Annotated in this window: 47 protein-coding genes and 2 pseudogenes (2 of these 49 cut by a window edge); 12 read left to right on the top strand and 37 right to left on the bottom strand. The window is 48.6% G+C overall.

Going from position 1 to position 57671, the window contains the following annotated elements:
- From T499_RS0106605 to T499_RS0106580, 6 genes are all read right to left on the bottom strand, one after another.
- On the bottom strand, positions 1 to 27 hold the start of the coding sequence (locus T499_RS0106605) for a histidine-type phosphatase (RefSeq protein ID WP_033150314.1). It extends 1284 nt beyond the left edge of the window; 27 of the gene's 1311 nt are visible here — the first part of the coding sequence; its start codon is at positions 25 to 27; the stop codon falls past the left edge of the window.
- Positions 28 to 73: 46 nt separating this feature from the next.
- Positions 74 to 1996, bottom strand: a complete 1923-nt coding sequence (locus T499_RS0106600) for a SpoIIE family protein phosphatase (protein ID WP_084162942.1) — start codon at positions 1994 to 1996, stop codon at positions 74 to 76.
- Between the two features lie 6 nt (positions 1997 to 2002).
- Positions 2003 to 2962, bottom strand: coding sequence for an ABC transporter substrate-binding protein (locus T499_RS0106595; protein WP_033150312.1), 960 nt, complete (start codon positions 2960 to 2962; stop codon positions 2003 to 2005).
- A 126-nt stretch (positions 2963 to 3088) separates the two neighbouring features.
- Positions 3089 to 4711 (bottom strand): RagB/SusD family nutrient uptake outer membrane protein, encoded by a 1623-nt coding sequence (locus T499_RS0106590; RefSeq protein ID WP_033150311.1) that lies wholly within the window; start codon positions 4709 to 4711, stop codon positions 3089 to 3091.
- A gap of 31 nt (positions 4712 to 4742) precedes the next feature.
- Positions 4743 to 7736 (bottom strand): SusC/RagA family TonB-linked outer membrane protein, encoded by a 2994-nt coding sequence (locus T499_RS0106585; RefSeq protein WP_033150526.1) that lies wholly within the window; start codon positions 7734 to 7736, stop codon positions 4743 to 4745.
- 42 nt (positions 7737 to 7778) lie between these two features.
- The gene (locus T499_RS0106580; protein ID WP_369793378.1) at positions 7779 to 9062 is read right to left on the bottom strand and encodes a glycoside hydrolase family 28 protein; all 1284 of its coding nucleotides are present in this window, start codon (positions 9060 to 9062) and stop codon (positions 7779 to 7781) included.
- A 168-nt stretch (positions 9063 to 9230) separates the two neighbouring features.
- Between T499_RS0106580 and T499_RS0106575 the strand changes: the two genes are divergently transcribed.
- The 3 genes from T499_RS0106575 to T499_RS0106565 are packed head-to-tail and all read left to right on the top strand — an operon-like array spanning position 9231 to position 14566.
- On the top strand, positions 9231 to 10112 hold the full coding sequence (locus T499_RS0106575; RefSeq protein ID WP_033150309.1) for a PfkB family carbohydrate kinase: 882 nt from the start codon (positions 9231 to 9233) through the stop codon (positions 10110 to 10112).
- A gap of 60 nt (positions 10113 to 10172) precedes the next feature.
- Positions 10173 to 12539, top strand: a complete 2367-nt coding sequence (locus T499_RS0106570; RefSeq protein WP_033150308.1) for a glycoside hydrolase family 127 protein — start codon at positions 10173 to 10175, stop codon at positions 12537 to 12539.
- A gap of 11 nt (positions 12540 to 12550) precedes the next feature.
- A complete protein-coding gene (locus T499_RS0106565) occupies positions 12551 to 14566 on the top strand; it encodes an alpha-L-arabinofuranosidase C-terminal domain-containing protein (RefSeq protein ID WP_084162940.1) in 2016 nt (671 codons plus the stop codon).
- A gap of 66 nt (positions 14567 to 14632) precedes the next feature.
- Here the strand turns inward: T499_RS0106565 and T499_RS0106560 are convergent, their stop codons facing one another.
- From T499_RS0106560 to T499_RS0106530, 7 genes are all read right to left on the bottom strand, one after another.
- The gene (locus T499_RS0106560; protein ID WP_157054544.1) at positions 14633 to 15076 is read right to left on the bottom strand and encodes a DUF6078 family protein; all 444 of its coding nucleotides are present in this window, start codon (positions 15074 to 15076) and stop codon (positions 14633 to 14635) included.
- Between the two features lie 153 nt (positions 15077 to 15229).
- Positions 15230 to 16432 (bottom strand): VapE domain-containing protein, encoded by a 1203-nt coding sequence (locus tag T499_RS0106555; protein ID WP_033150306.1) that lies wholly within the window; start codon positions 16430 to 16432, stop codon positions 15230 to 15232.
- A gap of 502 nt (positions 16433 to 16934) precedes the next feature.
- Positions 16935 to 18620 (bottom strand): nucleoside kinase, encoded by a 1686-nt coding sequence (locus tag T499_RS0106550; RefSeq protein WP_013065035.1) that lies wholly within the window; start codon positions 18618 to 18620, stop codon positions 16935 to 16937.
- Between the two features lie 3 nt (positions 18621 to 18623).
- Positions 18624 to 19169, bottom strand: a complete 546-nt coding sequence (locus T499_RS0106545) for a hypothetical protein (RefSeq protein WP_157054543.1) — start codon at positions 19167 to 19169, stop codon at positions 18624 to 18626.
- 25 nt (positions 19170 to 19194) lie between these two features.
- Positions 19195 to 21258: a PP2C family protein-serine/threonine phosphatase gene (locus tag T499_RS14145; protein WP_052173498.1), complete on the bottom strand. Its 2064-nt coding sequence runs from the start codon at positions 21256 to 21258 to the stop codon at positions 19195 to 19197.
- Positions 21259 to 21352: 94 nt separating this feature from the next.
- Positions 21353 to 22744: an MFS transporter gene (locus T499_RS0106535; RefSeq protein WP_033150304.1), complete on the bottom strand. Its 1392-nt coding sequence runs from the start codon at positions 22742 to 22744 to the stop codon at positions 21353 to 21355.
- An 8-nt stretch (positions 22745 to 22752) separates the two neighbouring features.
- Positions 22753 to 24705, bottom strand: a complete 1953-nt coding sequence (locus T499_RS0106530; RefSeq protein WP_033150303.1) for a sialate O-acetylesterase — start codon at positions 24703 to 24705, stop codon at positions 22753 to 22755.
- A 164-nt stretch (positions 24706 to 24869) separates the two neighbouring features.
- On the opposite strand from T499_RS0106530, the gene T499_RS0106525 reads away from it, so the two are divergent.
- From T499_RS0106525 to T499_RS0106515, 3 genes are read left to right on the top strand one after another with little or no spacing between them, the layout of a single operon-like run.
- The gene (locus tag T499_RS0106525) at positions 24870 to 26318 is read left to right on the top strand and encodes an MFS transporter (protein WP_033150302.1); all 1449 of its coding nucleotides are present in this window, start codon (positions 24870 to 24872) and stop codon (positions 26316 to 26318) included.
- Between the two features lie 17 nt (positions 26319 to 26335).
- Positions 26336 to 27337, top strand: a complete 1002-nt coding sequence (locus T499_RS0106520; RefSeq protein WP_013063388.1) for a glycoside hydrolase family 43 protein — start codon at positions 26336 to 26338, stop codon at positions 27335 to 27337.
- Positions 27330 to 27824 (top strand): RNA polymerase sigma factor, encoded by a 495-nt coding sequence (locus T499_RS0106515; RefSeq protein ID WP_013064192.1) that lies wholly within the window; start codon positions 27330 to 27332, stop codon positions 27822 to 27824. The genes T499_RS0106520 and T499_RS0106515 overlap by 8 nt, the downstream gene beginning before the upstream one ends.
- Here T499_RS0106515 and T499_RS0106510 read toward each other — a convergent pair.
- On the bottom strand, positions 27817 to 29046 hold the full coding sequence (locus T499_RS0106510) for a M16 family metallopeptidase (protein ID WP_013064976.1): 1230 nt from the start codon (positions 29044 to 29046) through the stop codon (positions 27817 to 27819). The genes T499_RS0106515 and T499_RS0106510 overlap by 8 nt on opposite strands.
- A 1-nt stretch (position 29047) precedes the next feature.
- Entirely contained in the window at positions 29048 to 29701 is a 654-nt protein-coding gene (gene queC / locus T499_RS0106505; RefSeq protein ID WP_013063020.1) for a 7-cyano-7-deazaguanine synthase QueC, read from the bottom strand.
- 83 nt (positions 29702 to 29784) lie between these two features.
- Here queC and T499_RS0106500 point away from each other — a divergent pair, with 83 nt between their 5' ends.
- From T499_RS0106500 to T499_RS0106490, 3 genes are read left to right on the top strand one after another with little or no spacing between them, the layout of a single operon-like run.
- Complete coding sequence (locus T499_RS0106500; protein WP_033150301.1) at positions 29785 to 32397, top strand: GH92 family glycosyl hydrolase; 2613 nt, start codon at positions 29785 to 29787, stop codon at positions 32395 to 32397.
- Positions 32394 to 34235 carry a sensor histidine kinase gene (locus T499_RS0106495; RefSeq protein ID WP_013064990.1) on the top strand — a complete coding sequence of 614 codons (1842 nt, stop codon included), beginning with the start codon at positions 32394 to 32396 and terminating at the stop codon, positions 34233 to 34235. Before T499_RS0106500 ends, T499_RS0106495 begins: the two co-directional genes overlap by 4 nt.
- Before the next feature lie 12 nt (positions 34236 to 34247).
- Positions 34248 to 37472, top strand: coding sequence for a GH92 family glycosyl hydrolase (locus T499_RS0106490; protein ID WP_013064126.1), 3225 nt, complete (start codon positions 34248 to 34250; stop codon positions 37470 to 37472).
- Here the strand turns inward: T499_RS0106490 and T499_RS0106485 are convergent.
- Both T499_RS0106485 and T499_RS0106480 read right to left on the bottom strand, forming a co-directional pair.
- The gene (locus T499_RS0106485; protein ID WP_033150300.1) at positions 37462 to 39933 is read right to left on the bottom strand and encodes a glycoside hydrolase family 3 N-terminal domain-containing protein; all 2472 of its coding nucleotides are present in this window, start codon (positions 39931 to 39933) and stop codon (positions 37462 to 37464) included. The two genes, T499_RS0106490 and T499_RS0106485, sit on opposite strands and share 11 nt — an antisense overlap.
- Before the next feature lie 118 nt (positions 39934 to 40051).
- Positions 40052 to 42421, bottom strand: a complete 2370-nt coding sequence (locus T499_RS0106480; RefSeq protein ID WP_084162938.1) for an outer membrane beta-barrel protein — start codon at positions 42419 to 42421, stop codon at positions 40052 to 40054.
- A gap of 206 nt (positions 42422 to 42627) precedes the next feature.
- On the opposite strand from T499_RS0106480, the gene T499_RS0106475 reads away from it, so the two are divergent.
- A complete protein-coding gene (locus T499_RS0106475; RefSeq protein ID WP_033150298.1) occupies positions 42628 to 43527 on the top strand; it encodes a LytR/AlgR family response regulator transcription factor in 900 nt (299 codons plus the stop codon).
- 107 nt (positions 43528 to 43634) lie between these two features.
- Here the strand turns inward: T499_RS0106475 and T499_RS0106470 are convergent, their stop codons facing one another.
- From T499_RS0106470 to T499_RS0106455, 4 genes are all read right to left on the bottom strand, one after another.
- Entirely contained in the window at positions 43635 to 44807 is a 1173-nt protein-coding gene (locus T499_RS0106470; RefSeq protein WP_052173494.1) for a DUF418 domain-containing protein, read from the bottom strand.
- 11 nt (positions 44808 to 44818) lie between these two features.
- Entirely contained in the window at positions 44819 to 45343 is a 525-nt protein-coding gene (locus T499_RS0106465; RefSeq protein ID WP_198021255.1) for a GNAT family N-acetyltransferase, read from the bottom strand.
- Positions 45344 to 45441: 98 nt separating this feature from the next.
- Positions 45442 to 45963, bottom strand: a complete 522-nt coding sequence (locus T499_RS0106460; protein ID WP_033150297.1) for a hypothetical protein — start codon at positions 45961 to 45963, stop codon at positions 45442 to 45444.
- Positions 45960 to 46649, bottom strand: coding sequence for a hypothetical protein (locus T499_RS0106455; protein ID WP_033150296.1), 690 nt, complete (start codon positions 46647 to 46649; stop codon positions 45960 to 45962). The genes T499_RS0106460 and T499_RS0106455 overlap by 4 nt, the downstream gene beginning before the upstream one ends.
- A 187-nt stretch (positions 46650 to 46836) precedes the next feature.
- Here T499_RS0106455 and T499_RS14140 point away from each other — a divergent pair, with 187 nt between their 5' ends.
- Complete coding sequence (locus T499_RS14140) at positions 46837 to 47691, top strand: LytR/AlgR family response regulator transcription factor (protein ID WP_052173492.1); 855 nt, start codon at positions 46837 to 46839, stop codon at positions 47689 to 47691.
- Between the two features lie 40 nt (positions 47692 to 47731).
- Positions 47732 to 48256, top strand: a complete 525-nt coding sequence (locus T499_RS0106445) for a GNAT family N-acetyltransferase (RefSeq protein WP_033150295.1) — start codon at positions 47732 to 47734, stop codon at positions 48254 to 48256.
- Here T499_RS0106445 and T499_RS14450 read toward each other — a convergent pair.
- The 16 genes and pseudogenes from T499_RS14450 to T499_RS14840 all read right to left on the bottom strand — a co-directional run.
- Positions 48251 to 48640 carry a GNAT family N-acetyltransferase gene (locus T499_RS14450; RefSeq protein WP_198021254.1) on the bottom strand — a complete coding sequence of 130 codons (390 nt, stop codon included), beginning with the start codon at positions 48638 to 48640 and terminating at the stop codon, positions 48251 to 48253. The genes T499_RS0106445 and T499_RS14450 overlap by 6 nt on opposite strands.
- Before the next feature lie 27 nt (positions 48641 to 48667).
- Positions 48668 to 49387 (bottom strand): alpha/beta hydrolase, encoded by a 720-nt coding sequence (locus T499_RS0106435; RefSeq protein WP_084162935.1) that lies wholly within the window; start codon positions 49385 to 49387, stop codon positions 48668 to 48670.
- A gap of 120 nt (positions 49388 to 49507) precedes the next feature.
- Positions 49508 to 49921, bottom strand: coding sequence for a YjdF family protein (locus tag T499_RS0106430; RefSeq protein WP_033150294.1), 414 nt, complete (start codon positions 49919 to 49921; stop codon positions 49508 to 49510).
- A gap of 115 nt (positions 49922 to 50036) precedes the next feature.
- Positions 50037 to 50585, bottom strand: coding sequence for a GyrI-like domain-containing protein (locus T499_RS14135; RefSeq protein WP_052173488.1), 549 nt, complete (start codon positions 50583 to 50585; stop codon positions 50037 to 50039).
- Between the two features lie 45 nt (positions 50586 to 50630).
- Positions 50631 to 51452 (bottom strand): serine hydrolase, encoded by an 822-nt coding sequence (locus T499_RS0106420; protein ID WP_198021253.1) that lies wholly within the window; start codon positions 51450 to 51452, stop codon positions 50631 to 50633.
- Between the two features lie 33 nt (positions 51453 to 51485).
- Positions 51486 to 51896: a hypothetical protein gene (locus T499_RS0106415; RefSeq protein WP_157054542.1), complete on the bottom strand. Its 411-nt coding sequence runs from the start codon at positions 51894 to 51896 to the stop codon at positions 51486 to 51488.
- A 10-nt stretch (positions 51897 to 51906) separates the two neighbouring features.
- A complete protein-coding gene (locus T499_RS0106410) occupies positions 51907 to 52395 on the bottom strand; it encodes a CDP-alcohol phosphatidyltransferase family protein (protein WP_052173486.1) in 489 nt (162 codons plus the stop codon).
- A 1-nt stretch (position 52396) separates the two neighbouring features.
- Positions 52397 to 53101: a flavodoxin family protein gene (locus tag T499_RS0106405; RefSeq protein WP_052173484.1), complete on the bottom strand. Its 705-nt coding sequence runs from the start codon at positions 53099 to 53101 to the stop codon at positions 52397 to 52399.
- Positions 53102 to 53197: 96 nt separating this feature from the next.
- A complete protein-coding gene (locus tag T499_RS0106400) occupies positions 53198 to 54001 on the bottom strand; it encodes a DUF5131 family protein (protein WP_052173482.1) in 804 nt (267 codons plus the stop codon).
- Between the two features lie 35 nt (positions 54002 to 54036).
- On the bottom strand, positions 54037 to 54606 hold the full coding sequence (locus T499_RS0106395; protein ID WP_033150291.1) for a flavodoxin family protein: 570 nt from the start codon (positions 54604 to 54606) through the stop codon (positions 54037 to 54039).
- A gap of 93 nt (positions 54607 to 54699) precedes the next feature.
- Positions 54700 to 54852 carry a hypothetical protein gene (locus T499_RS14645; RefSeq protein WP_157054541.1) on the bottom strand — a complete coding sequence of 51 codons (153 nt, stop codon included), beginning with the start codon at positions 54850 to 54852 and terminating at the stop codon, positions 54700 to 54702.
- A gap of 521 nt (positions 54853 to 55373) precedes the next feature.
- The gene (locus tag T499_RS14985) at positions 55374 to 55784 is read right to left on the bottom strand and encodes a VOC family protein (RefSeq protein WP_232221079.1); all 411 of its coding nucleotides are present in this window, start codon (positions 55782 to 55784) and stop codon (positions 55374 to 55376) included.
- Positions 55767 to 56378 (bottom strand): annotated as a pseudogene (locus T499_RS14980) (DJ-1/PfpI family protein); the annotation flags it as partial. The gene T499_RS14985 and the pseudogene T499_RS14980, both read right to left, overlap by 18 nt.
- On the bottom strand, positions 56375 to 56980 hold the full coding sequence (locus T499_RS0106380; RefSeq protein ID WP_033150289.1) for an alpha/beta hydrolase: 606 nt from the start codon (positions 56978 to 56980) through the stop codon (positions 56375 to 56377). The pseudogene T499_RS14980 and the gene T499_RS0106380, both read right to left, overlap by 4 nt.
- Complete coding sequence (locus tag T499_RS14845) at positions 56981 to 57400, bottom strand: pyridoxamine 5'-phosphate oxidase family protein (RefSeq protein WP_255327362.1); 420 nt, start codon at positions 57398 to 57400, stop codon at positions 56981 to 56983.
- 60 nt (positions 57401 to 57460) lie between these two features.
- Positions 57461 to 57671, bottom strand: a pseudogene (locus tag T499_RS14840) (zinc ribbon domain-containing protein) (its annotated part continues 41 nt past the right edge of the window); the annotation flags it as partial.

Here is a 57671-nt window from a genome sequence, read left to right as displayed (position 1 = left end):
CATCAGGCAAATAAAAAACTTTTTCATACAGTTGATAATAAAATGGTTGATAAAATGGATTATATCATATTTGTTATTTACGGATCGAGAGGCACAGCAGCGTCAGGTCGTCGTTTGGTTCTGCACCTGCACGATGGTTGTTAACCACTACCTGCAGACGGTGTATAACCTCCTCGGATGAAAGCTGCTCAGTACCCTGCATGGCCTCTAGCAGGCGTTCGTCGCCCAAACGGTCCTGACGGTCGTTCTCGGCCTCGTTCAGTCCGTCGGTATAAACCAGCAGCTGTCGGTTGCGAATATCCTCTATCACCTCGCCCTCAAAGGCCTTGCACTCCCACAAACCCAATGGCTGGTTTGTGCTACCCATCTCCAGGAACTTACCATCCAGTATAGGCACATTATGACCGCAGTTACAGTACTCCAATCGACCCTTAGGCAGGTCAACCATACCAATAAACATGGTTACAAACATGCTCTGGTCGTTGTCCTTTACCAGGAAGTTGTTCATCATCGTAGCAATCTCCCATGGCAAACGGTTCTGCTGGGCAATAATGCGGAACAGGTCGCGTGTAATCGCCATAAACATCGCAGCAGGAATACCCTTACCCGATACGTCGCCCACACAGAAGTAAAGGCGCTCGTTCTGCAGAAAGTAGTCGTACAGATCGCCACCAACCACCTTGGCTGGGGTCATCAGTGCATACAGGTCGATATCCTGGCGCTCAGGGAATGGTGGGAATACACGTGGAATCATACCCATCTGTATGTCGCTGGCCACCTTCAGCTCGCTCTCGATAGAGGCTTTCACGGCTGTGGTGCGCTTCAGCTCGCTGATGTAGTTAACCAACGAGTGCTGCATGTCGCTGAACGAATGCGTGAGTTTACCAATCTCGTCGATACGATTATCGCGTGGCAGTGTTTTGTCGAACTGTCCCGATGCAATCGTCTCGGCCTGCTGTGCCAGCGTGTTCAGTGGCTTCAACTCGCGCTTGATGATACGACTGAAGGCCAGACGCATCAGTATCAATCCGGCGATAACGATAAAGATAACTATCTTATACAGACGCATGTAACCGCCAAAAATGTCGCTTTCAGGACAAACCATAGCCACGCTCCAGCCCGTAATGCCAAGTGGCTTGTAGAACACGTAGCTCTCCTTGCCCTCGAACACCAGTTTGCGCACACCTGTTTCGCCACGCTGCATGGCATGCCCCAGGTTGGTAAGTGCTGTATCAGGATGCTCCAGTGTAGGCGTAAAAATGCTCTCGCGCAGCAGTTTGGTGGTATCGGGGTGCACAAAGAAAGTACCACTCTGACCAATCATAATGCAGTACGAGTTGGGATAGGGCTTTACTTCGGATATGGTTTTAGATATCCACTCCATCGAGATATCAGTAGAGAATGTACCCACATAGCGGCCCTTCGAATCCTTCATTGGTCGGCAGTACGATGCAATAATCTCCTCGGCATAGACATCCTCAGGGTTGAAATCTGCAAACGGCTCAATCCACACTGGCTCATCCAGCAGTTTGGGAGCCTGATACCAGTCCATATAATGATAGTCGTAGGCGGGGTTACCCTCCTGGGTGGTGTCGAATTTGCCATTGTCGTTAAGGGTATAGGCCGAGAAATAATAGCCCTTATCGGGGAAATAGTTAGGTTCGAAAGCTATCGAGCAACCGTTCAGATCGGGGTTGCAGGTCAGGATACGACGCGAATACACAAACATCGAGTCGGCCACATCAAGATGTCGCAATGGCAACCACATAAAGTTGTCGGATGCTATCTCTACACGCTGCATCAGCATGTTTACACGCTGCACCGTGTTATCCAACACCTGAGCCGCACCGTTCAGCGCCTCCTCGCGCACAGCCTTACGCGACTCTACAAACAAGAATCCAAGTGATCCTAGAAAAAATATCGAGGCCATCAGTACAATGATAATACTAAGGCGACGTGACAGGGAAGTTCGGATATAGTCTCTTGGATTCTTCATGTGGTATTAACGATCTAATAATTCTTTGTAAGTAATGTCTCGCTTCAGCATCCCATTCGAGCGCATCAGCATATTGGCCTTCTTCACCATATCGGGGCGCAAACGGAACTCACGTTTCTTCGAGTCGCGGTCCACCTGCAGGCGCAATATCTCTTTCAGCATCAGGCGCTGCAGCGTGCGATTGGTTGTCACGTGGTTCTGCTGTACATATTTCATCACAATATCCAGCGCTTCCTCAGGATGCTCGCTGGCCCATTCCCAACCCTTACGGCTGGCACGGGCAAACTTCTCAGCCTTGGCCTTATGGGTCTCGTAGTAGTCGCGGCGCATATACAGACCATCGTCCTGAATATTGTAACCGTGGTCGCTAAAGCGATAAACATTATCCTTGGTAAATGTAAAGCCCATCTGCATCAGCTGGTAGTACTCGTTGTAGCTCATGGCCAGCGTAGCATCGATGGCGCCTTTAATAAACAAGTCAAAGTTCGATGTAAACTGTATCCACTGGTAATTCAGATGTTCCTTGCGACTCATGCAGATGGCCACCTGTCCGAATCCGGCATGCCAGATACCCACACGAGCACCCTTCTGCGTGAGCGGATTCTTACCACGGCGCGATACGATAACCGTAGAGTTGTTCATCGATGTTTGCAAGATGTTCACCAAAGGCACACCTTTGTCCATAATCTCCATCGCCAAGCAGAGTGGCAGCGTGGTGGCATGACTCTCAGCCTCCTGAATGCGGTGCATAGCCGTTTCGGATACCGATGGGTGTACTATATCCACATCCAGACCTTCAGCCTTATAGAAGCCTTTTTCCTGGGCCACATAATAACCAGCAAACTGCGCGTGGGCAGTCCACTGTGGCGTAAAGACGAACTTTCCAGTGTATTTCTTCTGCGCCAGCAACGGCAAGCAAACAGCAAGCGTTATAGCAGTAATAAATAATTTTACCTTTGGTTTCACGCCGCAAAGATACGAAAAATTATCTAACTTCCAAAACTATTGGCCATTAAAATACCATAAAAATCTGGGCAGCCACCGTAGTGCCCGCCCAGACGTATAAAGATTGTATAAAATGTATACTTCGGATTAATAACCAGGGTTCTGCTCCCAACCTGGATTCAGGTCGAGCATCTCCTGCTCTACAGGGAAGATACGATGACGCTTGTCGAAGTTTGCGAAGTCGTACTTCTTGTAGTGTGGGAAGAATTCATCCTCGAAATGACCGAAACGGATCATATCGTTACGACGCCAGTTCTCATCGAAGAACTCACGACCACGCTCGTCGTAAATCTCAGCGAGTGTAGGCTCAGCAGTAATCTGAGGAGCACCAGCGTAGGCACGAATCTGGTTGAAGAGATCCTTAGCACCACTCTGTCCTGTACGTGCAAGCGCTTCAGCCTTCATCAGCAGGACATCAGCATAACGGAAGATGGGCACGTCGTTTGACTGGTTACGACCGTTGTTATAGTCGCTAGGAATCATGAACCACTTGATAGAGTGGCAACCCTTCTGGATAGCAGCATCGTCGTTACCTACGTCAATAGTATTATCTTCCTTAATCAGAGCGATATCCTCGGTAAAGTGTACCTGAGTGCCTTTATACATAAATGGCTCAGAGGTTGGCTTCAGAGTCTTTGGATCGCGAATATAGATATCACCACGCAGGATGCTAAGGTTACGGATGTCGCCATCCAGACTGAACAGCTTAGCAAACTCTGGCGTTACCACCATATTACCACCAGTTGACTGGGTGAACTTATCAGTAGAACCATAAACGTTTGGCAGCAGATTCTTCAACTGCTTGAACGAACGAGGACGTCCCCACTGCATACCCTGACGGTTGATAGCGTCATAAGGCATAGCATAGATAAAGTCCTCAATCTGTGAACCATTGTCATAAGAGAACTTATGCAGATAGTCAACAGAACCAAGGTTAAACTTACCACTATTGATAATTTCATCACAAACAGCGATACAATCGTCGAGCTTAGGATTAGCAGCTGTGGCAGCATCATACTGATCAACCGATTCTGCAGTATAAACAGGCCAGTTAATGTACAACTTTGCCAGCAGAGCCTCAGCCATCCACTTGGTTGGCTTACCATAAGTGTTATCTGTTACATCCTCTGTGAGTGAAGGAATAATCTCAGTGAGCTCACTCTCAATCCACTCGGCAACCTCCTTACGTGGAGAACGGGCTACAACCTCACCCTCGGCAGGCACCTTCTCAAGAATAGGTGCATCACCAAAACTATCCATCAACACCCATGTAAAGTAAGCACGCATGGCGCGAGCTGGAGCTGTCATCTGTGCCGAAGCACCACTACCCAATTCCTCAAGAATGGTGTTGGCCTTTGTGATACCAGAAGTTACATCAGAATACCAGTCGAGTGAAGCATCAGTAGCCTTGCTGTCGTGGAGAGCCTGATGAGCATAGGTACCGTCGTCGTAATAACCACCATCGAAAGCCAGACAGGTGAACTCGTCAGATGAAAGGCACTGAGCCTCCATGTAGCGACGGCCAAGTGTACCTGACATATGGAAATATACATCAGCCATTTTTGCCTCTACCATAATCATGGGGTCAACACCAGAATTCTTACTAGGGTCCTCGGTATATTGAGAATCTGGAGTTACATCCAAATTAGTACAGCTGGTAAGCGCTACGGCAAACATGCCAGCTGCAAGAAATACTTTATTTAGTTTCATAATGCTTGAATCTTATTAAATGATAATAACTTTATTTCTTCTTGCCATCACCAAAGTTAATCTTCACACCAACCATGAAGGTACGAGCGTGTGGATAGCGGCTCCAACGGTAGTCGATACCAGGATCGATACCACCAAGGTTAACCTCTGGGTCAAGACCCTTGTAATTGGTGATTGTAAGAAGGTTGTTAGCTGTACCATAGAGGGTAAGATCCTGAATCCAGTTGTTGAAACAGTTGCGGAATGTGTAGCTCAGAGAGAGCGACTGCAAACGCACATAAGTACCCTTCTCAATGAAACGGTCTGATGGCAGTGAGCCAGATGCATCGCCAGCAGGGTTAGACAGGAACTCCTTCAGTACATTCTTACCATCAGAGAACATCTGTGCACTGGTGTAGTGAGCACGTGGGCTATCGTAAACATCATTACCGAATACGCCAGTGATGAATGCGTTCAAATTCCAGTTCTTATAGCTCAGGCTGTTGTTCCAACCAGCAGTGAGCTTAGGCTGAGCGCAACCAGTGATAGCGCGATCTTTGATACTTGGATTGTTGGTTGTCTCACCCGTCTTATTACCATTCTCATCCAGCACATAGTACTCAGAACGTCCATTAATTGTACCTGCATAGAGATAGGTGTAGAATGTACCGATTGACTCACCTTCCATAATGCGCTGTGTCCAACCGTTAGCAGAAACGCCTGCTACGTCTGGGTCGCCCTGTGTCAGGTTGGTGGTATGGAACTGATCGTTCTGCATCTTGTCAACAGTGTTCTTGTTGTGTGACAGGTTGATAGTGGTCATCCAGTTGAAGTCCTTGGTACGAATAGCATCGATGTTGATAGTAAACTCAATACCCTTATTGGTCATTTCGCCTACGTTAGCATCCATCCAGCCATATACATACTGTGTGGTAGGAACAGGATAGCCCCAGATCAGATCCTTGGTCTTCTTGTTATAAACCTCAATAGTACCATTAATGCGGTTCTTCATGAAGCCGAAATCCAAACCAACGTTCAGCATACTTGTTGTCTCCCACTTCAGGTCGGGGTTAGCATTCTTGGTTGCACCATAAGTACGATAAGTCTTACCATCGTAAACGAATGTACCTGTAGCACCATAAGTTACATATGATGAATAAACATCAAATCCCATGGCATTACCAGATACTCCATAACCAGCACGGAGCTTCAAGTTAGAGAAGATATTCTGATTCTTCATGAATGCCTCCTCAGTGATGTTCCAAGCACCAGAAATTGATGGGAATGTACCCCAGCGGTTGTTCTTACCAAATACTGAAGAACCATCACGACGAATAGTAGCCTGCAGCATGTAGCGGCCATCGAACGAGTAGTTGGCACGACCATAGAACGAGATGTTCTTAACGTTCTCTACATAGCCACTTGCTACAGAGTTCTGAACACCAAGGATAGTCTGGGCGTATGACATATTGTACCATTTCAGGTTATCATTGTAATATCCCTCAACAGTCAAACCAAATCCATCGTTATTCTTCTTCTGCTCCCAAGAGTAACCAGCCATCAAATCAACTTTGTGTTTGCCAGCTGTAAAGCCATAGTTCAGATATGTCTCGAAAGTCTGCTCATGGCCAAAATATGTATTACGGCTAGCCTGACCATTTTTGTTACCGATACCCTCAATCTGAGAGTTACGAGTATTATAACCACTATATGTGCTCTGGTAGTTGCTCCAAGAGTAGTTAACATTCCAAAGGAGGCCCTTTAGAATCTCCAGAGTAGCCTTACCGATAAACTGGTTACGCTTCCAGATGGTTTCAGAGGTATCCTCGTACATCAAAGACAGAGGGTTGTAGTTCTTTGAACCAGCACCAGTCGACCAAGAACCATCAGCATTCTTGATGGGGTTGGTTGGTGAGAAGTAGTTCATTGCATCGAGTACAGAAGCACCCTTATCGCCTGTAGGCACACCAAAATGCTTACCATACATAGAATTCAATCCCATAGAGATATTGAGACGATCCTTCAGCAACTTAGTAGAAATCAGCGAACGAACATTAAAGCGGTCCATACCTGTTTCCTTGATAACACCCTGGCGCTTCATGAGGTTACCACTAACCATATAGCTGGTGCGGCCATTGCCACCACTGATGCTCAAGTTATGGTTGTGGCTGATACCTGTACGCAGAACCTCGTCCTGCCAGTTGGTGCTTGCACCGCCATCCTTCAGGGCTATGCCATTCTTAGAGGCATAATCGCGCAGTTCGGCAGCTGTAGCCACATCGTACTTCTTCAGGATATTATCGATAGCTACATAACCATTGTAAGTTACATTGGTCTTCTCCTCGGCACCTTTCTTAGTGGTGATAATGATAACACCATTGGCAGCCTTAGAACCATAAATAGCGGTAGCAGTGGCATCACGCAGCACGTCGATGCTCTCGATATCATCAGGAGCAACGGTAGATGGGTCGACACCAGGAATACCATCAATTACATAGTAAGGTGACATAGCACCCGAGCGCAGTGTAGAGGCACCACGAAGTGTGATAGTTGCACCACCATTTGGGTCGGCTGTTGAAGAAATAACCAGTCCGGGCACCTTACCCTGCAACATCTGTCCTGGGTCGGTGAACACACCACGGTTCAGATCTTCTGCTTTTACAGTTGTGATAGATGAGGTAACATCCTTGCGGCGCATGGTACCGTAACCTACTACTACAACTTCGTTCAGTACCTTGTTGTCCTCTTCAAGAGTTACCTTCATGCCGTTGGCGGCAGCCAGGGTCTTTGAGGTGTAGCCTACGTAAGAGAATGTGAGCTTGGCACCCTGCTTTACAGTCAGCGTAAAGTCACCATTGAAATCGGTCACTACACCATTGTTGGTGCCCGTTTCCAGAACGCTTACGCCAATCAGAGGCTCACCGGTTGCGTCCAGTACAGTTCCCGACACCTTGTTCTGTGCCAGCATCACTGTACTGCACAACAGAAAGAACACGAAGAACATGGCCTTCTGAGTTCCTTGCTTGAGATTTAGGATCTTTTGCATAATCATTAATTAAAAGTTAGTATAAAAAGAATATTAAAAGTTTTATCTTATTTCTACAACAGCGTTTTCGGTTATCAGGGGCACCTGCATGACCTGCATAGCTTTCAGGTCAGCCTTGATAAAGCCCTCGCCCTTGCAAGGCCTCTTATCCATACTACGCGAACCTTCGCCCTGAAGTCGTACGCGTACATTATTAAAATAGATGTCCTTTACCTTGCCAGGCACGTCGCCACCTACAAAGCAGCCGTTCTCGCTGGTGCTGGTAATGTTGTTAAAGTAGATACGACTCACCTCGCCGCAACGGCCCTCAATCTGACCCTTGGGGAATCGCCAGTTGGCATCCTTATGATTACCGTTGGCACGTGGATAGCTGGTAACGTAGATAGGCTCGGCCTTACCCCACCACACATCGCTCCACAGGCGACAGTCCAACTGGATGTTCGAGAATACCACATCGGTAACGGTTCCCTCGTCGCGATTCTGGATACCCAGTCCACGGTTCGAACCTGTGATGATGCAGTTATCAAACACCACGTTATAGATAGAGTCCATATTCTCGCTACCAATCTTGATGGCGCACGAGCGGCTCGACATCACACAGTTGGTAACAGTAATGTCGTGGCACGAGCCATACTGCTCGAACTCACGACGGTTCTTTAAACAGATGCAGTCATCGCCACTGGTAATATGGCAGTTGGCAATACGTACATGCTTCGAATGGTCGATATCGATACCATCGCCATTGCGGATTTTCAGGTTGTTCAGCAGATTAATGCCATCAATCACAGCTTCATCGCAACCAATCAGGTGAACAGTCCAGTAGGCGCCCTCCTTGATGGTTACATCGCGAATGGTGAGATTCTTCACATCAGTCAGCGTGAGCACATGTGGACGTGGGTCGAAAGTCTGATCCTTCAATGGCTTCAGCTCGTAGCTGTCGCTCAGCTCAGCACCCATAAAGGCGATACCATTACCATGAATGGTGCCCTTACCACAGACGCTGATGTTCTCAGCATGCTCGGCCCAGAGCCACAGCATACCCTCGCCACGGTTCTGTCCAAAAGCACTCAGCTTATAAATACGCTCATCGGGGTTAGCCTTCAGGGTGGCAGTAGCTTCCAGATAAAGCTCAACATTGCTCTTAAGCTGAATAGGACCAGCCATGAAGGTATGATTACGAGGTAACAGCACACGGCCGCCACCCTCAGCCGAACAACGGTCTATAGCACGCTGAATGGCCTGGGCATCATCTGCAATACCATCACCTATAGCTCCTGCTGCCGTCACATCGTAAACCGATTGTGCCGCTGCCGACATCACTATCATCCAAAGCAGAATTAACTGCAATAATGTTTTTTTCGCCATTAATTATCTTAGTAGTAACGAATAATTCGTTGCAAAGATAGTATATTTCTCGAATAAAACAAAATATTTAGAAAAAAATGTTATCTTTGCAACCGAAATAAAGATAATATTCAATCAAAAGTCGACAAAATGACAGATATTTGCTGTATCGGACATATCACTCGTGACAGGATCATCACTCAGGTTCCGCCCGTAACTACGCACTGTGCAGGCGGTTCGGCCTATTATATGGCATGGGCCATCCAGGCTTTGCCCCATGACGTTAATTTCCACCTTATCACCTCGGTAAGTCGTGAGGTGATGCCCGAAGTTGAGAAACTGCGCCAGGCTGGCGTGCGGGTAACGGCCTTTGAGAGCGATACCAACGTGTTTTTCGAGAATAAGTATGGTGCCAACATGGACAACCGCACACAGCGGGTACTGGCCAAGTCGGCTCCATTCACACTTAACGAACTGAACGACGAGCAGGCCCGTGTGTTCCATTTAGGCACGCTGCTGGCCGACGACTTTGCACCCGAAATAGTAGAATATCTGGCCACCAAGGGCGATGTGAGCATCGATGTGCAGGGCTATCTGCGCGAGGTGGTTGGCGAGGAGGTGCGCGCCTGCGAATGGACAGATAAGCTGCGACTGCTGAAGCACACAGCCATCCTGAAGGTAAACGAGTGGGAGTGCCAGACGCTGACGAACATGACCGACCCTTACGAGGCTGCCCAGCAGATTAACGACTGGGGTGTACGCGAAGTGATTATCACCTTAGGTGGTGGCGGATCGGTGATCTATGCCGAGGGCAAGTTCTACGAAACTCCTGCCTACCCACCAACCAAGTTAGTTGATGCCACAGGTTGCGGCGACACCTACAGCGCTGGTTATCTGTATGCCCGTGCCAGGGGGATGAGCTATATAGAAAGCGGTCAGTTTGCAGCCGCCATGTGTACGCTGAAGTTAGAGCACACAGGCCCCTTTACCCATAGCATCGACGATGTGCACCAGATCATCAAGAACAATTAATAACAACTATAACAAATGATGTACCTATTTAACAACCATTCACGAGGCCTGCTACTAACCATGCTGCTGACATTGGCAGCTAGCAGTAGTCAAGCCCAAGACAGGCTGTATGCCAACGAGTTTCCCTTAGGGGATGTAACCCTGCTAAACGGTCCGCTGAAGCATGCGCGCGACTTGAACATCGAGACGCTGCTGAAGTACGACAACGACCGCCTGCTGGCGCCTTATCTGAAAGAGGCCGGACTAACACCGAAAGGCCAGTCGTACCCTAACTGGGACGGATTGGACGGACACGTGGGCGGCCACTATCTGACTGCGATGGCCATCAATGCTGCTACTGGCAGCCAAGAGTGCCGCGAGCGCATGGAATACTGGATTAGCGAGCTGCAGGCCTGTGCCGATGCCAATGCCAAGAACCACCCCGACTGGGGCCGTGGCTATGTGGGCGGTGTGCCCGGCAGCGACCGTATCTGGAGCAACTTTAAGAAAGGAAACTTCGGCCCCTACTTTGGCGCGTGGGTTCCTTTCTATAATATACACAAGATGTATGCCGGCCTGCGCGACGCGTGGGTTTACTGTGGCAACGAGCAGGCCAAGAAGCTCTTTCTGGGCTTCTGCGACTGGGCCATCGACCTGACAGCCAATCTCACCGATGCTCAGATGGAGCGCGCGCTGGATACCGAGCATGGTGGCATGAACGAGGTGCTGGCCGATGCCTACGCCATCACTGGCGAGCAGAAATATCTGGATGTGGCCCGCCGATTCTCGCATCGCCGCCTGCTGAACCCGCTGATGCAGCGCCGCGACGTGCTCGACAACATGCATGCCAACACCCAGGTGCCCAAGGTGATAGGTTTTGAGCGTATAGCCGAGCTGAGTGGCGACGAGGCTTACCACACCGCAGGTGCCTATTTCTGGGACATCGTAACAGGCGAGCGCACACTGGCCTTTGGCGGCAACAGTCGTCGTGAGCACTTCCCCAGTCGCGAGGCTTGTCAGGACTTTGTGCAGGATATCGACGGTCCTGAGAGCTGTAACACCAACAATATGCTGAAGCTCACCGAGGATCTGCATCGTCGCAACCCCGAAGCCCGCTATGCCGACTTCTTCGAGCTGGCTACCTTCAATCATATACTCTCAACCCAGCACCCTGAGCATGGCGGCTACGTATATTTCACTTCAGCCCGTCCGCGCCACTACCGCAACTATTCGGCTCCCAACGAGGCCATGTGGTGCTGCGTGGGCACAGGTATGGAGAATCATGGCAAGTACAACCAGTTTATCTACACTCACAGCGGCGATGCACTGTTTGTGAACCTGTTTGTGGCCTCAGAGCTTAACTGGAAAGCCAAAGGCATCACCCTGCGCCAGGAAACCAGTTTCCCTTATAGCGAGAACAGCCGTATCACCATCACGCAATCACCCAACACCAAACAGCCAACACCCATCATGGTGCGCTACCCCGGCTGGGTAAAGCCAGGCCAGTTCAGCGTTAAGGTGAATGGCAAGCCTGTGAGCATCGTCACTGGTCCATCAAGCTATGTAGCCATCAATCGCCAGTGGAAAAAGGGCGATGTGATTGATATCCAGTTCCCCATGTACAACAGCGTGAAGTATCTGCCCAACCTGCCACAGTATATTGCCCTGATGCACGGTCCCATCATGCTGGCCATGAAGACGGGTACTGAGGATTTGGCACACCTGATAGCCGACGACAGCCGATTCGGACAGTTGGCCACAGGCAAAAAACTGCCTATCGACCAAGCCCCTATCCTGGTTAACAAAGATGTGGAGAGCATCGCCAACCAGCTGCAACCCATAGCAGGCAAGCCCCTGCACTTCAACCTCAGCACCAAGATGGTAAATAAGATTGAGGGCGAGCTGATGCCTTTCTTCGAGCTGCACGATGCCCGTTACATGATGTACTGGTTGGCGCTCTCTGAGGATAGCTACAAGGACTATCTGGCCAATCTGGCCAAGCAGGAGCAGGAGCGCCAGGCACTCGAGGCCCGCACCACCGACAAGGTGCAGCCAGGCGAGCAACAGCCTGAGAGCGACCACTTTATGGAGACTGACCAATCGACCGTGGGCAACACCAACGATGTATTCTTCCGCGATGCCCGCGATGGTCACTATTTCAGCTACCTGATGCAGACAGGCGGCAAGACCGACCTGAGTCTGCGCCTGAAATACTGGGGTGTAGGCGATTGGAAGAATCCCGAGTTCGATATCTTTGTAGATGACACGCTGGTAACCACCGTTAATCTCGTCGGCAAGTATCGCACCTCACAGTTCAAGTTCGAGGAGTATCCCATCCCCGCCCAGTTGCTCAAGGGTAAGAAGCAGGTGCGCATCAAATTCGTGGCCAAGCCCCACAAGCAGGTTGGCGAGATTTACGAAGTGAGACTAATTAGTAACAATCAATAATATTATCAACTATGTACAAACGTTCAATTCTCTGTGCTGCCCTTGCAGCAGCCACCATGGGTCTTAACGCCCAGAAACCAGTGAAAGCCCCTGCTGGCGGCAAGGCCATCAGCAACGAGCTCATTGGTATCTTCTTTGAAGATATTAACAACTCTGCCGATGGCGGACTCTATGCCGAGCTTATTCAGAACGGCGCCTTCGAGTTCTCGCCCGTTGAGCGCGACGGATGGGGCCCCGGCACTGCCTGGCGCATCACCCGTCCTGGTCACTCTACCGGCTATATCCAGCCCCGCATGGACAACCCCGTTCATGCCAACAACGCCACCTACATGCGCCTGCACTGCGAGCGTGCCAACCAGTATTACGATTACACAGGTTGGACTGGCTTCGGCATTCAGAACGACGGTTTCGACGGCATCTCAGTCAAGGCTGGCGAGAAGTACGACTTCTCAGCCTTTATGCGCAATGTAAAAGGCGATGCCAAGCAGGTACGCGTGGTGCTGATTGAGCCAGTAAAGGGCTGGCCACCAAAGGATCCCAAACTGCTGGCCGAAACAACCTTCGACGTAAGCAACGGCGATTGGCAGAAGTTCGAGGCTGTGCTCACACCTAATGCCGACTGCAAGCAGGCTGCCCTGCAGATTCTGGTACTTACCAAGGGTGATATGGATATCGATGTGATATCACTTATGCCCGAGGACACTTATAAGGGCCACGGCCTGCGTAAGGATCTGGCTCAGGCACTGGCCGACCTGCATCCTAAGTTCATGCGCTTCCCTGGCGGATGTGTGGTTCACGGTGGTGGCGACGGATTCTGGAACACCTATCGCTGGAAGACCACTATCGGACCTAAGGAAACACGCCGCCAACTCAAGAACACCTGGGGTTATCACCAGAGTGTAGGTTTGGGCTATTTCGAGTACTTCCAGTTCTGCGAGGATCTGGGTATGGAGCCCCTGCCCATCCTGCCTGCCGGCGTCAGCTGTCAGGGCGCCAACGGTGGTTGGGGCATGAAAGGCCAGGCTCAAGATGTAGTCCCCATGAGCGAGATGGACGAGTGGGTTGACGAGTGCATCGACCTGATCGAATGGGCCAATGGTGATCCCGCCACCAACAAATGGGCCAAGATGCGTGCCGAGGCAGGTCATCCCAAGCCCTTCAACCTCAAATACCTTGGTATTGGTAACGAGGAGCGCATCTCGCCCGAGTTCTGCGAGCGCTTCAAGTATATCTACGAGCGTGTCACCAAGGCTCATCCCGAGATTGTGATTGTGGGTACAGCCGGTCCTGGCTCGCATGCCGATAACGGCGACTACCAGAACGGTTGGAAGCTGGCCGAGGAACTCAATATGCCTATCCTCGACGAGCACTACTACGAGCCCAACACCTACTTCCTGAACAAGCGCCAGTACGACAGCTATCCCCGCGACCGCAAGACCAAGGTTTATCTGGGTGAGTATGCTGCTAAGGATAAGAAGCTCATCGACGCCCTGGCCGAAGGTCTGTATCTGTTGCACGTAGAGCGCAATGGTGATGTAGTAGCCATGACATCTTACGCTCCCCTGTTTGCCCGCAAGAACGGCACCCAGTGGAATCCCGACCTCATCTACTACGACAACGAGCGCCCATTCCTCACCTGCAGCTACTATGTTCAGCAACTGTTCGGACAGTCGAGCGGCAACTACTACTATGGCGACTGCGTGAAGTTTGAGGGCGATGCAGCCGATGCCATCCAGCCTATGGAGGGTGTGCACTACGGTCAGAGCGTGATTCTCAACACCAAGACCCGCCAGCTGTTCGTGAAACTGGTCAACGCCAGTGCCGATGCCAAGAAGGCCAACATCAACCTGAGCCGCTTTGGCATCAAGAAGCTGGCCACCAAGACCACCCTCGCAGGTCAGCCTAACGACGAGAACAACTTCGACGCCCAGCCCATCGCTCCTAAGAAAGAGCAGATCAAGGCCCAGAAGAAGTTCACCCTCGACCTGGCCCCCTACTCAATGGTTATGCTGCAGTACCAGCTGTAACATCAGCTAAACATAAAAATCAAAAGGCTTGCTCGGGAATTCTTGAGCAAGCCTTTGTTGTTGTTATTAGTAATCAAAGTCCCAATCGGTTTTGTAGTGATCGAATTTGATATCGTCGATGGGACCGAACTGGGCGATGATGTTCATAATCCCCTCCTGCTGCTCGGGTGTGAGCAGTAGCTCGCCATGATGGGCACGATAATATGGTCCGTTGCCACGGCCAAAGAATGAGCTTACACTCTGGCGCGCCTCGGCCTTATGATACTTGTCCACGTTCTTGTACAGCTGACTGAATCCCCAGGCCTTCCGTACCAGTTTCTTCTCACGATAGTAGCAGCACTCGCCATCCTGCCAGGCTGTAGGATATATGGCCATGCCACAACCACGCTCCCCTCGCTTCAGTAGCATGGCCTGATAGTGCATGCACGTATCTTTTTTACCACACTCGCCATTAAAACACAGGGCATAGCTCCCAGGGATGTTTTCTACTTTCAGTTCTTTCTCTTCCATATTCATATTTTTTTAGTTATTAATCAAAAAATCTCTCATCTCTCAACAAATCTCTCAAAACCCGCATAAACACTGGTGATTCGGGCGATGAGAGATGGCTTTTATCCCTCCCTCATCTCTCCCTCATCTCTCATGTCATCTCTCCCTACATACCTATGCCACCTTGATAGGCATCACATCGTAGTACGAGATATGAGCACGCTCCCTATGCTTGAAACCCAGCGCCTTGATGGTTTTACCCAGTCGTACCTTATTGCCGATGGTATTGGTGAGCGAAGGATAGCTCTTTTGCATCACAACTATCATCTGGTCACAATTCATCGCCTTAGGTACCTCACCTTCTTCAGGATGGCGGAAACATGCCACAAACATCTCGCCCAGGTCCTTCTGTTCCATAAAGTCCTGATTCAACCGCTGTATGCGGGCCACCTCATCGTTACTGAACCAGTAGGGAGCCTTTAGCTCCTGCAACTCGTAAACCACCTGAGCATATAGCTGCAGATAGTCGATGTCGCCCTCATTATTAATCAGGTGCCCGTCAGGAATCTGGATACAGATGTATCGACGACTACCTGTAGGGTCGGTCAGAGGGTGAGGATTGTTGGTGGTTGCCACAAACGATGCGAATCGAGGGCGATCCTGCTGGGTGCGACCAAAGATGGGACGACCATTCACTTTACTTACCGACAGCGTCTGTTTAAGCTTTGACTGCTGCTTAACGCCGATGGCCTCGAGCTCGTCCAGATTCACAATGAGATTGTTGGTAAGCGCCATCTCCTTGTCGAACTTATTGCTCAGGTTCAGGTGGTCGAGATAATACTCACGTAGTTCAAGGGGCAGCAGTCGACGCACAAAGGTGGTCTTACCACAACCCTGAGCGCCTATAAACGTAGGTACACACTCATTGCCGTGCAGCATATCCATCTGCAACCAATGGGCAACGGCAGAGCGGAGCCAGATGGTGAGATAGTTTAGCTGCTCAGAACTGATGCCAGGTATGCGACCAAATATCCTGGCGATATGGTTCTGTCCATCCCATTTGGGCAGCGTAGTCAGGAATGCCTGCGCAGGATTATACTCAGGCACCTCCTCAGATTCCACATATTCCGTTATCTCTGTCTTAGGGCTGCCCTTTTCCAGTATCTGTTCGCGCTTGGCACGAATCACGATACTGTTCAGGGCCTCCTTGGTTAGAGGTCGGAACACATCTGCTTTAGGCAGCATAGCGTATTCCACCTTGCCGTTGAGGGTGTTTCGGCGGAACACGTAATTCTCGTTGAGGAACAGCTCGATGGCGAGCGTTGCCTCCTGTGAAGCGTTATTTGCCTCACTGATAGTAACACAGTTTTCAGTCATAAAAAAAAGATTTTAAAAGTTTTTACTCTTCCTTAAGTCCTTCTCCTTGGGTCAGGTTTTTGGCGCGCTTTCCACAGCGTGCGTTTCATGGTGCAAAGGTACAAAAAAAATCGCGGTTTGCAAGTGTTTCGGTCGTTTTTTTTCTATTTTTCTTGAAATATTAAATTTTGGATGGTATTGAGAGATGGAGGGAGGGATGAGGGAGAGATCAGGGAGGGATTATGAGAATCTCTCATCTCTCAAAACACTAGTGTTTATACAGGTTTTGAGAGATTTGTTGAGAGATGGAGGGATTTTTAGTAAAAACGTTGCAAAAAGTGCAAACTAAGGTTGTACACATCGCCATCAAAAGCGCATAATATTTTCCCAACTTGGGAATGTTTTGTCCCCAACCTGGGAACGTTTCATTCCCACCGTGGGAACATCGCGTTCCACTAATGGGAATATCAAAAAAGGCTTGCTCGGGATAATTGAGCAAGCCTTTTGTTTTGTTGTTTGTTTTTTATCCGCGGTATTTGAAGCTGCTGCCACCAACGAACTCACGCATGATGCTGGTGGGGGGAATCTCCTTATCGCTGATGGGGATAAAGTAATGCAGGAACTTTAACAGGCGATGGGCTTCGGCATACTCCGGGCAGTTTTTGGGAACTGACGCAAGGATCACCTCGGCATGGGTACGCAACACGGCAAACTCGATGTTGAGGGCCGAGTTGAACATCACATCGGCTGTTTCCTGGAAAGGTACAATCCACTGATCCTCGGCCTCGCACACGCTGTGCCACTGACTGATAGTCTCACGAGCCGAGAAGGCTCCTTTGTTGTAGTCGCGGATAATGCGACGCAGCAAACGGTTGTCCTGTGTGGGAATCCAGTTATGATCGTCGAGCGAGATGCTGGTAAGGGCCGAGATGTAAATCTTGTACTTGGCCGAATCGGGAATCTGCTTAGTGAGCAGGGGATTCAGGGCGTGGATACCCTCGATAATCAGCACGCTATCGTTGCTCAACTTAAACTTCTTGCCATTCCACTCGCGCTTGCCAGTAACAAAGTTATACTGGGGCACCTCTACTACCTCGCCCTTCATCAGGCGCTCCAGGTGCTCGCCCAGCAGCTTGTAATCTACGGTCTCAATATTATCAAAGTCGTACTGACCGTTAGGCAGCTTGGGGGTATCGACACGGTTCACAAAATAATCGTCGGTTGAGAACGAATAGGGACGCAAACCGCAAGCCAGCAGCTGCACAGAAAGACGCTTACAGAAGGTGGATTTACCTGAGCTCGACGGTCCTGTAATGAGGACTATACGGATGGGATTCTCAGGGTCGCGGAAACGCTGGTCGATCTCCTCGGCAATCTTTACAATCTTCTTTTCCTGCAGAGCCTCGCTCACCTGAATCAGCTCGGAGCCATAGCCACGCAGGATGGCCTTGTTGACATCGCCGGCATTCGACAGGCGCATGATAATATCCCAGCGCACCTTTTCGGCAAACACCTCGAACGTGCGAGGCATGTCAACCTTCTCGGCCAGTTTGGTAGGATCGTTCTTATCGGGCACACGCAGCAACAAACCGTCGTGATAGCGCTCCAGGCCCCACACCTTAAGGAAGCCTGCCGAGGGCACCAACGGACCATAGTAATAATCTACGGTATCGCCCAGCATATAATAATCGGTATATATCTGACCGCTGGTTTCAATCAACTTTACTTTATCGGCAAAACCACGCTCGCTGAACACACGTACAGCCTCGTCGGTAGTGGCCTCGGTGCGACGGAAAGGCAGGTCGAGATCAACAATCTCCTTCATGCGCTGGCAGATTTTCTGCACATCCTCATCCGTCAGGGGCTCGTTGTTTTTCTTTTTAAAGTTGCAGTAGTAGCCGTTTGAGATGGGGTGCTCCATGTAGAGCTTGCTACCAGGGAACACATCGCTGGTGGCCTTGTAGAGCACAAAGCACAGCGAACGGGTATAAACACGACGACCTGAACCACTACGGGCATCAAGGAATTCTACGTCGCGATTCTGATACAAACGGAACTTCAGGCCTTGCGAGGCGTTGTTGACCTTGGCCGATACTACTGGATACTTAAAATTAAGTTCGCTGGCAAACGCCTGATAAACGTCGGCCAACGATGTACCTTCAGGGAAACTCTTGGTGATGTTGTTATTCTTGCAACGGATATGTAACATACTCTACTGGTGTTTTTTCATACTTACCTTATCGATAGCTATCTTTTGGCAACCAACGCCCACAATAGCCAACTGGGCCTTGGCACAGCTACCATGAGCCGTAAACACAGCGTGGTACTGCTGCCACTGGTTGCCTTTGGCACGGATGGTAGCCTCGGCCAGGGGCTGGCGCTGCTCATCAACCAGCTGGATAATCAGCAGTTTGCAGCCTTCCACACGGTCCTCTTCCTTCAAGGCAGGCAGATTGCGCAGGCATACTGAGAAATCGTACTTGGTACCCTCGACTACAGGGATACCATCAAAACCCTGGTTATAGATGGTGTCGCAGCAGATGACGGCATAGCAAGGATTATCGGTACTAACAGGATCAACATAAACCACTACTAAGGGCTTGCGGCTATCCCAAGCGGTGGTGGCATTAGCGCCTTTTTCAACCCTGGGGGTTAATTCAAAATCGCCATTACGAATAAGCTCGGCTTCCTGAGCCTGAGCTGTGAGAGTGCATAATGCCAGCAACAGCATCATACAAAGATGTTTACACTTAATCATATCAAATATTCTCTTTTTAAAAAGTCTATACTACATGTAGGCAGAGCATGGTGAGATCGTCGTTAGGATCGGCGCCGTTGCGATGACGGTTCACCTCGTTCTTCATGGTATCTACCATATCTCGTGGATTCATCTGGCTGGCACTTTTAACTACGTTAAGCACCTGTTCGTCGCCAAACTGCTCAAGTTTCGTGTTCTCGGCCTCGTTCAAACCATCGGTATATACAAAGAACAGGTGGCCACGGATATCATCTATCACCTCGCCCTCGTATTTCAGTCCTTCCCAAAGGCCGATAGGCGCATTGGGTTCCATCTTCAGGAATCTGCTCTCGTTGCCATTGCCCAGTATGGGGGGATTATGACCTGCATTACAGAAATCGAGCTTGCCGGTACGCAGGTTCACCACACCGATAAACATGGTAATAAACATGCCGTCGTCGTTATGCTCGCTCAGTTCGGCATTCAGCTCGGTAGCCAACCTGGCTGGCGTGTAGTTACGCTTAACCATAGCACGGAACAGCCTGATAACCTGGGCCATGAAGAGCGCTGCGGGCACTCCCTTACCTGATACGTCGCCTACGCAGAAGCACAGGTTATCGCCAATAATCAGATAGTCGTACAAATCGCCTCCTACCTCCTTGGCGGCTGTCATCGAGGCATAGAGATCGAAATCGGAGCGCTGTGGGAACTCGTTGGGCACCATCGACTCCTGAATGTGGCGAGCAATACGCAACTCACTCTCGATACGCTCCTTGGCCGATGTGGTTTCTTCAAGCTGGTCGTAGGCCGCCTTCAGTTCGTTATGCGCCTTGTGCAACTTGGCAGCAGCCTTCTGTTTGTAAAGGGCATAAACAATAAAGAAGCCGATAATCAGAATAATAGTAACAACAGCGGCTATCTGACGCTCGCGCATCAGCTTGGCCTTGTTCTCGGCCAGTCGGGTTTCGTTCTGCTCGGTATTGTAGATAGTGGCCAGTTCGGCAGCATTGTCGGCTCTTGCACGATCGATAGCTACACTGAGCGAGTCGCAGATAAAGGTACTGATAGCATAAACCGAGTCCTTGCGACCTGCCTTGAGGTTGGCCTCGTACTTCTTCAGATAATAGGTTTCGAGATTCTCGATCGAGAACTCCATGCGATATTTGTTTACCAACTCATCGAGTCGCTGGAAACAAACGGCTGCATCTTTCCATTGTTTGGCCTCAATCAGGTACTCGCCAGCATCGTAGATACCCTCAGGACTCTTACTGAACTTGGTGTTTCTGAAGTCGAGATAAGCCAGATACGACTCCTGCGATTGCCCTAACGATACAAGCGCTGTGGCACGATAGATACTACAACGGGCAAGCTGCTTGTCGATATAGTCCTCGTCGGCAGAATATAGCCTCTCGTATTTGTGTACCAGCTCTTCATAGCGGTCGCACCAATACAGGGCCTGCTGATACTGATGGGTGGCATTGCACGAGTAAGCCATATTTACAATGCCTGCAATGGCACCTTTGTAAGTAGATTCGGTAGGTGATGCGCTGATGCGCTCAAGATGCTTGTTATAAGCGCGTTCGAACGATTTCTTAGTAGTTTCTTCCATGCCAGGCAAACGGGCCTGTCCGCAACCGATAAACACCAGCAGGTTTACATAATCGGTGGTGGTATCGCAACCTAACACCTCGAGTTTTTCGGCAGCATTGATGGCCTCTTTCAGCGAACCGTCGTAGTCGCCCTTCAGGTTCAGCAGGTTAGCCAGATGACTGGCCGCCTTGGCGTAATAATCTACCTGCTCGGAATTATTAAAGTTTTCTACTTCGCTCTCGGCCTTCTTCCAGTAATACTCGGCTGTGCGCTTCTTACCCATGCGGTCGCTGGCATAGCCACTCCAATAGTGCGACTGAACTTCGGAAATAGCACCAATCTTACCAAGGCTATCGGCTAAAGACAACAACAACGGATAGTCCTTATGCTTATACGCATCAAGGACTAATCCGTCGGCTGTATTCTTTTCAAGTCCTGTTTCTTTCCGTTCGCCGCATGCAACCACCAGCATCACCACCAGTGAGAAACAAGCCAGTAGTTTAATAGTTCTGTGGCTCATTCTTCTGCCCAATAATCATTTATTGTGGGCAAAGATACGGAAAAAGTTTGAAACTTGCAAGATATTACATCAAAAATTTATAAATATCGCTCTTTTATCCACGAGCCTCGATTTCCCTGTTAATCTCGTCCAAGCGCTCATCGGTAAGAGGATACTTGTAGATAAGACCTCCAACGATAATCAACAGAACGGCAGGAATGATACAGGTGAACACCAGAATAGCATTCTGAGCTGTTACCGAATACTCGGCCAGGTGGGTATAATAAGCGTTTACAGGTGCGCTGATGAACGAAGCCAGGAACACCGTTACAAAGATGCTGAGTACCAGTTGCAGGCACTTGTTGGCCTTGAACTCGGCAAACATCTCGCCATAGGTAACAGGCTTTTCGGGTGTAGTGGCAATGCGCTCCTTACAACCTGTGAAGCAGTAAAGCAGCAGTACAAAACCTACAATAGCAAATACGCAGGTAACAGTAAACCAAGCAGTAGGATCAACGGGCAGAGCCGACTCCTCGCTGGCCAGGTCGAAACCAATCATACCCATTACCAGTGGGGTAATCCAACCAGCAATTGAGAAACCAGCCTTGAAGGCTACACCAGCCAGAGCGTTAACGGTAGCAGCAGGACGGTTGCCTGTACGATACTCGGCCTCGGTAATTACCTCAGGCACAAGGGCCCACATGAGCGAACCTACCAGCAGACCTACACCTGTCATCACCTTAGCAGTCTGTACCAATGTATTGAGCTCGGCCACATCGAAGAACTTACCAATGGTAAACAGGATGACAAAACCTACAAAACCAATGGTGAGCAGCAGGTAATACAAGCCCTTCTTACCCAACCAGCTCTTCAGCATAGGCAGCGAGGGCAGGATAACGAAGGCAGGAATGGTACCAATGGCCATGAACAGAGCCTGGTTCCAGTCGATTATGGTATGAGCAACCATAGCCAATCCGATGGGGAAACCAGCCTGAACCACAATCTGACCGATGTTGGCACATACCATACGGGTAGATGTCAGCTTCAGCACCTCGTCGTTATCGCGAGTCATACTGGCCATGATAGAGCCATAAGGAATATTTACTACCGAGTAGATCATGCTAAGCACGGTATAGCTAACGGTGGCATAAATCAGCTTCACGCTGGGCGACCAGGTAGCGGCCTGTGGCAGCATAAGCAGGCAGGCAGCAACCGTCAAGGGGATACCACCATACAGCAGATAGGCACGATACTTACCCAACTTGGGGTTACGGTTGTCGATATAACGACCCACTACAGGACTCCAGAAGCAGTCGATGAGTCGGACAGAAAGAATCAGTCCGCTTACAAATGCCGGATTAATCTTCAGTACTGTAGTCAGATAAAGCATGAGGTAACATGCTACTGTCTGGAAAATAAGATTCTGCGCCAGGTCGCCCGATCCATAGCCGATGCGCTGGAGCCACGAAAGCTTGTAGAAGCCTTTGGTTTCGTTAGATGTACTCATATTATTTATTAGTTATTAATTGATAATTCGAATGAACTCATGGGCAGTCCGCTCAGCGAGCGAACGTTGGCCTGCTTGGGATCGTCCTTCCAGGCATAGCGGATTTTCAAGGCTGATGCTTGCGAAGCTTGAGGTACGAGAAGGGTAATCACATTACCCTTGCCGACAGCAGGCACATTCTGGTATGTATTGTTACCATTGTTGCAAACCTCGAATGTATAGAGGTCGCCTTCCTGTATGGGCTGGTCGAGTGTGAGCTGGATAGCTGCATCACTCACCTGGGTAGATACCACCTCGGGGGCCAGTTTCACCTTATTATTATATAAGAGTTTATCAAAGCATAAGCCGATACGCTCGGCCACCTCTTTTTTACGCAGGGGATGGATATCAACCGTCTCACCCAGATCGTTAATCACAGCCAGTTCGGCTTTTGCATCGGCCTTAGCCACTACACGCTGAGCCTCGCGCAGCTGTGCCCAACCGCTGTTTACAGGTTCTGTCTGTGGGGTGATGGGGCGTGGGAAGCCTGTCTGCTGGCGACCGTCGTAGTTGGCCAACTGCACAATCACGAACGGCATCTGCTGGTCGTTCCAGCGATCGCGCCAGCTACCCATCAGCTTTTTCAGATGGTCGGCATAGGGGGCAGGATTGCCAGTATTCGACTCACCCTGATACCATACCACGCCATTGATGGCATAAGGTGCCAATGGATACAGCACGGCATTATACAGTGTGGTGGGCAGGTTCTGTAACGATACGTCGCCGCTGGGGCACTGGGGCATTTCGGCACCCACCTTCATCTTCCACAGCTGACTGAGTGGCTGCACATCCTTTGGCATGGGGTTCTGCGACAGGCGGTCGTCGCCAAAACACAACATGTAAGGCTTTTCGGGAATGAAATGTACAGCGCCGAACTTATTGATAAAACGGATGGCAATTACGTTATCGCCCTCTTTCAGCATACCCTCGGGGATATCATAGCGGCGTGGGGGATACTGATAACCCGTTTGTCCAATCTGCTTGCCGTTCAGATAGGTTACATCGCGATCAAACAGGGTACCCAACAACAGGCGGGCAGGTTTTCCTGCGTGTTCCTTATCAATCGTGATATGCTGTCGCAGCCAAACGCTACCTGTGCCGCGCCAGGTCCAGTTGTTCTGATCAATCTGCTGCCATGAGGTTTCATCTACAGCCACATCGGCATAACCTGGGTCGGTCTGGTTCAGAATGCTTTCCCACTGCTGGTTGGCAGCGCCATTGGCCTGCATTTGTGCGCGTACATAATTATCGTTCTGATACATCTGCAGCTTTTTAATCAGCATGGGATAGTCGGCCTTCAGCGAATCCTCGCTAATCCAAGCCTCGATGGGTGTGCCGCCCCAGCTGTTAACAATAATGCCCTGAGGCACCTTGTTGGTCTGGAACATGCGCTTACCCAAGAAATAGCCGGCAGCCGAGAACAACCAGGCATTCTGCTTGTTCACAGGTTTCCAGTTGATGTTAGTATGGCGGATATCCTCCTTTACACCATGGGTGCTGGTTTCGTTCTGCACACGGAACAAGCGGATTTCATTATTCTCGTAGTTATCAATCTCCTGAGTGTACTGCGGATAAACACGCTCGATGGTTACATCAATGTTCGACTGACCAGAGAGCAGCCATACATCACCCACCAGAATATTATCAATCGTTTGATCGTTGACCGTTAACTGATAAGGGCCACCTGCTTTCATCTTAGGCAGGTCAACACGCCATCGGCCATCGGCATCGGCGGTAGTTTGATACACCTTCTTGTTGAAACGTACGGTTACGGTTTCGCCGGCATCGGCATGGCCCCAAACAGGTATGAGTTTGCCACGTTGCACCACCATACCCGACTGGAACAGTTTAGGCATGGTTACTTTTGCATCGGCAACTGACAAACAAAATAGTGTTGCGCAAAAAAATATAATTTTCTTCATAATTGTTGCTTTGAGGTCACAAAATTAAGAAAAATCTGCGATGAAACCGCCAAAATGAGTCATTTTGTTATGCAATGACACATTTTGAAAAACTTCTGTAACAATTTAAAATATAAACTCGCCGATTTTTCACTACCTTTGCAGCAGTTTTATTTTCAACAGATATGAACAAATTATCATCGCAACAGGTATCATTAGGTGAGAAGGTCGGCTATTCGTTAGGAGATGCCGCTGCTAACTTGGTATTCCAAATGATGATGATTTTCCAGTTGAAGTTCTATACCGATGTATTTGGACTCGACGGAGCTGTTGCTGGTTCGGTGCTGATGATAGCCAGCATTTCGGCCATCATCGTTGATCCTGCCATCGGTCTGCTCACCGACCATACCAACACCCGCTGGGGTAAATTCCGTCCTTGGATGCTTTGGACCGTTATCCCCTTCTGCGTATTCTATATGTTGGCATTCTATAATCCAGGCATTCACCAGAAAAGTTCGGTAGCCATCTACGCAACCATCAGTTATGTGTTGCTAATGACGGCCTACTCCTTTAACAATATACCTTATTCTTCTTTAGGCGGTGTGATGACCAGCGATATTCGCGAGCGCACCAGCATTACCACCATCCGTTTTGTGGTAGTAACCATTGCGCAGTTCGTGGTGCAAGGTCTTACATTACCTTTGGTAGATCACTTTGCCGAGGGCCACACTCTGCAGCATGGCTGGAGTTGCACCATCGCCATCTTTGCCTGCATCGCCTTTGTGTTCTTTATCATCACGTTTGCTGTGTCGAAGGAGCGCATACAGCCGCCTCCACGCCAACAGCTCAGTGTGAAAGAGGACATTAAAAATACTGTTTCGAATGTATCGTGGAATGCAATGGCATTACTCACATTTGCGCTGTTCGTAACGTTAGCCATGTGGGGATCGGCCATGAACTTCTACTTCCAATACAATGTAGATCAGAAGTCGCTGTACGATTTCATGTCGCATTTCATCAGTCTCGACTTTAATAATGCCTACTCTATCGGCTTCTCGGCCTTTAACATGATGGGGGCCATCGTGCAGTTTGTAGGTGTGATTTGCTTGTCGCGCTATCTGGCCAACAAGTTTGGAAAGAAGAAGACCTTCAAGGTATGTCTGAGTCTGACAGCTTTCCTTACTGCCCTGTTCTATATTCCAGAGCCCACCGACGTAGGATTGCTGTTTGTGATTAACTTCCTGCGCTCATTGGCTTATGCGCCTACCATCCCACTGCTGTGGGCTATGATTGGCGATGTGGCCGACCATATCGAATACGAGAGTCATCGCCGTGCCACAGGCTTCTGCTTCTCAGGCATCGTGCTGGCCCTGAAGTTAGGATTAGGCTTTGGAGGCGCTATCGCAGGCATCATCATTTCGATGTTCGGCTATGTAGCTGGTGGCGAAACTACCATACAGAACGAGAGTGCCACTATGGGTATCCGATTGGTATCGAGCATTGTGCCAGCCATGCTGTTCATGGTAGGTGTGGTGGCGCTGCACTATTACCCCATATCGAAAGAGTATAACGAGAACATGCAGGCAGAACTGTCGGCACGCCGCAGGATTGCCAACCAGAATAATGATTATTAACTATAAAAAATGTGAATATGAAACCACGCTATCTTTATCCAAAAGATTATTATGCAGACCCATCTGCTAATGTGTTTAATGGTAAGCTTTATGTATATCCCTCACACGACTGGGAGGCTGGTGCAGCCTTCGACGACGACGGCGGTCACTTCCAGATGAAAGACTATCACGTTATCTCTATGGAAGACGTAGAGAATGGCGAGGTAACCGACTATGGCAAGATTCTGGATGTTGCCGACGTAAAGTGGGCCGAAAAGCAGATGTGGGATAACGACTGCGTAGAGAAGGATGGTAAGTATTACCTGATTTTCTCGGCAAAGGACTACAATGGTGTATTCCACCTGGGTGTAGCTGTTGCTGATAAGCCCGAAGGTCCATTCATTCCACAGGATCAGCCTATCCGCGGTTCGTTCTCTATCGACCCCAGCGTGTTTAAAGACGACGACGGACAGATTTACTGCTATTTTGGTGGATTGTGGGGCGGACAGCTGCAGTGGTATCAGGCTCCTGAGAAACTGGTGAAGGAAGGTGTTGACCTGGGCCCTGCTGCTGATAAGAAGACTCAGCTGTTTGCACCTGCTGATGTACCTGCCCTGTCGAGCTTTGTAGTTAAGATGAGCGACGACGTGCTGCAGTTCTCTGAGGCTCCACGTAGCGTAGTAGTGGTAGATAAGGACGGACAGCCCCTGAAGGCTGGCGATCCTCACCGTTTCTTCGAGGCTTCATGGATGCACAAATACAACGGCAAGTACTACTTCAGCTATTCAACTGGCGACAGCCACATGCTGTGCTATGGTATCGGCGACAATCCTTACGGACCATTCACCTATCAGGGTGTGATTCTTGATCCCGTTGTAGGTTGGACTACCCACCACTCTATCGTAGAGTACAAGGGCGAGTGGTTCCTGTTCTATCACGACTGCGTACCTTCTAACGATATTACCCATCTGCGTTCGCTCAAAGTTCAGCGTTTGTTCTATAACGAGGATGGAACTATTCAAAAGGTTGTGAATGATTAATCACCAATTTATAACCAATTATTACATTACTCATCGCGACGAGTTGCTGACTTACGTCAGTACTCGTCTTGGTGGCAGAGCAGAGGCAGAAGACGTGGTTCAGAACGTGTTTCTGCGTCTGCTCACTTCCACCAAATTAATCACCGAAACCACCTTACCAGCCTTAGCATATACCACAGCACGCCACATGATATGCGACTTTTACCGTCGACGTATCTACGCCAACGACTACGAGCATTATATCCGAGAGGTGTGTAGCGAGGAACTTTCGGCCGATTCGGTTTACTCTATCAGAGAGATAACCGAACAGCTGGAACGCGGACTGGCACGACTGCCAGAGAACTGTCGCGAGGTGTATCGTCTTCATATCTACGATGGTATGAAGGTGAGCGAGATATCCGATTTCTTAGGCGAGAACTACAAGAGCGTAGAGTATCGCTTAGGTACAGCCCGCAAGGCCATGCGCCAGTATTTGCGAGCTATTTAAATATCAAGGTTGAAAGCTTATCGGCAGCAAACAACTCGTTTGCAACCTTCTGTACGTCGTCAACCGTTACCTTATCAATACTGTCAAACAGCTTTTCAACGTTTTTCTCCCAACCATAATGCAGGAAACTCTTACCAAAGTCGAGTGCAAACTGTTCGCGATTGTCGCAGGCAATGGCTATCTGACCTTTCAACTGCTGCTTGGCTTTCTGTAAGGCGTTGTCGCTCAATGGTTTCTGCATCACCTTATCCAATTCGCGGCGCACCAGGCGGAGGCATTTACGTACATCGTGTGGGTCGCAACCAAAATAAATGCTCCACATGCCAGTATCGCTGTAGCTTACCATGGTACTCTCAACGGTATAAACCAAGCCATTACGCTCGCGTAAAGCCAGGTTCAAGCGGGCATTCATGCTGGGTCCGCCAAGAATGTTATTCAACAGATACAAAGGGATACGCAAAGGATGGTGGATGTCGTAGCTACGTGTGCCTAACATCACATGTGCCTGGTGCGAACCAATATCCTTGGTAAGCGATTTGGCAGGAACCGCTGTGGGCTTGTCAACCAACGTGGGTTGCTGTTCGGTTGGCGCCTGACCAAAAGTCTGCGCTTTCTCTACCATTTTTACCAGACGTTTGAAATCCACATTGCCATACACAAAGAAAATGGCGTTGTCAGGACGGTAGTTACGCTTTACAAATCGTAAGGCATCAGCGGTTTTATAGGTACGCAGCTGATCGGCATTGCCCAAGATGTTATGCCCCAGGGGATGACCCTCGAACAGCATATTCTCGAACTCATCGTAAATCAGCTCAGCAGGCGAGTCGTTATAACTCTCAATCTCATCGCAGATAACCTCTACCTCCTTATCAATCTCGTGCTGGGGATAGGTGCTGTGAAACACCATATCGGTAAGCAGCGAGATGGCTTTGGCTATATGCTCCTTCTGGATGGCTGCATAAAACGTGGTATCCTCCTTATTGGTAAAGGCATTCAGGTCGCCACCCAACTGCTCCAAACCATTGATAATCTGGATGGCGTTGCGATGCTCGGTGCCCTTAAACGTCAGATGTTCGCAAAAATGGGCCATACCCTCCTCGCCAGGCAACTCATCGCGTGTGCCGGCAGCTATCTGGTAACCGCAGTAAACCACCTCGGCCACCGAGGGCTTGTGGATAATGCGCAAGCCATTGTCAAGGGTATAAGTATTGTAATTTGCCATATTAATCTTCGTATTCTGTAGGATCGTCGATACCAGCATCGGCCAAGGCCTCCTTGCGCTCAACACAGGTGCCGCACTTGCCGCAATGCTTGTCGCCACCACGATAGCACGACCAGGTTTTGCTGTAGTCGATACCCAACTCCTTACCACGGGCAGCAATCTGACCCTTGGTCATATTGCAGTAAGGCGAGAGCAAGCGCACACCATTAAAGGTACCAGCCTGGGCAGTCTTATCGAAAGCATCAACAAACTCAGGGCGACAATCGGGGTAGATGGTGTGGTCGCCACCATGATTGGCCATCATCACATACTGCAGATCGTTACTCTCGGCCATACCTGTGGCAACGGCCAGCATAATGCCATTACGGAAAGGCACCACCGTAGATTTCATATTCTCGCTGGCATAATGGCCCTCGGGGATAGCCTCATCACCCGACAGCAATGAGCTACGGAAATACTCTCCCATAAACTTCAAGGGGATAACCAGGTGCTTGATGCCCAACTGCTCGCAATGATACTTGGCAAAGGGAATCTCCTTGGCATTATGATTACTGCCATAATCGAATGATATGGCCAGCGCAATACGCTCCTGATAGTCGTAGAGCAGTGTGGTAGAATCCATACCACCGCTCAAAATGATGATACTGTCTTTCATCTTCTTAATATTTTGGATGCAAAGGTACGAAAAAAAAGACACGAATTACACGAATTACACGAAAAATTGTTTATCTTTGCGGCATGAAACTAAAAACAATTTCGATAACCGTATGCTTGCTGCTGTGTTCGATGGTGAGTATGGCTGGCGTTTGGCAATATGTTGATCCACGTATTTGTAGCGAAGGTGTGGGAAGAACATTCCCTGGTCCGTCGATGCCTTTTGGTATGTGCAAACCAGGTCCCGACTGCACCGTTAAGCCCAATGCCGGTTGGGCCAAGATGCCCGAAGTGGTAACAGGCTTTTCGCAAACCCACGTGAGCGGCACAGGCGGCGGTCAGAAATATGGTAACATACTGATACAGCCAGGCGTTACACCCCAGAAGCGCACAAACGAGGAGTTTGCGCTGGGCTATTATGCCACCACCTTTGAGAATGGTATCCGCACAGAGATTACCACCTCGGAGCGTTGCGCCTTTTATCGCATACACTACCCTACAAATGGTTCGTTGCTGATTGATGCCACACATTACCTGGGTAAGAGCCCTATCCCCGACCAGCGCGAGCAACAGCAGTTTATTGGTGGCGAGATAGAAGTGGTGAGCAATCACGAGGTACGCGGCTACACAAGGGTTCGTGGCGGTTGGAACAATGGCGACGCCTATACGGTGTACTTCTGCTTGGTAACAGATAAGGCTTTTAAGCAGGCGAGCGAAAATACCATCGCTTTTACCGATACCCTAATAAACATCAAGATAGGCATATCGTACGTGAGCGAGCAGCAAGCCAAACGTAATATTCCTGATAACAATTTCGACACCCAGTTAAGCACCCTGCGCAACAGCTGGGAGCAACTGCTGAGTCGTATCCAGATAAAAGGCACAGAGGCTGATAAGCGCATGTTCTACACAGCCCTTTATCACACCATGATTATGCCTGTGGACAAATCGGGCGAAAACCCCAAGTGGACTGAGAAACCTTACTACGACGATTACTATGCTATCTGGGATACTTATCGTTCCAGTTCGCCACTCATCACCCTGATTGACCCTAAGCGCGAGGCGGACATCGTCAATGCGCTGCTGAACATCTATAAACGCGAAGGTTATATGCCCGATGCCCGCAGCGGCGATTGCAACGGACGCACCCAAGGCGGTTCGAATGCCGAGGTGGTGATTGCCGACGCCTTTGCCAAAGGTGTAGAGGGCATTGATTATAACTACGCCCTACAGGCCATGCTGAAGGATGCCGAAGTGGATCCTGGTGCCGACCACGAGAAACATGGTCGTGGTGGACTGCACGAATACCTGAAATATGGTTATCTGCCTTATGGAATCGATCGTGCTGGCACGCGTACCATTGAGTATGCCTACAACGATTATTGCATTGCACTGGTGGCCAAAGGCTTAGGCCGCATGGATGTTTACGACCGTTATATGAAACAGTCGCAGAACTGGAAGAACCTGTGGCGTGCCGACTATGAGTGGGACGATGTGAAAGGTTATATCATGCCCAAGGATGCCAACGGCCAATGGCTCGATTCGGTACCCTGGGGCAAATCAAAGGTTTATCATCCACTCATACCTTATACCCCTATCACCAAAGTGGCACCTTGGTATCTGCCTTGGTGGAGCACTTTCTTCTACGAGGCGCTTTCAGCCGAGTATTCGCTCAGCATCCCTCACGATGTGCCAGGACTGATAGAGGCTTGTGGCGGCGCCGCCACCTTCCGCAAGCGATTGGATATGTTCTTTGATCGCAAGCGTTACAATGTGGGTAACGAGCCCTCGTTCCTTACACCTTGTCTGTATCACTGGATTGGCAGACCCGACCTGACTTCGGATCGTGTCCGCCAGATTATCAGCGAAAACTATAACGATAAGCCCGATGGTCTGCCTGGCAACGATGATAGCGGTGCCATGTCGTCGTGGTTAGCCTTCCACATGATGGGCCTCTACCCCAATGCCGGTCAGAGCTACTATCTGCTGCACGCCCCACTGATACCAGAATGGACCCTGCAGTTATCCAATGGCAAAACACTGCATGGTGTACTGAAAGGCAAGGGCACCCACTTTGAGAAGGTAACCCTGAATGGCCAACTGCTTAACGATGCCCGATTGGAACACGCCGACCTGATGCAAGGTGGCGAGCTGGTGTTCTATGTATCGAAGAAGCGTGTAGAAGGGGAAAACAAAGTATTTCCAAGTAAGAAACAAAGTGTTTCCAAGACAGAAACAACCAGTTTCCAAGTTGGAAACAACTTAAAAGCTACCCTCGCCCCCTGCGGCAACATCAGCTTTACACTCAACCAGCAGCACCGTACCTGGCCTTGGGCCTACGCCTGGCAGGCCGACACCTTAATATTTACCTGCAAAGAAGCTACTTACAAGATACCTCGTGCTGTGGTAGAGAATGGTAACGGGTTCTGCTGGGAGATGCCATCTGCCGATGGTGCCATCTACGAGGCCAAAGGTACGTTTGCCTTTATCTCGCAGAAGGCCTTAAAAACATTACAGGAAAAAGGCTACTTTATCTACGATGGTATTACCTGGCGAAAAACAGCCTCAACAAACGATACAATAAAAGTACGTGCTGATATCGATCTTACAGAAATGTGTATCTCACTGAAACACAATCTGCCTCTCGTGCTCGAAATGCGTAATAATCCTTTAGGTATCAATTGGCGTATGGAATGACAAAACGGCTATTAATAGTTATCGCTCTGCTAACATGGGGCTTTGCACTCTATGCTGTTCGTGGCGGCGCTACGGATGTAAAACAAGAGAGTGAAGCGCGATGGCAGAAGATTGTGGCACTTAAGAACTCATCGCAAACCCAACAGCTGGCCCAAGAGGCCAATGCTCAAATGGAGTGGTTCGGCTCGCATGACGAGTGGGACAACTACTATCGTACCTGGCAACTAAAAGCCAACGCCCTGAGTGCACAAGGCAAACTACAGACAGCATTGCAGGAAACACAGCGCATGCTGAGCGATGCCCAGGAGCGCGACAACAAGTTAGGACGTGCGATGGCCTATAAACAGATAGGTGTGATTTATCTGAACATGAAACAGACTGAGCCTGCCGTTGAGGCACTGAAGCACTATGCCGAACTGATGAAGGACGAGGACGACTTTAATTCTATCAGCAACATCTACTACCGCATTGCCAAGGCCTACGATTATAACAAGCAATACAAGCAGGAACTGCAGGAAACCAACGAATGGATGCACTTTCTGCTTACCAAGGTTGGCAAGGTTAAGAAACCACATGTTCGCGAATGCTATAACGCCTGCTATCTGGCCCGTGCTGCCGCCTTTATCGGACTGAACAGACTTCATGATGCCCAAATGGCGCTTGACACCGCCCATCATCATGCCCACCTGATTAACACCTCGCTCAGTCTGCACCACTATTATAAAATGCAGGCCCGCTACTATATGGCAGCAGGCGATGCAGCCAACGCACTCCTTTATACCGACAGCGTAAAGTTTATTACCAACGAAAAGGACGATCATAACGACGAGATAAGAGCCCAGGCCCTGATGCAGTTAGGACGAGGGAACGACGCGGCACAGATTTATCAGCGCCTGTATCAGGAAAAAGACTCGGTGTTCAGTCACGAAGCACGTCAACACCTCGACGAGTTGAACACCATCTTCCAAGTAGATGAGCTCAAGGAAGAGCAGCAGCACGCCAAGTTCTTCTATACCGTGCTGGCCTCAGCTACTGTGGTGGTTGCACTCCTGATACTGATGCTGTTTGGCTGGCGAACAGCTATCAAACTAAAGCGCATAAACGACAAACTGCGCATAGCCAACGAGAAAGCCGAAGTATCATCAAAGATGAAAAGCGAGTTTATCCGTAATATCTCTCACGAAATACGTACGCCGCTTAACATCGTATCGGGCTTTACCCAGGTACTCACCTCGCCCGAAATGGATCTGCCTAAGACGGAAAAGAAAGATATTCAGGAGCGGGTAACCGAGAATACCGACCGCATTACCAAGCTGATAGACCGCATGCTGATGATAAGCAACATTCACAGCGATGCAAAGATTGAACGCGAGGACCACACCGACATTCAAACCATTGTGGCTCAGGCTATTAGTTACTCTGGCATCGAACAGCGCACACGCCCCACAAACAAAGAGGCTGCTGTAACGCTCAAAGTACAGATAGATGCAGCTACCAATGCACTTAGTGTGCTAACCCACAAGTTGCATGCCTCACGACTTCTTGCACAGCTGCTGGAGAATGCCGCAAAGTTTACACACGAGGGCACCATCAGCCTCCAAGCCGAGGCTATCGATGGTCTGGTTCGTTTTATCGTAGAAGATACAGGCATCGGCATTCCTGCTGATGAGAGCGAACATATTTTTGACGAGTTTGTACAACTGAACGAGTTTGCCGATGGTACTGGCATCGGACTTACTGTAGCACGCTCTGTTGCCCTGCGATTGGGCGGCGACCTGCGGGTTGACACCGATTATAAGCAAGGTGCACGTTTTATTTTTGAACTACTAAGATACTGATATAATTAAGATATGAAGAAAGTACTATATACAATGATGTTGATAGGGTTGGCATGCATGATAGCTAACCCCGTGTTTGCACAATACGAGAAATGGGGCGGCGTGTATTATGCCTATCCCATCGAAACGGGTACAGATAAGCCTCAGTTACAGTCGGCCCCTGCTGGTTACGAGCCGTTCTACATTTCGCATTATGGCAGGCATGGTTCACGCTGGCTTACCAACGATGCACGTTACACCTGGGTGAACGAGCATTTTGCCGACACCAAGAACCTGACAAAGTTAGGTAAGGATGTGCGTAAGCGACTGGAAAAAATATGGAAGAACGCCAAAGGCAACGGCGGACAGCTTACAACACTTGGTGCCCGACAGCATCGTGGCATAGCCCGCAGAATGTACCAGAACTTCCCCCAACTGTTTACTAACGATGCCCACTTAACGGCACATAGCAGTACCGTAAACAGATGCAAGGTGAGCATGGAGAATTTTGTGGATGAACTAAAACTATTATCCAACACCCAACACCTTACACCTATCACCCGCGAAGAAGATATGGCATGGATAGCCTATACCTCGCCAGAGGAAAAAGCGTTAGAGAACAGCACCAACGTGCCACTCACCATCTCGCCCGACAGATTTATCAAAGCCCTGTTCATAGATGCCTCGAAAATAAAAGAGCCAGCCAAGTTGCTGATGGAGATACACACCATCGCATCGGATATGCAGGATGTTGAGCTGAACGTATCGCTCTACGATATCTTTACAGCCGAAGAATTTCAGGCTGTTTACGAGAAGAACAATAAGAGCATGACGATTGTTCATGGCGACGTGATTGAGAACAATGGCATAGCTGCCCGCAGCGCCATCTCGCTTTGGCAACGTATCGAGGCCGATGCTGATGCAGCCATCGCCCGTGGCGGCGTGGGTGCCGACTTGCGATTCGGACACGACTCAAACCTGTACCGTCTGCTTTCTTTGATGGGTATTAAGTTCAGAGGCGAGCATTATAACTACATGGACGAGATTCTGCCCATGGCGGCTAACCTGCAGATGATATTCTACAAGAATGCACAGGGCGACGTGCAGGTGCAACTGCTGCATAACGAGCACTCGATAGGCTTTATGAACTGGCAGGCGCTGAAGCAACAGGTAGCCGACCGCCTGCACCACTTTGAGCATCTGCGCCAGCTATGTGCCTTAAACACCATGGTGGGCACAGCGCCTGCCAACACTAAGACTGCAGGATTGTTTGGCAAAGGATCGGAAGAGCACGGGCAAACACTGCCAGCAGTACTCGTACCCAACGGACAGAACTTCTGGACACCCCAGACCCGCGATACTGAGCAGAAGTGCATTGCACCTTATTATTATACCGACTCGCTGTTTCAGGGTATTCGCAACAGTCATTGGATAGTAGGTGGTTGCACACAGGATTATGGATCGTTTACTTTGGCCGTTCTCAGCGGTCAACTTCGTTTAAAGCCCGAACAACGCGCCACCCCATTCTCGCATCAGCAAGAGATATCGCATCCCCATTACTATGCCGTACGTCTGCCCAAGGAACATCTGAAGATAGAGATGACAGGTAGCAGCCATGCAGCCATCTTCCGCATCACACCTGAGCAGGACGGACCAGTACACATCGTACTGAATCATAATAGCGACGAGAAGGTGGGCTATCTGCAGATTGACCCGCAGACGAAGACTATCTATGGCCGCAACCCTGTGCATCGTATTTATCAAGGTTGGGGCGAGCAGGCTGGCTTCGATGGGCACTATCTGCTAAAGGCTTACGATGAAATAAAGGACTGTGGTGTAGATAGCCTTTGCGCCTGGTTTACCTTCGAGGGCAAAGCCTATCAGCCCATCATCCTGAAGGCCGCCACCTCGTTTACCAACCAACAAGGCGCCGAGAAAAACTTCGCTACAGAAGTAGAAGCTTTCGACTTTGAAACCATAATGGCGCAAACAGCCCAGCAATGGATCGACCGCTTGCATACCATCGATGTAGAGGATAGCAACACAGCACGCATCAATCAGTTTTATGGTGCCCTCTATCGCTGCTCGTTCCTCCCCCGCGAGATGAGCGATGTGGATGGCGCTTATCCCAAGTTTGCTGATGGTAGCATCCAACACCCATCACCTGCCACCCATCACCCTACCTATTACGGCGACTTCTCGATGTGGGACACCTATCGTGCCCTGCACCCGCTCTATACGCTGATAGCACCCGATAAGGCGGCAGACATGATGCAATCGCTGGTAACCATGTACACCGAAGGCGGTTGGCTACCCATATTCCCCTGCTGGAACTCATATACCGCCGCTATGATTGGCGACCATTGTAGCGCTGTACTGGCCGATGCCTATATCAAAGGTATCAGGAACTTCGACTACGAAAAAGCCTACGAGGCCATGCGTAAGAATGCGTTTGAAACACCTGCCAACTTCAACGACTACAAGAACGGCATGGGTCGCAGAGCCCTCACCTCGTACCTGAAATACGGTTATATCCCCTTGGAGGATGGTGTGAAAGAGGCTTTCCACCAGGATGAGCAGACCTCACGAACCCTTGAATATGCGTTCGACGATTTTGCTGTAGCCCAGTTGGCTAAGGCTTTGGGTAAGGAGCAGGATTACAAGGAACTGATGCGTCGCTCGGAAAACTGGCGCAACGTGATCAATCCCAAGACAGGCTATTGCGACGGTCGCCATCAGAACGGAAAGTTTGAGAACAACACCGACTTTATCCATCGCAAGTCGTACATTACCGAGGGGGCAACCTGTCACTATACCTGGTATGTACCACAGAATGTAGAAGGCCTCATCGATGTGCTTGGTGGCAAGGAGAAGTTCGAGGCCAAGCTCGACTCACTCTTCTCAGAAGGTCGCTACTGGCACGGCAACGAGCCTTGTCATCAGATAGCCTGGCTTTACGACTTTATCGACAAGCGCGAAAAGACCATCGAGCGTGTAGCCCATATCCTTGATACAGAGTATAACGATACCCCAGGCGGCTTGTCGGGTAACGACGATGCTGGTCAGATGTCGGCTTGGTATGTGTTTGGTTCTATCGGATTCTATCCTGTTTGTCCGGCTACCGATCGTTATATGTTAGCCGCCCCCAGATTCCAGAAGGTAACACTGAACATGGAAAAAGGCAGGAAGTTTACGATAACGCCAAACTCCCTGCCCCTTAATCGGAACTATATTACTCAGGACGAGATTAAATATTAGGCTCGTCCCAGATCTTTGTCTGTGTGCAAGCAGTACCTACGGTCTGGTTGCCAACCTTAAGGATAAAGTCGCCCTCCTCAAGGGTCCACTTACCATCGGCGCCTACAAAGGCTAAGTTCTTGGCAGGCAACTGGAAGGTAACAGTCTTTACCTCGCCTGGCTGCAACTCAATCTTAGTGAAGTCGCGCAGACGCTTGTTGTCAGGTACGATAGATGCAACCAGATCGCTGCTGTAAAGCAGAATAGCCTCCTTACCAGCCTTGGCGCCAGTGTTCTTTACATCTACGCTTACTGTCAGCACATCAGCGGCAGTAAACTGCTTCTTGTCAACCTTCAGGTTGCTGTACTCGTAGGTGGTGTAGCTGATGCCATAGCCGAAGGGCCACTGCAAACTTACCTTTGCATCGTAGTTGTAAGCGCCAGCCATGGTGCCCACCTCTTCTGATACCTTATAATCATAGGTGTTCAGCGAGTTAATCTCGCGAGGATAGGTGTAAGGCATCTTTGCCGAGAAGTTAGCATCGCCAGCCAACAGGTTAGCCAGCGCGTCGCCACCGTAGTTACCAGGAATCAGGATATCTACCACAGCCTTAGCCAATGGCTCGATATCAGCAATCAGACGAGGACGACCCTCGTTCAGCACCATGACGATGGGCTTGCCAGTCTTGGCGAGTGCCTTTACCAGGTTGCGCTGATTTGCCGACAGCCACAGGTCGTTCAGGTTACCAGGTGTCTCGGTATATGAGTTCTCACCGATACAAGCGATAATCACATCGGCCTTGTCGGCAGCGGCTACAGCCTTGTCAATCTGTGGCTCGTTCTCATCATAGTAAGCTCCATTCTCATTATAGGTCACACCCTGCTCCAGAATGATGTTCTCCTTACCATACTTATTACACAGAGCCTCGTAGATGGTGTTGTACTTCTCTGAGAGTTCCTCTGCCTTCGAACCCTGCCAGGTGTAGCTCCAACCACCATGCAGACAACGCATCTGGTTGGCGTTAGGACCAGTCAACAGAATCTTCTTACCCTTTGCCAGAGGCAGAATATTGCCCTCGTTCTTCAGCAGCACCTCGCTCTCCTCAGCAGCCTTCAACGAAGCGGCTGCAAACTCAGCACTACCAAACTTCTCAAAGCCCTTTCCACCTGTGTTTGGCTTCTCGAAGAGGCCCAGACGATACTTGGCACGCAGGATACGGCGAACAGCATCATCAATACGACTCATCTTCACCTTACCCTCCTGTACCAGCTCCTTCAGCAGGATACAGAACTCAACGCTATAGGGATCCATCGACATATCGATACCAGCATTGATAGCAATGCGGATGGCATCTTTCTTATCCTTAGCTACATGCTCACGAGAGAACAGATTGTTGATATCAGCCCAGTCGGTAACCAGGAATCCATCCCACTGCAGGTCTTCCTTCAGCCACTTGGTCAGATACTCGTAGCTGGCATGAACAGGCACGCCGTTGACTGAAGCCGAGTTAACCATCATGGTGAGTGTACCAGCCAAAGCAGCTGCCTTGAATGGCTCAAAATACTTCTCGCGAATCATCTGTGGCGAGAGGTAGGCTGGAGTACGATCCTTTCCAGTCCAGGGGGCACCATAGGCAAAGTAGTGTTTGGTGCTGGTACCTACGTGATACTGGTCGATGTGGTTATTATCATCGCCCTGATAACCCTTAATCTCAGCAGTAACCATCTTTGAGTTTACGATAGCATCTTCGCCAAAGCTCTCATATACACGAGGCCAACGTGGGTCACGACTCAGGTCAACCACTGGGTTATACACCCAAGGACAGTTAGCTGCACGACTCTCGTAAGCTGTAATCTCAGCACCTCTGCGAGCCAGTTCGGTATTGAACGATGCACCTAAGTTGATGGGCTGTGGGAAGAGTGTTCCACCCTGAGTATAGGTTACGCCGTGGTTGTGATCCAGACCATAGATATCAGGAATACCCAGATACTTCATCGACTTTTTCTGAATCAGCTGAATCCACTGCTGCCACTGGGCTACTGTTGGAGCCTTCGTGCCTGGTGCATTCAGGATAGATCCCACCTTCCACTTAGAGATAAGTGTATCGAGCATCTGCTCGTTCAGTTTCCAAACACGCTTGGTATCACCCTGATAGATATCTACTGGGAATCCACCCAACTTGTCGATAATCTGCTGGTCGGTCATCTTCAGCAGATCCTTGATTTCTGCTTCCGATCTGCCATACTGCTGCATCACTGAACGAACCTTTTCACGATCCACCTTGGCATTCTCTACAGTCATCTTGCCAATAATGTCGAGGTTAAGTTCCAGCATCTGACCGATCTTCTCGTCGAGTGTCATCTTAGCCAGAGTCTTCTCAATCTTCGCCTCCAGCACCGCATCACGGGGGATGGCAGGCTTCTGTGCTTGCATCATGGTTGCAGCACAAATCATTGTAATCGATAAAATTGTTTTCTTCATAAATTGTGTTGAGTTAATGAATTCTGCCTGCAAAGATAGTAAAAACATTTTAATATCCATCCCTTTTTGCCATTTTTAAGACACCTTTATAGCGTTTCGCTCATTTTATTAATCCATATCAGTTGCTGTTGCTCATGCGCTGCTGCTCGGCTTTACCAGCACCAGTTCCCTTATACTTACTCTTCTGAGCATTGAAAGTGTAACGGATAGAGATGTCAAGACGATGGCTACGGCTTCGTGTTTTCTGCACACCGTAGAAGAAACCACAGTCCTGTGCTACATCCTGCACGCTACGCTGGAACACATCGCTGATGCTGGCACGCAAGCACAAAGCATCGTTTTTCAGCCAGCACTTCTGTACCACAAAACAAACATTATACGAGGGTGAGAGCATACGGAAGTTCAGCACATCGCCCTTGGTCTGGATGTTCGCATTGGCCTCCAACTGCCAGCTGTGCTTAAAGCGGAAGGTGTTATTCAGATCGAAGAAGAAGATAGGCTTAGTGAAGGTCACATCCGTCTTACCTGTATCACTACGAGGATCGTCGAACGTCATCGTGTTCCAGAACTTCTGCCCGCCGATAGTCCAGCTTGGGCTATATACGCCCCATGTGGGATTGGCCGACAGGAAGATGGCCAAATTGCGAACGGGGTCAAGCAGATTGGCCTGCTTCAGTAGCATGATACCTTCGTTGTTATAAGCCATTGGTACCTGAGTGATAGTGTTGTCGCGACGTTCGTAGGCAGCAAACAGGTTGATCCACTTCCAACGGGCATTGATGCTCACCTCCTGCATCGTAGCATTCTTCAGTTTCGAGTCGCCTTGTTGCAGGGTAAACGAATTCAGATAATAAATATGGTCGCTCAGTGCACTATAGTTCGGGCGAACGGTTTTCATAGTATAGCTCAGCGAAGTCTGGATAGCACCAAACTGCTTTGCCCAGGTGATATTGGGGAAGAACTCATCCTGATAGCGCGTCATATTATTATTGGCATCCAGATTGTCCATATAGTCAAAACCCACATGCTCATAACGCAGTCCGGCGCTTACGGTACCATATTTATCCAGGTTGGCATTGTAAGCCACAAAAGCAGCCACATTGTTTTCTTTTACATCCGTATCAGTAGAAGGGAGAGGGTAATTTGTGATAGCCGAACTGCTCTGTCGCTTCACGAAACTCATCTCTGTTCCCGCCTGCAACTGTCCTTTCCACACAGGATAGCTCAACACCAGTTTAGCAGCCCAGAGGCGTGACCATGTATGCGAGTTCTGCTGCATAGTTTGGGCTTCAGGCAAATACACATCGATCTGGTTGTCGGTAGTTTCCTTAGCTGTTGTAAAATCTACATTCAAGTCGATGTTCAGTTTGCCCACCAGACCGTTATAATAGGCATTGCTCTGCCAGTTATATGGATAATGGGTATGATCATCCTGATGCGAGAGGTCGCGACCAGTAAGATTGTTCTCTGTATTCACCCACATATCATTATGCGTTTTAAACTGGTTGTGACGTTCCACTCTGGCACCCAGCGAGTGCTTGTCGTTAATCTGCCAGTTGAATCCGAAATTATAATTCAAGCCCTGTCCCTGCCAGTCATTGCGAATGTAGCTATCTTGAAGAATATTCCTAATACCTTCATCAGTCTTAAGGAAGGTAGATTGCGTAATACGCAGATCGTTAGGACTATCCCATTTCCAATAGTTAACCATACCAAACAGGTCCAGATTGTTGTGACGATAACGCAGGTTTAGCGTGCTACTGGGATCGCTGAAGCCGAACGTCAGGTTCTGATTGTTGGCAGCCATCAGGTCGAAACCAAAACCAGCTCCCTCCCGGCGAATAGTCTTGATACGTACTACAGCCGAAATGGTGGCATCGTACTGCGCACCAGGATTAGTAATCACCTCTACGCTCTGTATCTCTTCTGAACGCAGTCGTTTCAGTTCATCCTTATCCTGCATCTTTCTTCCGTTAATATAAAAGATAGGTGTACCCTTGCCCAGCACCTCCAAGTCTTCACCTTTCAGCGTCATACCTGGTACCTTGGCCAGCATTTCCTGAGCAGTACCCGACTTGCCCAAGACAGTACCCTGAATGGTGGTAATCATCGAGTTGCCTGTCAGTTTGGTTTTAGGCATCTGGCCCTTCACCACTATCTCACTGAGCATCGCCTGATCTTCCTCCATCTGGATGGTACCGATTTCCATTCCCTTTACGTCAACATACTTGGTACGATATCCGATATACGAGAATCGCAGGATGCAACAGGTTTCAGAAACCTTAATTTGGAAGAAACCATCCACATCGCTCGTTGCACCTTGTACATAAGTAGAGTCGGCCGTAAGCAGTGCCACACTCACAAATGGCAAAGGTTCACCCTGCGCATCAATTACTCGTCCGCCTACATCCTCGGTCATAGCCTCGGCTGATAAACACATCATCATTGCAGCTATCAAAGCTACCATTTTCAAACTAATCTGTTTCATTTTTCAATTCAATTTATTTTTTGTCTGTTTGACGTCACACAGTTATTAAAAAGTTGCAATCCTCCCCTATTTTGGGACGAATTGCAACTTTTTGTGACGAATAACAGGGATAACAGCATGGAAATGCAACAGAGAGTACGACAATTTTTAAAAATGTGAGAAATTGTTTGTTTTTTTACTCGCTTCTTTGTATCTTTGCGGCTTGTATGAAACAAGGACGCAAAGAAACGATAACAACGAGAATTATCAGCACTACGTTTACAGTAGTGGCACTGGCAGTGTTCAAGCCTTTCTGGATGTCGGATTGGCAATGGCAGGGATATGCACATCTGATAGTGTTGGGAGTGATTGGCTTCCTCATCTGTATGATGACGGACATCATCCTGAAATATGTTGTCAAGATGCCGAGGTCATTCAAGAAAGGCGCCGAATACATCATCCGCCGCAACCTCATATTTCAACTTATCAATACACCGCTCGTGGCATTGAGCATCTGCCTCTATCGCCATTTCGTGCTGAACGAACATGATGCAGGCAACCAGCTTTCAGTTGTCAATTTCCTTGAAACCCTTGCCATCATTGCCTTCTGCTCGTTCGCCATCGGACTCTATTGGCGCTTCAAGTACCGTAGCAAATATTTAGCGATAGAACTGGAAGATACGCGGCTGCTGAACGAGGAATTGAAGAAGATGCAGGAGCCCGAACAATCATTGCCGAACGAAGCAGAACACTCCGTTGAGAATTCTCAACCGCAAGAGCTCACACTCACTGGTACCACTAACGAATCGGTGACGTTACAGATTTCCGACCTATTATATATAGAGGCTGTGGGCAATTACGTCAGGGTCAGTCATCTGCGCAACAATCAGGTACATACCGACATGCTTCGCGCCACGATGAAACTCATGGAGGAAACGCTTGAGTCCTATCCAATGATAGTCCGTTGCCACCGCGCTTTCATGGTCAACCTAGGTCAGGTAGAGCAGATTATCTCACATTCTGGCACTACCCAGCTGCTCATCAAGCATTGTCACGAATCACTCCCCGTTTCGCGCAGCAATATGGCACAAGTTAGAGCTGCGATACAGATAGCCCAGCCTCTCTAATGTCTTGACAGCATCAGGCACGATGCGAGAAGCCTGGGAATTATCGTAAGTGCTTCCCGGATGGAAGGGATTGGGAATGTCGGAACGGCCACGTAACCCATGGTCGATCATATACTGCAGTGAAAGGTCGGAACGGTTGGTAAAACATCCGTCAGCAGCCACAACCTCATCCATGTCAGTTTTCTCCAGAGCCCCTCTAACGGACCGCGAGGATGATTGGAGAACCAATATCTGGCAAAGAGATACTGACAAACAACCATGCCACATCCTACCATCACAGCATAGGTAACACCTAAATGGCGATAGCAAGCTAGGCCATAGCCGCAGAAGATAGCACAGCCGATGATGGACTGGAGCAGATAGTTGGTAAGACTCATACGTCCGAAAATACACAAATGATGCAACACCTTGCGCACGCCCTCTGAAGCATACCATGCCGAAACGATGGCCGACACAATCATCATCAATATCATCAGATTGTAGATAGGGTTAAGCCACGAGGCTATCTCGCTAAAATCCACAATACTCAGCACAACCACCACCAACGCCGATCGCCATAACAGTTGATGCCATATCTGCAAATTACGCCCTTCGTTATAAAACATACGCTGGCGGCCCAACTGCATACCTAAAATAAACAGGCACAGCAGCTGGGTCAGTCGCCCGCTGAAGATATTGAAGCGGAAATTCACCTCAAATCCATATCGCAGGTTGGTAAGGGTATTCTCCCAGAATGTACCATGCTCATGGGCACTGTTAATCTTGCTGTACACTTCCCACAAGGTGCTGTGGTCGATGGTGGTGCCTGTCAGCAGGCAGAAGAGTTCTACAGGCTGGATGGCTAATAAGGCTATAATACACCACACCCACTTCGACGGCAGATAACTGATTGGGATGAGCAGCAGACCATAACAGGCATAAAGCATCAGAATGTCGCCATCGTAGAAAGCCACATTAATGATGCCGAAGAGAAACAACAGACACATGCGCCAAGCAAAGCGCCCAGAGAAATTATTGCCTTTCTGCTGCTGATTATCGTTCATGATGAAGAAACTCAAGCCAAAGAGCATAGCAAAGATGCCGTACATTTTACCAGACAGCAGCCAAGCCAGTACATCGGCCACCATCTGGTCAGTCGCCAGCGTATGGGTTATCGGCTCCTGCGTAAAGATATTAAAGTGTTCCACCGAGTGATACAGGATAATGCCGGCTACAGCGATGCCTCTCAGAGCATCAGCCACATCGATTCGAGTGTTTGCCAGATGACGAGATTGATACATAGTCTTTACTTTTATAATTCCATTTCAAATTCTTTCCATTCATCACCGTCGATCAAATAGGAACCCTCGCCTATGATGCGGAAGCCTACCGATTTGTAGCATTCTACGGCAGAAATATTCTCGCAAAACACACCGAGCGTAATCTGCTTAGCGCCGAGTTTCTCCCTTGCATATTCGATAGCCTGTCGTAACAACTGCTTACCATATCCATAGCCTCGCTTCGTATTATCTACAATCACAAAGCCGAAACGGATGATGCTTTTATCCTCAGAAGGACGTCGTAACAGAATATGGCCGATAATCGTATCACCCACTACTGCCGTCAGTGGATACATGTTGTCGCCATTGTATTGCGCCATCATCTCCTCAGGCTTGGCAGGATAATCCTTATACCTGTCGGCACTCCAAAGTCGGAAGGCATGCTTATCCTTACACCAACTCAGAATTGTTGCTGCATCATCAGACAGAAATGGTCGAAGAGTCATATTCTTGGCACAACAGTTTACGTGCTTCTGGGGTGTCATGAAATCTTGCATTTTCTTTCTTTTTAATGTTTTGACGCTACAAAAATACGAATTGTTGCCGAGACAAACAAACATTAGGGATAAATTACACATATTTGTGATGAGTTACGTTAAAAAACGAACCCTATATTTACGGTGAGGGCGTGATTACTGATATCCTCAATGTATTGTGTGAGTACGAACGAAGACTCATAAGACTGGAGTTGAGAGTACTTCTGCAATTCGTATCCGATGGATAACGACAGACTATGGTGGCCTTTCAACTGATACCTGACACCAACGGACGGCGTGAAGTAAAAACCTCCGCTCACATGTTTCTTAGGCGCAAAAGCATAACCGATGTTACTTGCCATAAAAGGGGTGAAACGATGTTGTTTGATAATACTCCAGTGGAGTGTGCCATATACAGGAACCATCAGATAGTCGTACTTGGACAATCCCGTTCCCAGTCCCGCAGACAATCGTGGATGGACGTCATAATCTGCAGAGATGAGTAACGACAAAGGCTTGACGTCGGAATCTGCCAAAGGGGTACCCGCCACGATATTCGTTTGAAAACGCAACCTGTCTTTCTGAGCCTGTACGGCTATCGACATGCAGGCCAGTAGAATCAATAATACTACCTTTTTCATTTTACGCGAATTGTGATTCGTTTAACAATAGTGAGTGCCGAAGTGATGCCATCCATGTCGTGATGAATCTCGCCGTCGGTTCCGTCAGGGCTGCTGTGACCTATCAGAATGGCCTCGAAAGTCTTATGGCCAGAATCCATATCTACATCAGTCCTATAGACGAGGGCGGGTTGTCCGCTTCCCTCATCACCACCAGAATAGTTAGCAGTCCCTGCTTCTGCATTCTCTGGATAGGCATCGTTCCAGTCGATCGAATGATTCACTTCAATCATCACACGACACTGTCGGAGTCCGGCTTTGTCCCGCATGCGCACATCGAAGGATTTTCGTGGTGTAGCCCCGGTCATGCCGTCAGTCAAAGGCAATCTTCCACATCGATGGCCCCAATATGGCAAGGCCTCCTTTCGCGGGTTTCCATGTGCGCCAACCCATCCTTGCGTGGCTATTTTCTTCGAAGCATACAACGTAGTCAGGTATCGTCCATTGGCATCCTCTATCCAAATGGCAATCTGAGGAGGATTCTTCTTGTTAATACCCAAAAACAGAGGATAGTCGTGCAACCATCCGTCTCCCGCTTCGATACATACACTCAGGTCACCAGCCTGGTACTCCAATTTTTCCTTGCTGCATGAGTGATTCATCATCACCATGATGACAGCTACTAATAAAATCATCATTTTTTTCATTGTTTTTTGCCGCAAAGGTACAGCTGATGACCGAAACGTGCAATAGCGAGTGATACTTGGTTAACAATCTGTGATACAAATTGCACTTGAGGGATGAAATGGTATGGTGCAGGGACAAAATGCAATGATAAAATTTGTTTAGCCACAAAAAACAACGTATCTTTGCAGCCGAAATTAAACTGAAATCATGATACAATTATCAAAAGAGCTGGCTACGATAGCCCTGGCAGTAATCTTCTTGTTATCGTTTCTGCAACCGTTTGGCATCGACCAGATGAGCAGCAACCGCATGCTGCTGATTATGGGTGGTACGCTACTCGCCGTGGTATCATCAGCCGTATCGTTTGCGATTGTAAAAAAACTATTTCATCACGACTGGCACGATACAAAGGGATTGCTCATCATGCACGCAGTAAACATTCCGTTGCTATCGGCACTCACCCTTACGCTGGTTTCGTGGTTTACATGGGATTCGTTTACTAAGGCCTGGTACTGCACTGCCGGCGAGTTCTCGGTCATCAACTATCTGAAGGCATGCCTGGAGGTTACGCTGATCTCCTTCTTCGTTTTCATCTTGCAACTCTATCGGCTGCGAAACAACCGGCTACAACAGGAGCTCGACGAGGTGAAGGCCATCAACCAACTGCTCGAAGATCGTCAGACCGACGAACCTGAAAATGCTGAGAATGAACCGCCATCCCCATGCGTACTAAGAGGAAATGCTAAGAATGCGATACTGGAAGTGGTACCAGAACGTATCATCTACATCGAGTCAATGTCGAACTATGCCGACGTCTGCTATCTCGACAATGATGTTCTTCAGCACCACGCCCTGCGTATCACGATGAAGCAGCTCCGAGAGAACCTGGCAACCTATAACTTCCTGGTGCCCTGCCATCGTGCGTTTCTAGTTAACCTCAACTTCGTGGCTTCTATCTCTGGCCGTCCGTCAACAGGCTGCACCCTCCAGATGTTTCAGGTTGAAAAGACAATCCCCGTATCCCGTTCGTACACCCAGGAAATCCACGCCCGCCTGCTGTAATGCGGCGTGACATACAGTAATAAAGATTAATATTTATACAATGGATATCATTATTAGAGACGCAAAAGTAACTGACGCAAAGGCGATTCAGACTATTTACACTCCATATGTGGAGACGACAGCTATCACATTTGAATATAACGTGCCATCAGAAGAGGAGTTCTGCCGACGCATCGAGACCGTTCAGCAGAAATATCCCTGGATAGTGGCAATGGTAAACGGGAAGGTGGTTGGTTATGCCTACGCCAGCGCCTTTAAGCCAAGAGATGCTTACCAATGGGCAATTGAAACCTCTATCTACGTTGACAACAATAATAAACGTAGCGGAATAGGTCGGCAGCTGCACGAAGCACTCGAACAACGATTAAAGATGCAGGGCATCCTGAACATGAATGCCTGCATCTCCTTTATCGAGCCCGAAGACGAATACCTGTCTCAGGACAGTGTTCGTTTTCATGAGCGCCTTGGTTACCAAAAAGTTGCTCACTTCCACCAGTGCGGCAAGAAATTCAATCGCTGGTACGACATAATCTGGATGGAGAAAATGATTGGCGAGCACTTATAAGTTTGTATTATCATACTTATAATCGAAGAAATAGAAGTCCGTCCAGCCGGTATTTTCGGCATAAAGGTGCTGCTTGCCGCGATACTCAAACCCTAAACGCTCGTAAATCTTATGAGCGGGCGTGTTCGATGCAAGAGCATCGAGGCGGATGGCCTGCATGCCATTATTCTGAGCAATAGAACCTATAATGAGATTATCTGTATCCACCATCTTCAGGATGATACCTTTGTGGTATTCCTCAATCACCTCATCTAGCGTTTGCTTTAAGGGTGGTATATCATTGTTGCCAAATAAGGCAGCCTCACTCTGATAAGCAAGGTATTGCAGGTTAAGAATCTCCTGCAAATCGTCCATGTTGGCCTTACTGATACTGTCTTTCATCATATTTCTATTAGTTCACTCATAGTCTATTTATTTTGCATAAAACATAAGATATTCCTCCAAATGAGCTTTGATATAATCAATGGTATGATGTCCTTCGTTTAAATGATTCTGAACCTGAACGCCACGGACTGCCAATCTTTCTGCCAGTTGCGCACATCCTCGATAAAATCCACCTTCGTCCTCACTTCCTGCGTCAAGATAAATCTCCATAGTTGAAGGCAAAGTACACTTCAGAACCAGAAAAAGCGGATTATTTGCTTTCCATTGCTCACTGGTTCCGAAATAATGCAGGTCGTCATCATCCAATACGTCTTCGATGGCAGGCATGTGACCGCCTACTCGCTCAAATAAATAAGGATGGCGGAAAGCGTAGTTCAAGGCAATGAAGCCACCAGCCGAAACCCCTCCAATGCAACGTACACTCGTTTTGTATTGTTTCTCTACAATTGGCATCACCTCGTTAAAGAAATAATCTCCGAAAGCACCTAATCCTAGCGCATCTTCCATCCTTGGGCAGACAATTAGCATTGGTTTCATCCTGCCATCTGCAATCATTCTGTCTGCAACGGTTTGTATATCCAAAGCATGAATAATAGACTCGTCGCCACTACGCCCGTGCATAAAATAGAGAACAGGTAATCCCTCGCAAAAATTGGTTGGCACATAAATCGTAACAGCCATAGTCTTACCAAGAGTTCGGCTTTGTATTTCTATTGTATCAATTCTTGATTTAATCAAGCTCTTCATAATTATTCAATTACTGTAATTCTATTCTATTGTTATTATTTTCTCTTCCTATGCCTTTAGAAAACAAGCAACTCTGGTGTATGGAACGTCGGATAAGACCCTCGCGCAAGAAACCACTTTTCAATGCCCTTTATGTTTCTCTTTCTTCTTGGCCTGACGAAGGTCAAATTGGCGCTGTTTTTCGGCTTCACGCTCAGCTTTCGAACGCTGCTTCCGCTCCATCTTGTTCTGTTCCTGTTGCAACTTCAGGGCCTGTTGCGACTTGGTACCTATACCCTGCAACTGCATCTGCTTCTTGGCTTCGCGAAGTTGTCGTTTGGGATTCTTCCTGGTTTCGCTGGTTAGAGCCACATCTACAGCCTGACTGAACTGGAGGCGATGCCAGTTCTTATCAATGAACTCCATCACCTCCTTGTCCGTCGGCTCGGCACCAAAAGTCACCTTGCAAACGTGCAACCCTTCATGGTCGGTTTGTTCAAACAAACCAATCCAGAAAGGATCCTCAAACATGACTGTCAGCGAACCTGTATTCATGAACTATTTCGTATAAAACTCTACAGTAGCTTTGTTGTCGCAGGAAAAATACCAACGGTGTCGAATTTGAATCTTGCTTTTATTGTCTTTTCTCTACATACTTATGTTTTGATGATTATTCTATTGGTATCATTACGCCGCACTGGTAATCAGGCGAGTCGATGTCGGTGCCGTTGTACCATTCCATCGTCATGGCATTGTTGGGGCAATGGAATTCCGGGTGCTGAGGCAACCACTCCTTGTAGAACTTCTGGAGCTGCTGCTGGAAGGCTTTCATGCCGCCCTCAAAGTGAACCTTCAGCCATTTGCCGCTACGGATTGGGAAGAGTTTCATGCCCTCAGGCACGCAGCCACCTTTATAAACACCCCCAATCACGTAGGTGAAGGTCTTGCTGCTGCAAGCGCCAAAATTCGTCTCCGCACAGGTCATGCAGTTGTGGTTGGGGATGTCGCAAGTACAGAGTCCGAACTCGCCGACGCCGTTGTCGATGGCCGCCTGCTGAAAAGCATCTGGTGTTTTATGCTCCATGAATACGGGCTTGACGATTCTTTCCACATACTCGCCCCAGAACTTAGGGCACTCTTCCTGTCCCTTACAGAATACTATTTCCTTGGCCATGCCGATAATCTGCACATCGGCCAATGTAATAATCTCGTGTTTCATCTTTCTAATCATATATATTATTGTACTCAAAGAATAAGGAATATTTTATTCTTCTAATAGTTGTTTTGCAATATCTGCTATTACTGCCTCAGATGGTGAGTTCGTGGTGAAAACGGCGATAATGACGTGGCTTCCATCAGGCATGAGAATGATACCTGCATCGTTCATATCTTGCAATCCTTCAGCGGATGGGAATCCTGTACCTGTCTTATGTACGATACGGGCATCTGCGGGTATTGCAGCAGGGATTCGTTTCAGTCCTGTTGAGCAGTCGGCCATCGCCTTCCAGATGAATGTCAGATATTGGTTGTCGTCTTTATAATAATATAACCACTCGAACAAACGAACCATTTCGGCGGGGGTAGAACTATTTTCGATGGCCTTTGCCGGATTATTGTGCATCTGTTCTTCTGTCATGCGTACATGGATATCGTAGAATCCAAGTTTTCTTATGTACTTCTCTACCGCTTTGGGCTTGCCACAATGCTTGAAAAGGAGTTCGCACGCATTGTTGTCGCTCTGTGCGAGAGATAATTCCAGCAGTTGCGCATACGAAAAGGCCATTTTTCTTTCAAATTGTTTCAGCATGGGCGACCATGTGTCTTGCATCAGGTCTGCCTTATCGACAACAATCGTGTCATCAAGCGCCAATCCCTTCCGACTCAGGTAATCGGCTACGTATAATGCCTGCGGAAACTTCATCACGCTATGCATAGCAAAACGTTCGTCCTTGTTAATGCCACTAACGGAGCCACCACGTATAATGCAAGCACCATAGCTTGATGGTCTAGCACTGTCGCTTACGGGCTTTTGCGCCCAGCACGATGTTGCAACCAATGCAAAAAATAATGCTACTATCTTTTTCATGAATTTATAATCATCCTTTATCATTGGATAATATTACTTGCCATTAGCCATCTGCTTCATGGTTCCTGGCCAGTAGCACCATGCAATAATGGCGGGAACGAGAGATGAGATGAATTGCAGCCAGGTGAAATCATAGATGCAGCTAATGCCTCCAGCCAGAGCACGAAGACTATAGAGCACAACAATGGTGATGATGGCCGTGCGCGTCAGAGGCAAAGGGCGGATGTCGCCTGTAGCAGAGAGGGCATACAAACCTGCCAGAGTGAAAGCGAGGACAAGACCAATGGTCAGGGCATACAGCATCCAGACATTTCCAGCCACCATCTGATGCATGATTTCACGGATGCCATAGGTCTCGAATGCCTCGTCCAGAGCGAACAGGCATGCAACGTGGCCAATGGCGATGATAAAGTGGAGCACAGCTCCGAGTCGTAATCTTTTCATCTTATTATTATTATATTTTTCTAACTATAACGCAGCCTTCATTAATGGCGGCAAACGTGGTAATAGTGGCTACAATTGCGATGGGGATGACTGTGCAAAATGTCATAGGGACTGCTATGAACAGCAGTAATCCCGTTATCTTGTTAGCTGTAGTGTGAGGGAAGCAGCAACGCCCGTATTTCACAAGTGCCGAAAACTGATTCACGATTTTGATTGCTACAATTACCCCACCCAACAGCCATAACCATTGCGGCAGGTCGAGTATCGGCAAGAGTTTCCAGGCACAACAAGCTACGAAGCAGATATCAGCCAAGCTATCCAGCAACGCTCCTTTCTTGGTAACACACTTTAGTTTCCGGGCCAGCCATCCGTCAACTATATCGCTGATGCCGCAGAGGGCATAGATTATCCAATATACCACACCTGTCACATCACTAAAGAGCAGCCCCAAAGAGCCTGCAATCCTAAGCAGCGTTATGATGTTTGGCAACTGAATCATCTTATTTCGATTTCATCATACCTTCAAAGATTCCATTCACAGTCTTGACAAATGCTTCGGCTGGAAGCATCGGCGTATCGAGATATGCCTGTGTCTCATCTGATATCCGTTCTGCTGCCTTGTATTCTTCGCCTGCCTGTTTTACTTTTGCCAAGTAGGGGGCAGTTAAATTCTCGGTATTGGGACTCATGAAGAGCGAGCCCTCGGCACAGCAGATATAACTGATGTTTTTGCCATACATGTGGCGCATGGCAAACTGCAGTCCGTCGAAGTTGCCCTTCATATTAGGCAGTCCTGCTGTAGAAATCAGAATCGTTTTCTTGGTTCCTTCTTCATAACCATAGTGGTGGGCAACACCATCAGCATCGATATACATCAAAGGTGAGTTAAACGATACTGTTCTGTCCATTAATGCCTTACAATGCGAGGGCACGCCATAGGCATAGAGAGGTATCGACCAGATAACCAGATCGGCCTGACGGATCTTCTCCATCACCTCGATAGCATCATCCTTCTGCACACACTTGCCTGCCGTTTTAAACCAACAGGCATAGCAGGCTCTGCAGGGATTGATGTTGAGACCAATGGTTGTTACGAACTCCACTTCTGAAGCCTCAATGCCGAGACCCTCCAAAAATGTCTTGGTAAGTTTAAGTGTTATACTACGCTCCTTATTTGCTGATGCGTTAATGACTAATACTTTCATTTTCTTTATGATTTTTGACGGTGCAAAGGAACGCATAATTGTCGAGACAGCCAAACAATTGGGATAAACTGCATGGTTTTGTGACGAATGGAAGCGTTAGTCGTGATAATCGCTGTCCTTCCATTCGAACTTGACGGTTTGGGGAACGAGGTACTTGCCAATCTTGTAGTCGATGTTGGCCTTGTGTGCCTGACTGAGCTGGAAGCGTCGTGGCACACGGTACATCTTTCCGTCCTTGATGAAGTGTGCTCCTGTCTGGTGGAAGCGGAAAGCGATGTCCTTGGCTATGCATTGTTCACGCACGGCAAGAATCCAGTCGTAGTTGCAAGGGCGTGCATCAAAACCTGACTCACCGCCCACAGACACCTCCTCAATGGTGTCGTTGAGGTAAGGCATAAGGTCGATGGCAGTCAACATGGGAGCCACGGTGATGCTCTTGTGCCTGATGGGCAACGACAGAAAGATGGGCAGACGGTAGTCAGCCATTTCCTGATTCTCCACCGTACATCCTACAATGACATTGTCGTAGCCGTCGCCCCAGTCATCGGGCACGCACTCCATGAAACGATCGATGCGCTTGGTGAAGAAAAAGAACCAAAGGTCACTCCTCTGCTTTATCATCTTCCAGCATTCAGGTCGCCACTCGTCAGCATCCTTCAACAGGAAGTCGGACGTGAAGCATGTAAAGACAATCTTACCACTCTCTATCTTCCATGATTTGTCGCGCTTCCTCTTTATCGGCAGATTAAAGTTGGCTGTCTTCCTGCACTCACTGCTCGATATCTCACTTCCGTACATCTCGTCCTGGCGATAGACATAGCAATACTTGCACCCAGGACTAATCTTGGTGCATCCGTGCCATGGATTCCAGTCGGCATATATCTCCCAATGATCAGACATGAGAAATGATAATGGTAGATTTTATGCGGGTTATATTACAACTTTTCTATTGCTTTGCGGCATCTTTGCTCGTCTTTATCAGTGAGTTCCGGATGCATTGCTGTGCCGCCGCGCTCGATGGTGCCTACGATTTTAAAACCTGCATAGCGGGCGATTTCACGCATGGCGCGGATGGCGCCGCGCGACTGCTTGAACAGGATGTTCCAAGGCCAAGGCGTGGTGCAGGTGCTGATGAGGATACACTTCTTGCCTTTCATCAGAGGCTCTGGAAAGCGTGGGGTGTCGCGCATCATGCCATACACCTGACGGTCGAACATCAGTTTCATCTGCCCTGGGATGTTGCCCCAGTAACAAGGTGCACCCATGATGATGGCATCGGCTTGCTGCATCACCTTCAGCACCCGCTGCGAATCATCCTCTGCGAGTACGCATTTCTCTTTCTTTCGGCAGACCATGCAACCCGTGCAAGGCTTAACGGTCAGGTCGTTGGTATTGACCATCTCCACCGTGTCACCTCTCTTCTCAGCCTCTTCATGCATAATGCCGAGCATCTGCGAGATCAGTCCTTTCTTACGAGGACTTCCGTTTATTATCAGTATGTTCATATCTTTTCTAATTCCATTTCCATTTCAAACTCTTTCCATTCCTTCCTGTCAATCCCATAGGCATCTTCGCCTGTGATGCGGAAGCCGACGGTTTTATAGCATTCGACGGCGGAGAGATTGTCGCAAAACACACCAAGGGTAATCCTTATACCTGTCGGCACTCCAAAGTCGGAAGGCATGCTTATCCTTACACCAACTCAGAATCGTAAAAGCATCGTTGATATTGAATGGTCTAAGTTTCATCATACTATTATTTGTTTTTATAAGTTTTGATGCTGCAAAAGTATACATATTTGACGAAACCGCCAAATTTCTGAGATAATCTGTACCAATTTGTGACGAATAACCAATGTCGTGATGAAGTGAGTATACAATGTTCATTGTTTTGAAATGCGTTTCAAATTGAGTATAGTCGAATAATTGTTTGCGTATAGGCGCACAATCGTTTGGGTATAGGCACACGTTAATTTAGTACGGGGGCTACCCCTATTTGCCTTAAGCTTTGTACCTGCAATGGTTAGGGATTGTACCTTTATCTGTTAGTATTTGTATCAATCCTATTGAAAGCTGTATGGTCACGTGGTCACAGCTGTGACCATGTGACCGCGAAGTGCAGAATGATGATGTATTATTATTCTAACATATTGATAATTAAGTGATTATAACTAATTTGCAAACTGCTTTTTGGAACTTTGGTCACATGGTCACAACTGTGACCGTGTGACCGATCCAGTACTTCAAACTGTCAATGTACCTGTATTCATAAACTATTTAGTAAACGAACCAATCTCAATCAAGTTTCCGTCTGAATCGGCCACATAGCAGGTGCGCTGACCCCATGGCTCTGTGGTGGGAGGAAGAACAGATATCGCTCCATGGCGGAGTGCATGCTGATATTCCTTGTCAACATCGGCATACGAAGGAACATCGAATGCTAATTCAACAGTACCGTTGAGCCCCATTGGATATTGGAATTTATAAGACACCATCTGCTCGAAATCGCTACGAGGATAAAGGATGATACGCATGTCGCCCAGCATCATCTCCACGTTTGGCTGAATGCCATCCCAGTCGGTGGTGAAACCAAATGTTTTTGTGTAAAACTCTACAGTAGCTTTGTTGTCGCTGGTAAAAATACCAACGGTGTTGAATTTGAATCGAGGACGTGGCGAGTACAATTTTACCAGTCCGTCGCTCATGAACGTGTACCAGCCATTTATCATTTCTGGCGTATCGTTCTCAAGCAGTTTCAGCAACTCGCGTGTAAACTCAAGATATCCCGAACCATTAGCAGTAACGATACGACCATCTGTTACGGCTTGTTCGTTCACATAACCTGCCTCGTTAGTATAGTTGTTGCCACCCCACATTTTCAGTTGGTCGATACCATTTCCTGTATGTTTGATGTTGTTCAGCAGCCCCTGTTTGGCCATCCACGAAGCGGCATTACAGATTGCTCCCACAACAACACCTTTGCCAAGTGCATCCTTAACAATGGGCAACACGCGCTCAGCTTCTGGATTCATCCAACCAAAACCGCCTATCAGTACCAAGGCAGCATAATCTTCAGGCATGGTTTCGAACGAATAGTCGGGCAGGGTTCGCATACCACCAATCGATTTTACAGGCTCCATCGTTGGGGCTACCATCTTGTTAATATACTTAGGCTCCTTGCGAAAGCCTGTGGCATCGGTGCTCACTGCACCTGGCATAAAACCTATCTCGTGCTCGGCATAATTATCCAGCAGTATGTACAATATTTCTTTCATCATTTTATACAATGTTTTTCTATCGTTTTCTCTTCCCATGCTTTCAGGAAAGCAAGCTGTTCTGGCGTATGAAACCAATGTTCTCCATCAGGCATGATAGTGACCTGGCACTGATGCTGACTGATGAAGTCGTGCCCCACTTCGTCGCTGACAATCAAGTCCACTTCTGGGCGAAGGATATATGTAGGTGCAGCCCAACTTGTAATTGGATTATTAACAACCCACTCGTAATAGTCGTCCTCACGCTGTGGCTTCAGTTCTATAAACCGCTTCATATCGAGAATCGGAGAAACAAGCAATGCCTGCTCCACTTTCTTGCTCTGGAAAGCTAACAACGTAAACCACGAACCTATACTGTTAGCACGAACGGAAACCGATTGCCAATTCTCGTATAGATAATCACAAATATCGTTCAGCAAAGGCAGTACCTCCCAAGGCTTGCGCTCTACAGGCAGGTCGATACCCAAAACTTGATAACCTTTAGGCACAGCCACCTCTGCAAAGGCCAATGCCTCTTCCTTGCGTCCATGCAATCCATGCACAAACAGGAATACTTTTTCGCTCTTTTCGCCAATGAGTATGACCGGTGCTTTATTGTTCATCATTTACTCAATTACAAAACTACGTGGATAAAAATCGCTATAGAAACGGCCGTCGGTGGCGGTGAACTTCAAGACGCAGTAGTTCGGGTCGGTGACGCCGCCAGGATAGTACTCTGTGTCGCCATCGCGCCAGATCATCTCCTTCGAAGCGGCATCCGTCAGTACCTCCATCGTACCACGTAGCATCATACCTTTGAAACCCTTTGCATCACAGAAATAGATACTGGCCCTGGGGTTGGCCTTGTATTGAGCCACACGTATTGAGAATGTGTTGGTTGTAAAGTAGAAGGTTTTTATACCCTCACGCTTGCGTGGCTTCAACATGGCCTTGGTCCAAGGGAATCCGTCCTGATCAACCGATGAGATGTAAGCAATGGGCTGTTTGTCGGCCATCTGTGCAATGAGTTCTTTTACGCCTGCCAAAGCGGGATTAGCATTCATTGCTTCATTGTTATTAACATCCAGCGTTTGGCGCCAACGCTTAAGCTGGGGGAAGTACGTCTTCATCATGCCGATGTATTCCTCTTTGGTAATAGGCTTTTCCAACCCTTCATTTACAGCATTCACAAACTGAGCACAATGCTCAATCATCTCCTCCATCGTACAATCCTGCAGAAACTGGCCATCCTTATAGCAGTACATGCAGTAATCTTCATTCTTCGTGCCGTCGGCATTCGTACCTAGCACATCATCT

The organism is Prevotella sp. RM4 (assembly GCF_000701965.1).
GTDB classification, from domain to species: domain Bacteria; phylum Bacteroidota; class Bacteroidia; order Bacteroidales; family Bacteroidaceae; genus Prevotella; species Prevotella ruminicola.
Note: the sequence above shows the minus strand (reverse complement) of the source record. Positions and strands in the feature narration are given on the sequence as shown.

Excerpts from the sequence above, each read along its gene's own strand:
- T499_RS0106600 (WP_084162942.1), bottom strand. The coding sequence starts at position 1,996 with ATGAAGAATCCAAGAGACTATATCCGAACTTCCCTGTCACGTCGCCTT.
- T499_RS0106590 (WP_033150311.1), bottom strand. The coding sequence starts at position 4,711 with ATGAAACTAAATAAAGTATTTCTTGCAGCTGGCATGTTTGCCGTAGCG.
- T499_RS0106585 (WP_033150526.1), bottom strand. The coding sequence starts at position 7,736 with ATGCAAAAGATCCTAAATCTCAAGCAAGGAACTCAGAAGGCCATGTTC.
- T499_RS0106580 (WP_369793378.1), bottom strand. The coding sequence starts at position 9,062 with ATGATAGTGATGTCGGCAGCGGCACAATCGGTTTACGATGTGACGGCA.
- T499_RS0106575 (WP_033150309.1), top strand. The coding sequence starts at position 9,231 with ATGACAGATATTTGCTGTATCGGACATATCACTCGTGACAGGATCATC.
- T499_RS0106570 (WP_033150308.1), top strand. The coding sequence starts at position 10,173 with ATGCTGCTGACATTGGCAGCTAGCAGTAGTCAAGCCCAAGACAGGCTG.
- T499_RS0106565 (WP_084162940.1), top strand. The coding sequence starts at position 12,551 with ATGTACAAACGTTCAATTCTCTGTGCTGCCCTTGCAGCAGCCACCATG.
- T499_RS0106560 (WP_157054544.1), bottom strand. The coding sequence starts at position 15,076 with ATGGAAGAGAAAGAACTGAAAGTAGAAAACATCCCTGGGAGCTATGCC.
- T499_RS0106555 (WP_033150306.1), bottom strand. The coding sequence starts at position 16,432 with ATGACTGAAAACTGTGTTACTATCAGTGAGGCAAATAACGCTTCACAG.
- T499_RS0106550 (WP_013065035.1), bottom strand. The coding sequence starts at position 18,620 with ATGTTACATATCCGTTGCAAGAATAACAACATCACCAAGAGTTTCCCT.
- T499_RS0106545 (WP_157054543.1), bottom strand. The coding sequence starts at position 19,169 with ATGATTAAGTGTAAACATCTTTGTATGATGCTGTTGCTGGCATTATGC.
- T499_RS14145 (WP_052173498.1), bottom strand. The coding sequence starts at position 21,258 with ATGAGCCACAGAACTATTAAACTACTGGCTTGTTTCTCACTGGTGGTG.
- T499_RS0106535 (WP_033150304.1), bottom strand. The coding sequence starts at position 22,744 with ATGAGTACATCTAACGAAACCAAAGGCTTCTACAAGCTTTCGTGGCTC.
- T499_RS0106530 (WP_033150303.1), bottom strand. The coding sequence starts at position 24,705 with ATGAAGAAAATTATATTTTTTTGCGCAACACTATTTTGTTTGTCAGTT.
- T499_RS0106525 (WP_033150302.1), top strand. The coding sequence starts at position 24,870 with ATGAACAAATTATCATCGCAACAGGTATCATTAGGTGAGAAGGTCGGC.
- T499_RS0106520 (WP_013063388.1), top strand. The coding sequence starts at position 26,336 with ATGAAACCACGCTATCTTTATCCAAAAGATTATTATGCAGACCCATCT.
- T499_RS0106515 (WP_013064192.1), top strand. The coding sequence starts at position 27,330 with ATGATTAATCACCAATTTATAACCAATTATTACATTACTCATCGCGAC.
- T499_RS0106510 (WP_013064976.1), bottom strand. The coding sequence starts at position 29,046 with ATGGCAAATTACAATACTTATACCCTTGACAATGGCTTGCGCATTATC.
- queC (WP_013063020.1), bottom strand. The coding sequence starts at position 29,701 with ATGAAAGACAGTATCATCATTTTGAGCGGTGGTATGGATTCTACCACA.
- T499_RS0106500 (WP_033150301.1), top strand. The coding sequence starts at position 29,785 with ATGAAACTAAAAACAATTTCGATAACCGTATGCTTGCTGCTGTGTTCG.
- T499_RS0106495 (WP_013064990.1), top strand. The coding sequence starts at position 32,394 with ATGACAAAACGGCTATTAATAGTTATCGCTCTGCTAACATGGGGCTTT.
- T499_RS0106490 (WP_013064126.1), top strand. The coding sequence starts at position 34,248 with ATGAAGAAAGTACTATATACAATGATGTTGATAGGGTTGGCATGCATG.
- T499_RS0106485 (WP_033150300.1), bottom strand. The coding sequence starts at position 39,933 with ATGAAGAAAACAATTTTATCGATTACAATGATTTGTGCTGCAACCATG.
- T499_RS0106480 (WP_084162938.1), bottom strand. The coding sequence starts at position 42,421 with ATGAAACAGATTAGTTTGAAAATGGTAGCTTTGATAGCTGCAATGATG.
- T499_RS0106475 (WP_033150298.1), top strand. The coding sequence starts at position 42,628 with ATGAAACAAGGACGCAAAGAAACGATAACAACGAGAATTATCAGCACT.
- T499_RS0106470 (WP_052173494.1), bottom strand. The coding sequence starts at position 44,807 with ATGTATCAATCTCGTCATCTGGCAAACACTCGAATCGATGTGGCTGAT.
- T499_RS0106465 (WP_198021255.1), bottom strand. The coding sequence starts at position 45,343 with ATGCAAGATTTCATGACACCCCAGAAGCACGTAAACTGTTGTGCCAAG.
- T499_RS0106460 (WP_033150297.1), bottom strand. The coding sequence starts at position 45,963 with ATGAAAAAGGTAGTATTATTGATTCTACTGGCCTGCATGTCGATAGCC.
- T499_RS0106455 (WP_033150296.1), bottom strand. The coding sequence starts at position 46,649 with ATGAAAAAAATGATGATTTTATTAGTAGCTGTCATCATGGTGATGATG.
- T499_RS14140 (WP_052173492.1), top strand. The coding sequence starts at position 46,837 with ATGATACAATTATCAAAAGAGCTGGCTACGATAGCCCTGGCAGTAATC.
- T499_RS0106445 (WP_033150295.1), top strand. The coding sequence starts at position 47,732 with ATGGATATCATTATTAGAGACGCAAAAGTAACTGACGCAAAGGCGATT.
- T499_RS14450 (WP_198021254.1), bottom strand. The coding sequence starts at position 48,640 with ATGATGAAAGACAGTATCAGTAAGGCCAACATGGACGATTTGCAGGAG.
- T499_RS0106435 (WP_084162935.1), bottom strand. The coding sequence starts at position 49,387 with ATGAAGAGCTTGATTAAATCAAGAATTGATACAATAGAAATACAAAGC.
- T499_RS0106430 (WP_033150294.1), bottom strand. The coding sequence starts at position 49,921 with ATGAATACAGGTTCGCTGACAGTCATGTTTGAGGATCCTTTCTGGATT.
- T499_RS14135 (WP_052173488.1), bottom strand. The coding sequence starts at position 50,585 with ATGAAACACGAGATTATTACATTGGCCGATGTGCAGATTATCGGCATG.
- T499_RS0106420 (WP_198021253.1), bottom strand. The coding sequence starts at position 51,452 with ATGAAAAAGATAGTAGCATTATTTTTTGCATTGGTTGCAACATCGTGC.
- T499_RS0106415 (WP_157054542.1), bottom strand. The coding sequence starts at position 51,896 with ATGAAAAGATTACGACTCGGAGCTGTGCTCCACTTTATCATCGCCATT.
- T499_RS0106410 (WP_052173486.1), bottom strand. The coding sequence starts at position 52,395 with ATGATTCAGTTGCCAAACATCATAACGCTGCTTAGGATTGCAGGCTCT.
- T499_RS0106405 (WP_052173484.1), bottom strand. The coding sequence starts at position 53,101 with ATGAAAGTATTAGTCATTAACGCATCAGCAAATAAGGAGCGTAGTATA.
- T499_RS0106400 (WP_052173482.1), bottom strand. The coding sequence starts at position 54,001 with ATGTCTGATCATTGGGAGATATATGCCGACTGGAATCCATGGCACGGA.
- T499_RS0106395 (WP_033150291.1), bottom strand. The coding sequence starts at position 54,606 with ATGAACATACTGATAATAAACGGAAGTCCTCGTAAGAAAGGACTGATC.
- T499_RS14645 (WP_157054541.1), bottom strand. The coding sequence starts at position 54,852 with ATGATGAAACTTAGACCATTCAATATCAACGATGCTTTTACGATTCTG.
- T499_RS0106380 (WP_033150289.1), bottom strand. The coding sequence starts at position 56,980 with ATGATGAACAATAAAGCACCGGTCATACTCATTGGCGAAAAGAGCGAA.